The sequence below is a fragment of the Oenococcus kitaharae DSM 17330 genome, assembly GCF_000241055.1.
GTDB classification, from domain to species: domain Bacteria; phylum Bacillota; class Bacilli; order Lactobacillales; family Lactobacillaceae; genus Oenococcus; species Oenococcus kitaharae.
Map to the genome: position 1 here is coordinate 1,440,041 of NZ_CM001398.1, position 57,671 is coordinate 1,497,711.

General features: G+C 42.5%; 58 protein-coding genes and 5 tRNA genes (2 of these 63 running past the window's edge). 12 read left to right on the plus strand and 51 right to left on the minus strand.

Going from position 1 to position 57,671, the window contains the following annotated elements; genetic code table 11:
- From tsf to OKIT_RS07220, 3 genes are all read right to left on the minus strand, one after another.
- On the minus strand, positions 1-343 hold the beginning of the coding sequence (gene tsf / locus OKIT_RS07210; protein WP_007746542.1) for a translation elongation factor Ts. Its footprint begins 536 nt before the window's first position; 343 of the gene's 879 nt are visible here — the first part of the coding sequence; it begins with the start codon at positions 341-343; its stop codon lies beyond the left edge, outside the window.
- A gap of 43 nt (positions 344-386) precedes the next feature.
- The gene (gene rpsB, locus OKIT_RS07215; RefSeq protein ID WP_007746544.1) at positions 387-1,181 is read right to left on the minus strand and encodes a 30S ribosomal protein S2; all 795 of its coding nucleotides are present in this window, start codon (positions 1,179-1,181) and stop codon (positions 387-389) included.
- Positions 1,182-1,315: 134 nt separating this feature from the next.
- Entirely contained in the window at positions 1,316-2,308 is a 993-nt protein-coding gene (locus OKIT_RS07220) for a GIY-YIG nuclease family protein (protein ID WP_007746545.1), read from the minus strand.
- Positions 2,309-2,328: 20 nt separating this feature from the next.
- Between OKIT_RS07220 and OKIT_RS07225 the strand changes: the two genes are divergently transcribed.
- Positions 2,329-2,952, plus strand: coding sequence for a lysophospholipid acyltransferase family protein (locus tag OKIT_RS07225; protein ID WP_007746546.1), 624 nt, complete (start codon positions 2,329-2,331; stop codon positions 2,950-2,952).
- 29 nt (positions 2,953-2,981) lie between these two features.
- Here OKIT_RS07225 and OKIT_RS07230 read toward each other — a convergent pair whose 3' ends face one another.
- Both OKIT_RS07230 and OKIT_RS07235 read right to left on the minus strand, forming a co-directional pair.
- Positions 2,982-3,188: a YneF family protein gene (locus OKIT_RS07230; RefSeq protein ID WP_007746547.1), complete on the minus strand. Its 207-nt coding sequence runs from the start codon at positions 3,186-3,188 to the stop codon at positions 2,982-2,984.
- 3 nt (positions 3,189-3,191) lie between these two features.
- On the minus strand, positions 3,192-3,497 hold the full coding sequence (locus tag OKIT_RS07235; protein ID WP_007746548.1) for a DUF896 domain-containing protein: 306 nt from the start codon (positions 3,495-3,497) through the stop codon (positions 3,192-3,194).
- Positions 3,498-3,625: 128 nt separating this feature from the next.
- Here OKIT_RS07235 and lexA point away from each other — a divergent pair, with 128 nt between their 5' ends.
- The 3 genes from lexA (at position 3,626) to OKIT_RS09715 (ending at position 5,311) form a co-directional block, all read left to right on the plus strand.
- Positions 3,626-4,264, plus strand: a complete 639-nt coding sequence (gene lexA, locus OKIT_RS07240; protein ID WP_007746549.1) for a transcriptional repressor LexA — start codon at positions 3,626-3,628, stop codon at positions 4,262-4,264.
- 50 nt (positions 4,265-4,314) lie between these two features.
- Positions 4,315-4,403, plus strand: a tRNA-Ser gene (locus OKIT_RS07245).
- 434 nt (positions 4,404-4,837) lie between these two features.
- Positions 4,838-5,311 (plus strand): CPBP family intramembrane glutamic endopeptidase, encoded by a 474-nt coding sequence (locus OKIT_RS09715; RefSeq protein WP_162141364.1) that lies wholly within the window; start codon positions 4,838-4,840, stop codon positions 5,309-5,311.
- Here OKIT_RS09715 and holA read toward each other — a convergent pair.
- The 21 genes from holA to OKIT_RS07355 all read right to left on the minus strand — a co-directional run bounded on the left by holA (position 5,308) and on the right by OKIT_RS07355 (position 22,673).
- Complete coding sequence (holA, locus tag OKIT_RS07255) at positions 5,308-6,309, minus strand: DNA polymerase III subunit delta (RefSeq protein WP_007746551.1); 1,002 nt, start codon at positions 6,307-6,309, stop codon at positions 5,308-5,310. The two genes, OKIT_RS09715 and holA, sit on opposite strands and share 4 nt — an antisense overlap.
- Positions 6,296-8,593, minus strand: coding sequence for a DNA internalization-related competence protein ComEC/Rec2 (locus OKIT_RS07260; protein ID WP_081466749.1), 2,298 nt, complete (start codon positions 8,591-8,593; stop codon positions 6,296-6,298). Before OKIT_RS07260 ends, holA begins: the two co-directional genes overlap by 14 nt.
- The gene (locus tag OKIT_RS07265; RefSeq protein WP_036593788.1) at positions 8,577-9,263 is read right to left on the minus strand and encodes a ComEA family DNA-binding protein; all 687 of its coding nucleotides are present in this window, start codon (positions 9,261-9,263) and stop codon (positions 8,577-8,579) included. Before OKIT_RS07265 ends, OKIT_RS07260 begins: the two co-directional genes overlap by 17 nt.
- Positions 9,264-9,339: 76 nt before the next feature.
- Positions 9,340-9,846, minus strand: coding sequence for a hypothetical protein (locus tag OKIT_RS07270; RefSeq protein ID WP_007746554.1), 507 nt, complete (start codon positions 9,844-9,846; stop codon positions 9,340-9,342).
- A gap of 1 nt (position 9,847) precedes the next feature.
- Positions 9,848-10,936 (minus strand): M24 family metallopeptidase, encoded by a 1,089-nt coding sequence (locus tag OKIT_RS07275; protein ID WP_007746555.1) that lies wholly within the window; start codon positions 10,934-10,936, stop codon positions 9,848-9,850.
- 49 nt (positions 10,937-10,985) lie between these two features.
- On the minus strand, positions 10,986-11,303 hold the full coding sequence (gene rpmA, locus OKIT_RS07280; protein WP_007746557.1) for a 50S ribosomal protein L27: 318 nt from the start codon (positions 11,301-11,303) through the stop codon (positions 10,986-10,988).
- Between the two features lie 10 nt (positions 11,304-11,313).
- Positions 11,314-11,616: a 50S ribosomal protein L21 gene (gene rplU / locus OKIT_RS07285; RefSeq protein WP_007746558.1), complete on the minus strand. Its 303-nt coding sequence runs from the start codon at positions 11,614-11,616 to the stop codon at positions 11,314-11,316.
- 121 nt (positions 11,617-11,737) lie between these two features.
- On the minus strand, positions 11,738-12,250 hold the full coding sequence (locus OKIT_RS07290; protein ID WP_007746560.1) for a hypothetical protein: 513 nt from the start codon (positions 12,248-12,250) through the stop codon (positions 11,738-11,740).
- 7 nt (positions 12,251-12,257) lie between these two features.
- A tRNA-Arg gene (locus tag OKIT_RS07295) sits at positions 12,258-12,331 on the minus strand.
- A gap of 37 nt (positions 12,332-12,368) precedes the next feature.
- Entirely contained in the window at positions 12,369-13,295 is a 927-nt protein-coding gene (locus OKIT_RS07300) for a hypothetical protein (RefSeq protein ID WP_007746562.1), read from the minus strand.
- Positions 13,295-13,999 carry a hypothetical protein gene (locus OKIT_RS07305; RefSeq protein ID WP_007746564.1) on the minus strand — a complete coding sequence of 235 codons (705 nt, stop codon included), beginning with the start codon at positions 13,997-13,999 and terminating at the stop codon, positions 13,295-13,297. The genes OKIT_RS07300 and OKIT_RS07305 overlap by 1 nt, the downstream gene beginning before the upstream one ends.
- Positions 14,000-14,067: 68 nt before the next feature.
- On the minus strand, positions 14,068-15,411 hold the full coding sequence (glnA, locus tag OKIT_RS07310; RefSeq protein WP_007746565.1) for a type I glutamate--ammonia ligase: 1,344 nt from the start codon (positions 15,409-15,411) through the stop codon (positions 14,068-14,070).
- Positions 15,411-15,743 carry a MerR family transcriptional regulator gene (locus tag OKIT_RS07315; RefSeq protein WP_007746566.1) on the minus strand — a complete coding sequence of 111 codons (333 nt, stop codon included), beginning with the start codon at positions 15,741-15,743 and terminating at the stop codon, positions 15,411-15,413. Before OKIT_RS07315 ends, glnA begins: the two co-directional genes overlap by 1 nt.
- Before the next feature lie 71 nt (positions 15,744-15,814).
- Positions 15,815-16,585, minus strand: coding sequence for a tRNA (adenosine(37)-N6)-dimethylallyltransferase (locus OKIT_RS07320; protein WP_007746567.1), 771 nt, complete (start codon positions 16,583-16,585; stop codon positions 15,815-15,817).
- Complete coding sequence (locus OKIT_RS07325; RefSeq protein WP_007746569.1) at positions 16,575-17,327, minus strand: glycerophosphodiester phosphodiesterase family protein; 753 nt, start codon at positions 17,325-17,327, stop codon at positions 16,575-16,577. The genes OKIT_RS07320 and OKIT_RS07325 overlap by 11 nt, the downstream gene beginning before the upstream one ends.
- 36 nt (positions 17,328-17,363) lie before the next feature.
- On the minus strand, positions 17,364-18,623 hold the full coding sequence (locus OKIT_RS07330) for a glutamate-5-semialdehyde dehydrogenase (protein WP_028291710.1): 1,260 nt from the start codon (positions 18,621-18,623) through the stop codon (positions 17,364-17,366).
- Positions 18,616-19,416 carry a glutamate 5-kinase gene (gene proB / locus OKIT_RS07335; protein ID WP_007746572.1) on the minus strand — a complete coding sequence of 267 codons (801 nt, stop codon included), beginning with the start codon at positions 19,414-19,416 and terminating at the stop codon, positions 18,616-18,618. The genes OKIT_RS07330 and proB overlap by 8 nt, the downstream gene beginning before the upstream one ends.
- Complete coding sequence (proC, locus tag OKIT_RS07340; RefSeq protein ID WP_007746573.1) at positions 19,403-20,179, minus strand: pyrroline-5-carboxylate reductase; 777 nt, start codon at positions 20,177-20,179, stop codon at positions 19,403-19,405. Before proC ends, proB begins: the two co-directional genes overlap by 14 nt.
- Positions 20,180-20,188: 9 nt before the next feature.
- Positions 20,189-21,532 (minus strand): PFL family protein, encoded by a 1,344-nt coding sequence (locus tag OKIT_RS07345; RefSeq protein WP_028291709.1) that lies wholly within the window; start codon positions 21,530-21,532, stop codon positions 20,189-20,191.
- Between the two features lie 11 nt (positions 21,533-21,543).
- A complete protein-coding gene (locus tag OKIT_RS07350) occupies positions 21,544-21,816 on the minus strand; it encodes an ACT domain-containing protein (protein ID WP_007746576.1) in 273 nt (90 codons plus the stop codon).
- Positions 21,813-22,673 (minus strand): bifunctional 5,10-methylenetetrahydrofolate dehydrogenase/5,10-methenyltetrahydrofolate cyclohydrolase, encoded by an 861-nt coding sequence (locus tag OKIT_RS07355; RefSeq protein ID WP_007746577.1) that lies wholly within the window; start codon positions 22,671-22,673, stop codon positions 21,813-21,815. Before OKIT_RS07355 ends, OKIT_RS07350 begins: the two co-directional genes overlap by 4 nt.
- A 327-nt stretch (positions 22,674-23,000) precedes the next feature.
- Here OKIT_RS07355 and OKIT_RS07360 point away from each other — a divergent pair, with 327 nt between their 5' ends.
- The 5 genes from OKIT_RS07360 (at position 23,001) to OKIT_RS07380 (ending at position 31,889) form a co-directional block, all read left to right on the plus strand.
- Entirely contained in the window at positions 23,001-27,536 is a 4,536-nt protein-coding gene (locus OKIT_RS07360; protein ID WP_028291708.1) for a glycoside hydrolase family 70 protein, read from the plus strand.
- Positions 27,537-27,748: 212 nt separating this feature from the next.
- Positions 27,749-29,068, plus strand: coding sequence for an argininosuccinate lyase (gene argH, locus OKIT_RS07365; RefSeq protein ID WP_007746580.1), 1,320 nt, complete (start codon positions 27,749-27,751; stop codon positions 29,066-29,068).
- A 125-nt stretch (positions 29,069-29,193) separates the two neighbouring features.
- Entirely contained in the window at positions 29,194-30,414 is a 1,221-nt protein-coding gene (locus OKIT_RS07370; protein ID WP_007746582.1) for an argininosuccinate synthase, read from the plus strand.
- Complete coding sequence (locus OKIT_RS07375) at positions 30,415-31,092, plus strand: amino acid ABC transporter permease (protein ID WP_007746583.1); 678 nt, start codon at positions 30,415-30,417, stop codon at positions 31,090-31,092.
- Positions 31,089-31,889, plus strand: a complete 801-nt coding sequence (locus tag OKIT_RS07380; RefSeq protein WP_007746584.1) for a substrate-binding periplasmic protein — start codon at positions 31,089-31,091, stop codon at positions 31,887-31,889. Before OKIT_RS07375 ends, OKIT_RS07380 begins: the two co-directional genes overlap by 4 nt.
- Before the next feature lie 31 nt (positions 31,890-31,920).
- On the opposite strand, the gene OKIT_RS07385 is transcribed toward OKIT_RS07380, so the two are convergent.
- From OKIT_RS07385 to OKIT_RS07415, 7 genes are read right to left on the minus strand one after another with little or no spacing between them, the layout of a single operon-like run.
- Positions 31,921-33,228, minus strand: coding sequence for an FAD-binding oxidoreductase (locus OKIT_RS07385; RefSeq protein ID WP_007746585.1), 1,308 nt, complete (start codon positions 33,226-33,228; stop codon positions 31,921-31,923).
- Positions 33,221-34,066: an FAD:protein FMN transferase gene (locus OKIT_RS07390; protein ID WP_007746586.1), complete on the minus strand. Its 846-nt coding sequence runs from the start codon at positions 34,064-34,066 to the stop codon at positions 33,221-33,223. Before OKIT_RS07390 ends, OKIT_RS07385 begins: the two co-directional genes overlap by 8 nt.
- A 5-nt stretch (positions 34,067-34,071) precedes the next feature.
- Positions 34,072-34,557: an FMN-binding protein gene (locus OKIT_RS07395; protein ID WP_007746588.1), complete on the minus strand. Its 486-nt coding sequence runs from the start codon at positions 34,555-34,557 to the stop codon at positions 34,072-34,074.
- Between the two features lie 28 nt (positions 34,558-34,585).
- A complete protein-coding gene (locus OKIT_RS07400) occupies positions 34,586-35,998 on the minus strand; it encodes a sensor histidine kinase (RefSeq protein WP_007746589.1) in 1,413 nt (470 codons plus the stop codon).
- Position 35,999: 1 nt separating this feature from the next.
- Positions 36,000-36,686 carry a response regulator transcription factor gene (locus tag OKIT_RS07405; protein WP_007746590.1) on the minus strand — a complete coding sequence of 229 codons (687 nt, stop codon included), beginning with the start codon at positions 36,684-36,686 and terminating at the stop codon, positions 36,000-36,002.
- Between the two features lie 33 nt (positions 36,687-36,719).
- On the minus strand, positions 36,720-37,367 hold the full coding sequence (locus tag OKIT_RS07410) for a phosphatase PAP2 family protein (RefSeq protein ID WP_007746591.1): 648 nt from the start codon (positions 37,365-37,367) through the stop codon (positions 36,720-36,722).
- Complete coding sequence (locus OKIT_RS07415; protein ID WP_028291705.1) at positions 37,360-38,022, minus strand: VTT domain-containing protein; 663 nt, start codon at positions 38,020-38,022, stop codon at positions 37,360-37,362. Before OKIT_RS07415 ends, OKIT_RS07410 begins: the two co-directional genes overlap by 8 nt.
- A gap of 208 nt (positions 38,023-38,230) precedes the next feature.
- On the opposite strand from OKIT_RS07415, the gene OKIT_RS07420 reads away from it, so the two are divergent.
- Together OKIT_RS07420 and OKIT_RS07425 are read left to right on the plus strand one after the other, a co-directional pair.
- Positions 38,231-40,228 (plus strand): ArnT family glycosyltransferase, encoded by a 1,998-nt coding sequence (locus OKIT_RS07420; protein ID WP_007746595.1) that lies wholly within the window; start codon positions 38,231-38,233, stop codon positions 40,226-40,228.
- A gap of 223 nt (positions 40,229-40,451) precedes the next feature.
- A complete protein-coding gene (locus tag OKIT_RS07425) occupies positions 40,452-41,429 on the plus strand; it encodes a glycosyltransferase family 2 protein (RefSeq protein ID WP_007746600.1) in 978 nt (325 codons plus the stop codon).
- A gap of 236 nt (positions 41,430-41,665) precedes the next feature.
- On the opposite strand, the gene OKIT_RS07435 is transcribed toward OKIT_RS07425, so the two are convergent.
- The 5 genes from OKIT_RS07435 to OKIT_RS07455 are packed head-to-tail and all read right to left on the minus strand — an operon-like array spanning position 41,666 to position 44,676.
- Entirely contained in the window at positions 41,666-41,971 is a 306-nt protein-coding gene (locus OKIT_RS07435) for a hypothetical protein (protein ID WP_007746602.1), read from the minus strand.
- A 32-nt stretch (positions 41,972-42,003) separates the two neighbouring features.
- Positions 42,004-42,834, minus strand: a complete 831-nt coding sequence (locus tag OKIT_RS07440) for a PTS system mannose/fructose/sorbose family transporter subunit IID (protein ID WP_007746603.1) — start codon at positions 42,832-42,834, stop codon at positions 42,004-42,006.
- Positions 42,835-42,836: 2 nt separating this feature from the next.
- Complete coding sequence (locus OKIT_RS07445; RefSeq protein ID WP_028291704.1) at positions 42,837-43,691, minus strand: PTS mannose/fructose/sorbose/N-acetylgalactosamine transporter subunit IIC; 855 nt, start codon at positions 43,689-43,691, stop codon at positions 42,837-42,839.
- A 40-nt stretch (positions 43,692-43,731) separates the two neighbouring features.
- On the minus strand, positions 43,732-44,229 hold the full coding sequence (locus OKIT_RS07450) for a PTS sugar transporter subunit IIB (RefSeq protein WP_007746607.1): 498 nt from the start codon (positions 44,227-44,229) through the stop codon (positions 43,732-43,734).
- Between the two features lie 15 nt (positions 44,230-44,244).
- Positions 44,245-44,676 carry a PTS sugar transporter subunit IIA gene (locus tag OKIT_RS07455; protein ID WP_007746608.1) on the minus strand — a complete coding sequence of 144 codons (432 nt, stop codon included), beginning with the start codon at positions 44,674-44,676 and terminating at the stop codon, positions 44,245-44,247.
- 603 nt (positions 44,677-45,279) lie between these two features.
- On the opposite strand from OKIT_RS07455, the gene deoC reads away from it, so the two are divergent.
- Positions 45,280-45,975, plus strand: coding sequence for a deoxyribose-phosphate aldolase (deoC, locus tag OKIT_RS07460; RefSeq protein WP_007746610.1), 696 nt, complete (start codon positions 45,280-45,282; stop codon positions 45,973-45,975).
- A gap of 80 nt (positions 45,976-46,055) precedes the next feature.
- Here deoC and OKIT_RS07465 read toward each other — a convergent pair whose 3' ends face one another.
- From OKIT_RS07465 to OKIT_RS07525, 13 genes are all read right to left on the minus strand, one after another.
- Entirely contained in the window at positions 46,056-49,244 is a 3,189-nt protein-coding gene (locus tag OKIT_RS07465) for an MMPL family transporter (protein ID WP_007746611.1), read from the minus strand.
- 55 nt (positions 49,245-49,299) lie between these two features.
- Complete coding sequence (locus tag OKIT_RS07470) at positions 49,300-49,881, minus strand: TetR family transcriptional regulator (RefSeq protein WP_007746612.1); 582 nt, start codon at positions 49,879-49,881, stop codon at positions 49,300-49,302.
- A gap of 93 nt (positions 49,882-49,974) precedes the next feature.
- Positions 49,975-50,532 (minus strand): GNAT family N-acetyltransferase, encoded by a 558-nt coding sequence (locus tag OKIT_RS07475; RefSeq protein WP_007746613.1) that lies wholly within the window; start codon positions 50,530-50,532, stop codon positions 49,975-49,977.
- 11 nt (positions 50,533-50,543) lie between these two features.
- Positions 50,544-50,786 (minus strand): single-stranded DNA-binding protein, encoded by a 243-nt coding sequence (locus OKIT_RS07480; RefSeq protein ID WP_007746615.1) that lies wholly within the window; start codon positions 50,784-50,786, stop codon positions 50,544-50,546.
- Positions 50,787-50,981: 195 nt separating this feature from the next.
- Positions 50,982-51,065, minus strand: a tRNA-Leu gene (locus tag OKIT_RS07485).
- A gap of 50 nt (positions 51,066-51,115) precedes the next feature.
- Positions 51,116-51,189: transfer RNA gene (locus tag OKIT_RS07490), tRNA-His, on the minus strand.
- Between the two features lie 2 nt (positions 51,190-51,191).
- Positions 51,192-51,265, minus strand: a tRNA-Trp gene (locus tag OKIT_RS07495).
- Between the two features lie 86 nt (positions 51,266-51,351).
- Positions 51,352-52,323, minus strand: a complete 972-nt coding sequence (locus OKIT_RS07500) for an ROK family glucokinase (protein WP_007746616.1) — start codon at positions 52,321-52,323, stop codon at positions 51,352-51,354.
- Positions 52,324-52,384: 61 nt separating this feature from the next.
- Positions 52,385-53,128: a rhomboid family intramembrane serine protease gene (locus OKIT_RS07505; protein ID WP_028291702.1), complete on the minus strand. Its 744-nt coding sequence runs from the start codon at positions 53,126-53,128 to the stop codon at positions 52,385-52,387.
- A 20-nt stretch (positions 53,129-53,148) separates the two neighbouring features.
- Complete coding sequence (gene pheT, locus OKIT_RS07510; RefSeq protein WP_007746618.1) at positions 53,149-55,581, minus strand: phenylalanine--tRNA ligase subunit beta; 2,433 nt, start codon at positions 55,579-55,581, stop codon at positions 53,149-53,151.
- Positions 55,582-56,625: a phenylalanine--tRNA ligase subunit alpha gene (gene pheS, locus OKIT_RS07515; protein ID WP_007746619.1), complete on the minus strand. Its 1,044-nt coding sequence runs from the start codon at positions 56,623-56,625 to the stop codon at positions 55,582-55,584.
- Positions 56,626-56,858: 233 nt separating this feature from the next.
- Entirely contained in the window at positions 56,859-57,167 is a 309-nt protein-coding gene (locus OKIT_RS07520; protein ID WP_007746620.1) for a winged helix-turn-helix transcriptional regulator, read from the minus strand.
- Positions 57,168-57,188: 21 nt separating this feature from the next.
- A protein-coding gene (locus OKIT_RS07525) for a TrmH family RNA methyltransferase (protein WP_007746622.1) crosses the window boundary here: on the minus strand, positions 57,189-57,671 show its 3' portion. The gene runs 285 nt beyond the window's last position; only the last 483 of its 768 coding nucleotides appear in the window; its start codon lies beyond the right edge, outside the window — the gene reads right to left on this strand; it ends in the stop codon at positions 57,189-57,191.

Consider the following 57,671-nt stretch of genomic DNA (forward strand, 5'->3'; position numbering starts at 1 on the left):
GCAAAGCCAGTGCGGCTTTTAAATCTGCCGGCTTATTTTTGAGGATTGTAGATGCTACCGTATGCAGAAGTGCCAAAAACTGATCATTGCTGGCAACGAAATCAGTTTCCGAATTCAACTCAACAATCACTGAACGATTGCCTTCCTCAGCGACATAGGTCATACCTTCAGCAGCCACACGATCTGCCTTTTTCGCTGCCTTAGCCACGCCGCGTTCTTTCAAAAGGTCAATGGCTTTTGCCATATCGCCATCAGCTTGGACGAGCGCTTTTTTTGCATCCATGATACCTGCGCTGGTTTTTTCGCGCAGTTCTTTAACTTGTGCTGCAGTAATTTGTGCCATTTTCTTTACCTCACAAAAAATCGCCTAAAAAGGCGACTTATTTTTAGTTGTTTGATGAAACTTCTTTGTCTTCTGTATCAACAGGCTGACCTGCGTCTACCTGCTCGCCAGCCGCATCAGCGAAGCCTTCTTCAACAGAAGCCTCGCCTGCGTCTTGTCCCTGGCGGCCTTCAATAATGGCGTCTGCCATCTTCGAAGTAATTAATTTAACTGCACGAATTGCATCATCGTTTGCAGGGATCTTAACGTCAACCAAGTCTGGGTTTCCGTTAGTATCGATCATTGCTACGACCGGAATATTTAATGTACGTGCTTCTTTAACAGCGATTTCTTCTGTTTTTGGGTCAACCACAAACATAACATCAGGAATGTCTTCCATGTCCGCAATGCCACCAAGGAACTTTTCCAACTTTGCTTTTTGTTTGCCCAACTGAGAAGCCTCTTTCTTAGGAAGCTTGTCAAAGGAACCGTCTTCTTCAGCGGCTCTGAGTTCCTTTAAACGGTTGATACGAGTCTTGATCGTATTCCAGTTAGTCAGAGTGCCGCCAAGCCAACGATGATTAACATAGGCAACGCCGGCGCGTTTTGCTTCTTCTTCGATTGCTTCGGTAGCTTGTTTTTTAGTTCCGACAAACAAGAAGTTTGCGCCATCGGCTGCTTCGCCTTTGACCCAGTTATAGGCATCATCTGCCATACGTAAAGTTTTTTGTAAATCGATGATATGAATACCATTACGAGAGGTAAAGATATATTCATCCATCCTTGGATCCCAGCGCCTAGTCTGATGACCGAAGTGTGCGCCGGCCTCTAAAAGTTCTTTCATTGAAATTGCAGCCATTTTGGCCTCCTAATGTTTTTGTCCTTGCAGAAACTTCTACTGCTTTGCCGACTCCAAAGAGCAACGGGCAAAGCATCTATTTCTGCTGTGTATTGGCGAATGCCGTTTAATAGTTTACCTGAATTGCGGGGCAATTACAAGCCTATATACCGTTCCTTCTCCGCACGGGTCAAGCGTTTAAAACGGCTTTCAAAACTTAAAGCCTCATGTTTGCTCGAAAATTTTTCACGATAAACTAAAGTCAGCGGATGGTGTTTATCTACTTTTGTAAATTTAGCACCTCTCTTGGCCTGGTGGGCAGCAAAACGACGGTCGACATCATCACTCGTTCCTGCGTAAAGAAAATTATCTGCCGTCTGGATAACATAAAAATAATAATCTCTTTTTTGAAGCAGCTCTTTGATTTCAGGTGTGTAATTATCCTGCCGATTATAAATTACAAGCGGCTTATCGATCTGAACTTTTGCATTGCTGGCCTGTTTGATAGCCTTGACGAGAACCATTTTAGCTTGGCTCTCTGCCTTGCCGTAGACGAATCGTATTTTGCTAATGCCAAACCCATTTGCAATTGCCTCACTGAAAATATTCGCTATTTTTTCAGCACGATATACAAAATATAGTTTGCCCCTTGATTTCAGATATTTTTTTGACTGTGAGAAAAGCGTATGCAAATTGAAGTTACGGCCATGTCTTGCAAGCGACCGGGATGGGTCCGGGCTCTTGGAAGCGTAATCCTTCTCATCAAAATATGGTGGGTTAGACATAATCAGATCCAGCGAATTCAATGGAAAAATGTCAGCAAGCTGATTAACGTCTGCCTGGAAACTTTGAACCCGATCTTCAAGATTATTCAGTTGAATTGATCTTTTTTCCAATTCGAATAAATCTGAATCAATTTCAATCAACGAAATTTTGCCGCTGCTTTTACGTGCGTAAGCCAACCCGATGATGCCGCTGCCGGATCCAAAGTCAGCAGCTCTCTGCCTTTGAGATCGGCTGTCATCGATAAAATCGGCTAAAATCAAAGCATCAATCCCAAATTTGGGCAAGGAATTATTCTGAATAATTTGCAGTGAATCTGTCACATTTTCAATCTTTTCCTGCGTTTGTAAGGTGTTTTTTGACATTTCTCTATATAATAATAGTCATGTATGTGTTCCTTTTTCGAATCATTCAAGCAATTCGCTGGATAATTAACGGCAAATTAAACATTCAGGGCCGCACTAATATCCCTGAAAATGAACAATTCATTCTCGTTGCGCCGCATCGCACTTGGTGGGATCCCTTGTGGTTTGCCATTGCTCTACTGCCCAAGAAGTTCATTTTCATGGGAAAGAAAGAACTATTTAAAAACAAACTTTTCGCCTGGGCCCTTCGAAAAGTTGGCGTATTCTCTGTCGATAGACAAAATCCAGGCCCGTCGGCGATTAAAATTCCCGTTAAAGAATTGAAAAGCGGCAGCCGAAATTTCATGATTTTCCCTTCCGGTTCTAGGCACTCCTCCCAATTAGAAGGCGGTGCGGTAGTAATTGCCAAAATGTCTGGTAAAAGCCTTCTGCCAGTAGTCTATCAAGGACCATTAGCTTTCAAGGGTTTATTTAAAAGAGGGTCGTCTACGATCGCTTTTGGCCCGCTTATTGAGGTGGGACGAAAAGATTCGATGGCTGATACGATTAATAAGATGCAGGCTGCGTTTACCAAACTTGATCAGCAAATCGATAAAGATTGGCATTACGTTGACCAGCATCCAGAAAAAAAGAATCAAGACTAAAAAACAAACCTCAAATTGGGTTTGTTTTTTTAATAATTTTTTTTCATTTGTGCCATCATCTGATTGATCTGCTTTTGGCTCAAATTTCTGCCCATTGAAGCACCCAACTGACGAAGCATCTGCTCATTGATTGGTGGGTTCTTTTTAAGATAACTTTTCAGTGTAAAACGAGAAACTATCATTCCCGCCGCAAAACCAATAACCAATCCAATCAGCACAAACCATATCCAGTTCATCTACTATCTCAGTCCTTTCTTTTTTTGAATATCAATTACCTTTTTAGGAGTAACTTCCTTACCATTCTTATCGAAAATCTGCATCATTTCAACCTGAGACCGAAAAGCTTTACGAAAATTTGCCAAAAAAGCCGCTCGAAGTGTTTTCTGCTCTTCTTTCTCTGACTCGGTTAATCCCTGAGCCGTCTTTTGCTTTGCAGCTAGTTCGTTAATTCTTGCTCTCAAAGCCTCATTTGCGGCCTGTTCATCTTCGTCAACGATGAATTTCGGTTCATTATGTTCCTCTTCGGATCTTGAATTATCAGTCATCAGAAATCTCCATACTTGCATTATACAAAAAATAATGATTTTCTTAAATTTAACGAACATGTGTTTGTTTTACTTGAAATGTTTGGCTATAATTGCATATAGCAATATCTTAGCAGGAAGGGATTCAAATGACTGAAACAAAACAACTCGGTGTTCTCCGCTATATATACGAAAAACAGAACGAAAAAGGATACCCTCCTACGGTGCGTGAAATTGGCGAAGCAGTGGGGCTTTCATCTACTTCAACTGTCCATGGCCATATTGAGCGTCTGGAAAAACACGGATTACTACATAAAGATCCAACTAAACCGCGTGCTATCGAAATCACTGAAAAAGGTCTCAGAGCGCTAGGCGTGCCAGTAACTCCCGGTAAAGTGCCAGTCATCGGAATTGTCACTGCAGGTATACCTATCTTGGCCGTCGAACAAAATGCCACCGAGTTTCTTCCCCTTCCAGATGACCTTGAGCGTTTTGAAGGTGACCTTTTCGTCCTGCGTGTGTCCGGTACTTCGATGATCAATATCGGCATTTTGGATGGCGATATGGTTTTTGTTCGTAAACAAGATTATGCAGACAATGGCGATATTGTTGTGGCCATGACTAGTGACTTTGGCAATGGCGAAGGCGAAGCCACGGTCAAGCGTTTCTTCAAGGAAGCAGGCCATTATCGCTTGCAACCTGAAAATGACACCATGGCACCGATTATTGTCCATAATGTCGCTATTTTGGGCAAAGTTGTTGGTCTGTATCGTAATTCAATTTATTAAACTTTATTGCTGAAAAAGCCGCTTATTTGTTAGAATGGTTTTTGTAGCTCGGAGATATGGCAGAGCGGTAATGCAGCGGACTCGAAATCCGCCGAACCGATGTAGAGTCGGCGCCGGGGTTCGAATCCCCGTGTCTCCTTCCAATTTCTCTCAAACGGACAGATCAGATATCATTTTGGGTCAATATTTGTCTATTAATTAAAAAGGGAGCAATGCACTGCAGTGAAAAGCAAAAGAGACGTCCTCTTAAAATCTTTTTTAATCTTTTTCTCAACGATTATTTCATTGATCCTTGGTTCAATCCTGGGTTCAATTCTTATTTCTGTTTACCGTTCGTTATTTTATAACAGTACACTTGCAGCAAATCGAGATCCTGTTTTGTTAAGCTGGCTAGCTATTTTAGGTGAAACATTTGCCATACTTTTTATTTTCCTTTTTAATCACTTCTTTTTTAAAATCAGAGTTTCATTCTTTAATCACGGTTTCTTTCTTGGATTGAAAGTAGCCTCGCCAAGTATCTTGTTTATTGTGATAAATTTTCTTGTGTTTTCAAGCCAAAAACATCATCTAACGTTGTTTGAACTTTTTACTGCTGTCGCAGTTTCGCTCTCGGTCGGTATTTTTGAAGAGTATGCGGCACGTGGATTAATGTTGGGGAATCTGTTGTCAGGAGGCGGCCGCACATTTAGTTTCTTAGCAGCAAATTTGTTGTCAGCGATGTTTTTTGCAGGCCTGCATCTGATAAACCTCTTTTCAGCCAGCATAGCCGTGACAGCTATTCAAATGATTTACGTTTTTGCCCTCGGGCTGATTTTCGCCTCCGCCTACATATTCAGTAAAAACCTGTCGGTCACAATCCTGATCCATGCTCTCATCGATGGTTTGGCTTTCGCAGCTAATCCGCAAGCCATTTTCGGACTTGGCAATCCCAAAGTAACCGTGACTCAGTTCGCTTTTCAAGGTATCCTATTGATTATTTTTCTGTATTATACATTTCGCATATTCAAAAAAAATAATCTGGTCGAGGTATCTAAAAAATGGTCCTAAACATTATTTGAAAGAAACATTTCAAATAACATCGTCGGATCTAGTGTTGTCGACTTGAGTCGAAAATCAATTTTGGCTAAATCCAAGTAGGCATTCGACAATTGCGGCATCGTTTGGACGCTGACAGCTTGATTAGCTAATTTTGCCCTATACGGATGTATTTTAAGTTTTTGAGCAAGTTGCGTATCATTGATTGATAGAGCTTTAGCTTGAATCAAAAGACGGTACTGGGATTGAAGCAGTGCATTGATTCGAATAGGCGCTTCTCCTCGATCAATAAGATTAACGTACAGCTGCAAGGCTTTATCCAAATGGCGCCGGTTAATCTCAGTGACCAGATCGAAAGCAGATTCATTCAATTCGGCAGTAACTAGTTCATTGATTTCTTCATGCCCAATGGCTTTCCCTGAAACACCAAAAAGTATTAGTTTGTCCAAATTAGTCATGACCAGTCGCAGGTCAAAAGCCAAACGGCGCAGATAGTAGTTAATAACATCGTCAGCTATTAATACATGAGCTAGTGACAGATGCCGTTTGACAATTTTGAAAACTTCTCTCTCAGGCAATGGTTCAAAATCAACCTGTTCCCCACTCTTAAGAAGAGTTTTAACGATTTTTTTGCGTTTATCTATTTCAATACCAACTGTATTTACGATCAAGGTATTTTCCGATTCGGGATTCTGAAGATAATTCAAAAAAATCTTTTCATCCTGCTTTTCCAAACTGCCCTTAGATGTCAAAAAAACAGGTTGATCCATGATAACAAAACGCCGTCCACCACTGAAAGACATTGTGGCAACATCTTGTAGAACAGCTGGAACTGACTGATCTCTCATATCACTTCTAACAAAGTCCCAAGAACGAAAATTCGCTTCGATTGACTGCTCGATTTTTTTAAAACTCTGTTCTGCTAAAAAATCTTCCTGGCCAGAGAATAAAAGAACCGATGGTAAGGTATTCTGTCTTTGCAATTGTTTACTAAAATCACTCGGTGTCATCAAAATCTCTCGTAAAAGTCTCAAAAAAGCCCTTGTGTCCAGTATAACGAAAACGGATTGCACCATTGGTCTGGGTGTTAAAAACGTGAACATGAAGTTTATCCATCAAAGAAATGACCTCTGCTTTGGGATGACCATAGCGATTATGACGACCTGCTGAAATTAGTCCATAGGTTACTTGCCATTTTTTGAGAACCTCAGCGTCGCTAGAGGTATTTGAACCATGATGCCCTAATTTGAGCAAATCGACTTTCAGTCCTGGAAACCTGCGGCTAATCTGATTTTCCCCTTCTTTAGGCAAATCTCCAGCAGTGAAGAATCTTAGCGGACCCAAAGTCGTCCACAGTGCGATTGAATCCTCATTCTCAGCTTTACCCTGCCCAAAGGGATGCAATATTTTAAAAGGAAAACCTGGCAGATTTGATGAATTGGTTACTTCAATAACCTGAGTTCCTGCTTTTATGAAAGGCTGAAGCTGAATTTTAAAGGGGTCCGTCTGCTTCATACCAGCTGGAATCAGTATATGTTTGACGCTCATGAGATTAAGAATATCCTTGGCGTTGCCGATATGATCCATATCACCATGACTGAGTACTAAATAATCTAAGCGGCCAACTCCGATTGATTGCAAATAATTAACAATGATAGACTGCCCCTGATTACTGCCGCCTTTTGTAATCTGCCAAGGCTTCTTGGGCAAACCAACTCGGCCGCCCGTATCCATGAGAACAGTCTGCTGGTTACGAGGTGTGCGAAGAAATGCCGAATCACCTTGACCGATATCAAAAGTTGTTAATTCACCGTCTTTAGGAAAATGAATAACAAAAAAGCTAACAGCTAAAATGCTCGTAAAAAGTACAGCAGCAACTCGTTGGCGAATCTTCTTCCTATCAAAAAGCATGAATATCAAGCAAATTAACGGAATAACTAGAAAATCAGCCAGTTTTCCGAAATATATCTGGCCCGGCAAACGAGCAATCCATTCCACGCTCTCAGTAAAAATCTGAATCACAAAATTCAAGAAGCCTAAAACAGGTGGAAAAATAATTTGTACCGCAATAGCTAAAAAAACTAGGGGCAGAATGAAAATACCAAAAATTGGAATAGCAATAAAATTTGCCGGCATACTAAGAAAATGCCAAGAATATTTTGCAGCCAAAACAATTGGCAAACTGGCCAAGCTCATGAGGAGACTTGTTTTAAACGTTCCAAGGCGATATGTATACATCAATGCAAAACTAAGCAAGTATGACAGCTGACCGCCAATATTAAACAAAATCATCGGTGATATAAAAAGTCCGATCATTAAGGCGCCGGACCAAATAAGCTCCTTGCTCACGCGTGCTTTCACCAAACTTGCTCCTAAAGACAATTCGGTCGCGGCAACAGGACGAATTAAAGATTGAACCCCTCCAGCAAAAATAAAAAATATTGGCAGAAAAAGAGCAGTCACAATTGTATTGTGTTCTTTAATAAGATGGATTTTTCTCAAAATTTTTCTCAAAAAAATAGCAAAATAACTTACTTGAAAGCCAGAAATACTAAATAAATGAATTAGACCTAGATTCGTCACGCCTGGATAACGATCATAAAAATCACTATCTACATTGCCGATTAAAAGTGCCTTGGCATAATCAGATAAAGGGCTGGGCAGCTTATCCAACTGGTTGATTAATAATTTTCGCAAACGATGCGTCATGAAAACAATCCAGTCATATGGATTTTTCGGTCGTAAAACAGATATTTTTACAAAACGAACCTTGCTGATTTGATTGCTGACTGACTGAGTATGGTAGTAACTGCGAACATCAAACTGCTGAAAATTGGTTGGCCGCATCGGCTTGGAAATTCGCCCATTTACCAAACAACTCAAATTTTTTTGGTTTGTTTCCCAAAAAAGTTTTTCAGTTTCTGAACCAATAGTGGCATACATCAGAATTTTTTGTTTCCGCTGCTGGTCAAAAGCCTTCACTTTAAGCTGGTCGCCATCAACGGCAACATCATCGGCAAAAATGCGCAGACGCAACGTTGTTTGGTCATTATTAGGCAACGTTTTAGCTTCAAATGTGGATTGAAAATTAAAAAAACGCAACAAAAATAACAAGGAAATCAGTAAGGCTGCAATCATGGTCTGCACAGATTTTCCCAGTAAAATTCGGGTAATAACAGCTAACAGCAAGCCAACGGTCAGCAGACAGCAATTGAAAAAAACGGCACTTATGGCCGCAATTAGCAGGGACAAAATCAAGGCGTCCTGTAGAACTGACTTATTGAACCGTGACATAGTCTTTCAATTTTTCAACAGTCTTTTCGCCAAAACCGGAAACATTTTGCAGATCCTCAATTTTTTTGAAGCGGCCATGTTCATCACGATATTTGATAATATCATCAGCTTTTTTCTCACCGATTCCACTAATCGTTTGTAAACGACTGGCATCAGCCTGATTTAAATCAATCTTGCTTTCTCCTGTATTTCCATTCGATGTCTCCAAGGAAGCCGTATTAGCAAAAGCATTCTCTTCAACAGATGGTGCTGCAAACTGTGCCGGTATCTTTTCACCTTTCTTTGGTACATAGATGACCTGGCCAGGAGTGGCTGCTGCAGCAAGATTCAACTGATTCAAATCTGCGTCTGCGTTGACACCACCAGCTAGATTAAGCGCCGATTGTATAATTTCGCCGCTTTTCATCTTGACTACCTGCGAATGTTGGACCGCACCTTTAACATCAACAAAAAAAACTGTTTGATCCCGATTCTGTTGATTTTTTTCAGTTGCTTGTTTATTTTCCGCTGAACCAGTTTGCGAATTCTTCTCAGAATAAGCCTGCGCCGGGTTCGATGAAACCATCAAAGAATCATTTTCAGCTTTAGAACTCTGACTAAAATAAAATAAAAGACATATGCCGGAAACAAAAACTAGTCCGGCACATGCCCACAAAATTTTAGGATTCATCCCTTTTATTTTAGTGATATATGTTTTTAAAAAATCGCTCATACTTATTTGTACGAGTTGAGATGCATTTTTTTAATTAATTGGCAAAACGACCCTGCGTGTATGGCAGATTGTCCGGCACTTTAGTGGGTGCTTCCGGGTCGAACGATCGTAAATAATTAACGAAATCGTCAAAGCGCTCAGGATAAGCATTGACACCATAAATTAACTGTTCGCCCTTTAAGTTTCGTGAGTGAAAACGAATACCCCACTCGACATTCTTATCGGAATTATAATCAACTGGCGCACGATAATCAGCTTCCCAAGGCTCTATAAAACCTAGTACTACATCTGAATAGTGATCCCATACACGGCTTAAATCCGTGAATTTTTCGTCATATTTCCAGTTAAAAGCTGCATGTGTATCCTCAGCGATATGTGGATTATAGAAATCAAAATTTTCGTCCAAAATATCTGCAATCTCTTCTTGAGGTTGTCGGCGGACATAAAAAGCATGGCCGTTAATTCTTTTTGTGTAAACATAGTCAAAACCATAACTGATGTTGCCAATATAAAAAACTAAATAATCTAATCTAATGGTCATATTAATTCTCGATTGTGATTAGGTCTCGTGTAATACCGTCAGTGAGGTTTTCAAAACCGTCTTTTGTCACGAGAATATCATCTTCAATACGGACGCCGCCTAGTCCAGAAAGATAGATTCCTGGTTCGATTGTCAGCATCTGGCCGCTCACAGCTTCATCTGTCGACCTAGGAGAGACTGCCGGGCCTTCATGAATGTCCAGTCCTGCACCGTGACCGCCGCCGTGATTATATTCTTTATCAAACCCTTTCGATGAGATGTAAGCACGAGCAGCCGAGTCAACATCGCTGAGTGAAACATCCGGTTTGACTGCCTCAATAGCGCGTTTTTGCGCCTCTTTGACAATTTCATAAATGTTTCTTAATTTATCATCAACCGGCCCAACAGCCAATGTCCTCGTAATATCAGATGTGTAATGGTGATAGTAGTAACCAAAATCAATTGTCAGCAAATCGCCCTGTTTAATTCGACGTTCGCTAGCGGTGCCGTGAGGCTTGGCAGAATTTTCTCCGGAAGCTACGATTGTATCGAAACTAGTTTTTTCAAGCCCTTCTTTACGCGCAAAATAATCCAGTTGGTTTGCAATTTCTCTTTCAGTCTGTCCCGTCTTAATCCAGTTTAATAATTGGTTAAACGCAGCCACCGATCGCCGAGTCGCTTGGCGAAGATTTTCAATCTCATCGACATCCTTGATTTCGCGCAAAGCTTCTATCGGTGCAGGCGTTGGGACGAAATTGGAATCTAATTCGCTATCCAGAAAATCAAAAACGTTAAAGGGAAGATTCTCTTCGAAGCCTACCGTGTCTGCTTGCCACTCGTTCAGAGCTTTAGCAGTATCACCGTAATAATCTCTCGTAATTTTTAGGTCAACCCCGTCAGGCAAATTTCCGGTCAAGGCTTCTTCATAACGGCCATCAGTAACAAGCAGCGCGTGCGTCCGGTCCAAACTCAACATGCCTTCGCCTGAGCCTGCATCAAAGCCTGTCAGATATTCAATATTAGTGCCCTGATAAATTGTCATGGCATCTACCTTCAACACATCGAATAACTTTCTTAATTTCTCTATTCTTTTCTCAAAATCATATTTCATAGATACCTGCCTAAAAAAAATAGCGGTAAACCGCTACTCACAAAAAATTTTAATCAACTGCTTCTAATTTTGACTGATATTCTTCTCTAGAATAAACAGATGCTTGTCTCTGTGCCTTGCCCTTGCGTTCAAAACGAACAACACCATCTGCTAATGCATAAAGAGTATCATCGTCACCACGGCCAACATTGTTACCTGGGTAAATATGTGTGCCGCGTTGGCGGTAAATAATTGTGCCTGCTAAAACATCTTGTCCATCGGCACGCTTAGCGCCAAGACGACGTCCTGCAGAATCACGACCGTTGGAGGATGATCCGCCTCCCTTATGGTGGGCTAACTTAATTAGATTTTCTAACTTCTCAAACATGTCGTCCTCCTTAAACGCTCTCGATCAATACTTTAGAATATGGTTGACGGTGACCTTTTTTAACATGGCCATGCTTTTTAGCCTTGTACTTAAAGGTAACAACTTTTTTCTCTTTGCCCTGCTTAGCAACTGTGCCGGTAACCTTCGCACCAGCCACATATGGATCACCAAATTCGCCATTTGCGAGCAATACTTTATCAAAAACAACTTTATCGCCTTCGTTGGCTTCAAGCTTCTCGATGAAGATAGCGTCTCCCGCTTCCACACGATACTGCTTGCCGCCAGTCTCGATAACTGCGTACTTATTAGCCATTAACGGCCTCCTCTTATACTCACCGTGGCGGTGGACTAAGTCTCTTAATACCGCTTTAGAGTGGTTGAAGCTTTGCAACAACTCGTTTATTGTATCAAAAAAGACCCTTTCAGGTCAACGCTCAGCTCTTAATCCCTAACTTATAGAGCCTGGAATCAACACTCAAATCTTTTTGAATTTGAGCGGCAACTCGTCCAGCCTGTGAATCAGACTCGGTCGCAGATTTTGCGGACTGCTGAACGATCACGGAAAATTTAGCGTGGAGTACCGAAGCGATATCACCATCAATCAGATATCTCCCCTTTTGAGCCGCCTCAATGGTAGCAAGAACACCACCTTTGTCTCCTGCTGCGGCTTCTAATTTATCAAAATCCGCAGTTGATAAGTTTTGGCCATTTTCAGAGATCAGCTGGTCAACATCTTTTTTGATTTTGGTGACTGTCGAACCTTGAGTCGGCTGATATTTACCAAGATCAGTAAGCAGCGTATCAATGTTGTCTTTGGATCGCTGGACTTGTCTATATTGTTTCTCAGACATCTGAACGCCGCCAAAAGAAGCCCGCGGGTACAAAAAATACGCTGCCACCAGCAGAACCACAACAACAGATGCTAAAATCCAAAAACTTTTTTTCATAATTTCATGCGGAAGGTGGGACTCGAACCCACAACCTGCGGATTAGAACTCCGATGCTCTATCCAGTTGAGCCACTTCCGCGTACTTTTAGTATAGTCAAAAAACTAACTATTTCACACTAACCCAAGAAAAACTCGTCGCGATAGGCAATTTGCAAATCTTGAATATTATCCCAATACCAATTTAAAAGCCAAGCATATTTCAATAGCACTGACAGAAACGTCTCAGAGTCATTCTTATCAGATACCCGAAAACGCCACTGTGCATGGCCAATGCGATCAACAACTTGTGTAAAATATAATTTCAAGCTGCTGTTCAAGTTTAACAAAAAACCATCATCAAGCGCAACAATATCTACTTGATTTGCCTGTGCTAAAATAAACAACCTATCGCTAACGGCAACTGGCAGATCCGCTTTATTTATTTCTAGCTGAGCGTCATTTTCTGCTTGAATGATATTTAAATCAAGCACGAATTGGTCTTCTTGCAATACCTCAGCAAGGTCATTCAGCGCTTTGACAGTTAATTCAAGCTGTCTGCTGCTTAGATGTTTACCAATATCAGATGTAAAAAGAGCCAATAGCCCATTTGGTTCGATAAAAAACCGCTGATGACGGATATCAAAATATAGGATTCTGATCTGCAGATTTGCTTCTTGCAGATAAAAACCGCCGGCTGCAATCGCAGCGGGGACAAAGATAAATTCAAAGTTCGGCAGAACACGTGAACGCAATCCTAGAGATAATTTATTTTGGCTATCAAGCGTCGAAAAAAAATCATTGTTTTTAAAAGAAAGCAGCCTGATAAACAATTGCGACAGCCAAAAGCCATCGTCAAATCGAAATAAAGGTGCAAATTCAGTCAACGGGCCGGACTGAAGCTGTACAAACATCAACTCTCTGATCGCGAGAATATTATCAACTGGGTTCTTCGCACTTAAAAATTGTTTAAGAGCCCGACTCAAAGCAGCTACGCGCCTGCTATCAAGGTCAAGATGCTGTTGAAAAATTGCTAATTGTGCAAGTGATCTGTCCTGATTCGCCATTAATTTTCCTTATTTAAGAAGTTCAGATAGTCAACATACAGGTGTCCTGCCTGCTCTAAAAAGTGCGAAAAACTGCCAAAATGTTTCTCAATCTGCTCCTGCTCAAGTTCCAAAACCGCTTGTTCCTTTTGCAGGCGTAAAATTTCGGTCTGATTTTCTTGCATACTCTGTTCGGAAACAATTCCCGGTTTGCCTGCATATATTCGGTTGGCACGATGCAATTCCTTCAATTGATCATCTCTATTTTGGACAAAAGACGGGTCATCCATGAAATCGCGCAGTTCATTTATAACCGGGTCGTTAAAAATGAATTCAATCCGAATAACATCCAAAATACCAAAAGTGCGTGCTGAAGGCCACCTGCCAAATAAGATCTCATAAACACCAGTTTTAACCTCTCTAAAGAAGAAGAAAGGAAAATAAATCTGGAGATAAGCAAGCAGTTTAGGAACCAAAAATTCGGCCAATTCGGGTTGAATTGTTTCGGTCATGTTGCTTAAAAAATAATTTGGGTCAGCATGCCGCCAATGCCTGATTTTTTCGTTAAAGCGCGCAGAATCAAGTAGTTCATAAATCGACAAATAGTCACTTTCGGCAATCGCTTTTTTGATTGATGTCAAATAATCAATCTTATTATTAATCAGATTATTCAAAAGCGGGACTTTATTTTCCCCTACTAAATGAAGATTCAACTGTTTTGTCATACCCTAATTTTTGCAAAGAAAAACGCCTTTGAACAGACGTTTAATAAATATTATTTTCTTTTAAACAATCAGAACGTTTCCAGATACTGATCGAGTTCCCATTTTGAGACCGATGCACGGTATGACTGATACTCAAGCTTCTTAGCTTCAACGAATGTGTCGGCAATACGCTTGGAGATAGCAGCCGTAACAACTTCATCACGCTCCAAATTCTGTACAGCTGCAAGCAGTGTGTCCGGCAAATCTTTAATTCCGGCCTTCTGTCGTTCATCAGCATCCATACGGAAAATGTTTTTATCAACTGAATGCTCAGGAGTAATTTTCTTTTCAATACCGTCAAGGCCAGAAGCCAAAACGACTGCAAATGCCAAATATGGATTGGCCGTTGGATCTACCATTCGTAATTCCAAACGTGTAGCAGCACCACGAGATGCTGGGATACGAACCATCGGTGAACGGTTAGAAGCAGACCAAGCAATATAAACAGGCGCTTCAAATCCAGGCGTCAGACGTTTGAATGAGTTCACTGTCGGGTTGGTAATTGCGACAAAATTCTCAGCATGCGTCAGCAAGCCGCCTAAGAAATGATAAGCAGTCTCAGATAGGCCTAATTTATCCGTGGGATCATCAAAGACATTTTTGCCATCTTTTGAGAGGCTCATATTCGTATGCATACCATTACCATTAATACCTGCAATCGGCTTTGGCATGAAAGTAGCATAATAGCCATATTTACGTGCGACTGTCTTGACAATGAGTTTGAAAAGCTGGATATGGTCAGCAGCTGTAACAGCATCCGCATATCTGAAATCAACTTCATGCTGTCCTGGGGCTACTTCGTGATGGGCAGCTTCAACTTCAAATCCCATCTTTTCCAAAGTCAGAACAATTTCACGACGAACATGTTCTCCAAGATCAAGAGGCGCCAAATCGAAATAGCCGCCGTTATCATTGAGTTCCATGGTTGGCTTGCCGTCTTCACCGACTTTGAACAAGAAGAACTCTGGCTCAGTACCAACATTGAAATCAGAAAAGCCGTCTGCCTTCATCTCACGAAGCACACGAATCAAATTATTACGCGGATCGCCCTCAAACACTTCACGACTACTTGTGTAAACATTTGCGACAATCATCGCAACCTTACCATCGTGTTCGCCAGTCATTGTGTCCGGCAAAATCTTAAAGGTATCCAAATCAGGATACAAGTACATATCAGACTCTTCAATTCGAACAAAGCCATCGATAGAAGATCCATCAAACAATAAATTATTGTCAAGAACCGTGTCAAGTTCGCTGACGGGAATTTCAACATTTTTAATCATGCCGAAGACATCCGTAAACATGACTCTTAAGAAATCGACACCTTCTTCTTTAACTGCTTCTTTTATTGCTGCTTTCGTTAATTTTGCCATTAATGCTTTTCCAACCTTCCGATTTTCAAAAATTCGTTTTCCAAAGAATGAACAAAATCTTTCTTCTCATCACGCCGGCTATTCACGCGATTCGTCTCATAAAGACTATGAATATCCTTCAGGCTATCCCCAGACTCCATCATTGTACGAATCTCGATTAAACGCTCGACGTCATTTAAAGAAAAACGCCTTTGTCCACCTTTACCTCTTTTCGTAGTAAGCAAATCCTGACTTTCGTAATAGCGAATTTGTCTATCAGAAAGATTCGTCAGTGCGCGAACCGTACTGATGGGTAAAATCGCTAAATCTTTTTTTAATCGCTCATCAATCATTTCTTACTAAGAATATCTAACTAAAATTATAGCCGCCTTTCGGGAAAAATGTTAGGAAAACTGACATTGGTCTATGACTGGTTGAATTTTTTAACAATATCAATGATTTTTTGACTGTTTTTGGCAGTTTGTATCGCATCAAACCACTGAATATCCGGAAACTGGTTCTTAAAAAAAGTTAATTGGCGTTTAGCGTAATGGCGTGTATTTTGTTTAATCAATTCTTTTGTCCGGTCCAGGGACTGATTTCCGAAAAAATAATCCTTGAACTCGCGATAACCAATCGCTTTTTTCGACTGAAAATCCCCCGGTAACATCAGCAGTTTCTCAGCTTCTTGAGGAAGTCCTTGCTGGAACATCAGGTCGACACGCCGATTAATCCGGTCATATAAAATTTCTCTCGGCATTGTCAGACCGATCAAAAGCCCCTGATAAAGACGGTTTTCAATACCTGCTTTCGATGGAACAATTGGATGACTTTGATCAGCTAAGCGACGATCACCGATCACTGTCTGCACAAAAAAACCGGAACCGCCAACCAAAATGGGAAGCTGCCCCTTGCTAGAAAGTCCTGCGATTTTTTGTCGCGCGTCAATCATAAATTCGTGCGCGTTATAACTTTCATCTGCATTCTTAATATTGATGAAGGAATGTTTAACTTCGGACAGTTCCTCAGCCGTTGGTTTGGCACTGCCGATATCCAGCCCACGAAAAATCTGAACCGCATCTGTTGAAATGACCTCTGTTTTTAGGGCTTTAGCGATTTTGATACCAAGGGCTGTCTTCCCGCTAGCGGTAGGCCCTAAAACAACGACAATCTTTTGTTTGCTGTCAAGATTCATATATTCCCTGGATTTTATCCCGTAATAAAGTTGCACGGGCAACCTGGTTCGTAATCACTGCTGAAAGAGGCTGTCTAAAGGCCCTTTCAAGATAACGCTGATCGTCCACCACCCAGGGAATGAACTTTTGTCCCCGATTAAAGTATTTCAGAAGCAAACGATTCAGTGCAAAACGGAGATCCAAATTGATATGTTGGATTCTGTCTGCATGACAAGCAAAAAAATCTTTTGGATTCGGAATAAAAGAGAGGCGGTCTATATGTAAACGGGCATCTAAGTGATAAAGTTTCTGCAAAGTCTTGGGGTTAAAGGATTGAAATATGGTCGACCACGCACCCTGATGTTCTCGGCTTATTGCTAAAGCGTGTTCCTCAATGCCTGGATAATCAACATGGTCCGTCTTTAATTCAATTAGGAGCAGACCCTTGTAATTGATAGTGGCCAGCCAGTCGAGAAAATCTGAAAAACGCATGATTTGTAATCCCCTAAAACGTTCAGAAAACCAACTGCCAAAGTCCAAAGCTTGTAATTGCGCCAAAGTCATATCTTTGACATAACCCTGCCCATTAGAAGTTCGATCAACCTTCTCGTCATGAATGATGACCAATTCACCATCGGCAGTCATATGCAAATCAATTTCCAAGCCATCAATCGGGTATTTTAAAGCCGCCTTAAAACTTGGCAGCGTATTTTCCGGCGCAACCAGTTTATAACCACGATGCGCAAAGACTAAAGTATTCACCAAATCAGAATACCATGGATTTCTTTTCTTGGAAAACTACTTCCGTACCTCGCCGTGGCCGAAAACTTCATACTTGTAGCTTGTGAGAGCTTTAAGACCCATCGGGCCTCTGGCATGAAGCTTTTGTGTGCTGATACCAATTTCTGATCCGAAACCAAATTCAAAACCATCTGTAAAACGTGTGGATGCATTTAGCATCACTACAGCGGCATCGATATCATTCATAAAAGCAGCGGCATGTGCGGGGTCTTGAGTCAGAATTGCTTCAGTGTGATGAGTCGTATGTTTGCTAATCCAGGAAATGGCCTCGTCCAGGCTGCCCACTATGTGAACAGCCATAATCAAATCGTTATACTCTGTATCCCAATCCTCAACACTTGCTGGAATAAGAGTCGGGTCCAGCTGCAATGCCTGTGCATCAGCACGAATTTCAACACCGGCCGTTTTCAATTCACTAACAATTTTGGGAAGAAACTCTTTAGCGATATCTTTATGGATCAAGAGCTTTTCGGCAGCATTGCACACTGCTGGGCTTTGTGTCTTGGCATTGAGAATAATTCTAATAGCCTGCTGCTGGTCTGCCGATTCATCAACAAAAATATGATCGTTGCCAGCACCGGTCTCGATTACAGGCACACTCGCATTCTCGACCACATGATTAATAAATTGACGTGATCCTCGAGGAATCAAAACATCTACAAAGCTTCTGGCATGCAAGAGCTCATCGACCGATGCATGGCTGTTATCTGAAATCAACTGAACCATGTCCGGATTATAACCAAGCTGTGAGATGGTCTCTCTTAAGATGTGTGCCAAAAAGCTATTTGTCTGGATTGCTTCTTTACCGCCACGCAAAATGACTGCATTAGCCGACTTGACAGCTAGTGCCGCAGCATCGATTGTGACATTCGGCCGAGCTTCGTAAATCATCGCCACCACTCCGAGCGGCACGATTTTTTTCAAAATTTTAAACCCAGCCGCGGCCTGCCATTCTTGGTCTCTGCCAGCGAGCGGATCGCCTATTTTAATAAGTGCGTGCAATGAGTCTACGATATAAGCGATTTTTTTTGAATCCAGTGCCAGTCTGTTTTGCATAGCCAGTGTTAAATCATGATGATGCTCGTCTAATTCTTGTTGATTAACTCGCAGAATTTCTGTCTTGTTTGCCAAAATTGCATCCGCAAAAGCACCTAAAATCGCATTTCTCTCAGCAAAACTCAGGCGAGCTAAACTAAGAGCCGCTGTTTTGGCTCGCTGCCCAATATCAATCATTTGTGTATGCAATATGTCATTCATGGCTGAACAAAGTACCGATTTCCTTGCCAGAAAGTGCTGTCAAAATGTCCGCAGGCTGAGACCCGGATAGCAGCAGCATTTCTTTATCATGCTTTAATAATAACTCAGCTGCATTTAATTTAGTCCGCATGCCGCCTTTCCCTAAATCACTCTTGCCTGAGGAAAGAGCCAAAATGTGATCATCAACAGATTTAACTTGATAAATTTTTTTAGCATCAGAAAATAGATGCGGATTTTTATCATAAAGGCCATCCACATCCGACAAAATAATCAAGGCATCGGCATCAATGGCGTTGGCAACCATCGCGGCCAGACGATCATTGTCGCCAAATGAATGCTTATGATCCATCTCATCAACAGCAATCACGTCATTTTCATTAATAATCGGAATAGCGTTCAATTGCAGTAGTTCACCCAAGGCGTTCAACATGTTATCCAGCATCTTTGGATTATCAAAAACATCGTAGGTGAGGAGAATTTGACCAGTCAGCTGGTGATAAAAAGCGAAGGTCTGGTTGTAAATGGCCATCAAATTTGCCTGTCCAATTGCAGCCAAAGCTTGTTGTTCCGGGATGGCAGCCGGTCTTTTTTTAAGTCCCAATTGATTCAAAGCGACACCGATAGCACCAGAGGTAACAAAGATCACCTCTTTACCAGAATTCCTCAATGCACAAAGTGTCTGCACAAGCTGACCAATGACAGGCAGATTGATCTTGCCGTTTTTTAAAACTATCGTCGATGTGCCAACTTTGACGACAATCCTTTTCCAATCTTTGCTCCTATTTTTGACCATAACCAGCCGTTTTTTTAATCGCTTTTTCAATCACGCCCACAAAATTGTCAGCTTCAAAAGAAGCAACACCTAAAGCAGTGCTGCCGCCGGGTGATGCTACAGCTTTAATGACCTGGTCAGGCTGCTGACTGCCCTTTTGAATGGCGGCCATCGATCCCAAAACCATATCTGCTGCAATTTTGAGGCTATCTTTCTCTGAAAGCCCAAGCTTGATTCCGGACAGCTGCAGTCCTTTTAAGAACAGAGCAGCAAAAGCGGGACCGGAGCCGGCAATCGCGGAAAAAGCTGGGAACAATTCTTCGGACAGTTCTGTTAGCGACCCGATCTTGGCAAAAAATGTGTCCACCAACTGTCTATCGTGATCACTTGCAGAAGGTGCCGCCACAACAGCTGTGGTTGATCTATTAAATTCAGCATTGATATTAGGCATGGCGCGCACAATTCTGGCATCAGGCAATAGGCTTTGCAGCTGAGAAACAGTGGTTGAACCCAATAAAGAGACAACCAGACTATTGGCAAATTTTTCTGGGCCAATCGCGTGTATGATCGTACTGAGCTGCTGCGGCAAGAAGGCAAAAATGAGCAAATCTGATTTTTCAATCAGTTCATTTGCAGAAACGGAAACAACACCAATCTCAGTAGATAATTGTTGTGCGGAATGCGGTGAACTAACCAAAATTTTTTCCGGGGAGACGCCGCTTTTAATTAGCCCCTTAATCATTGTCGCAGCTAAATGTCCGGCACCCAAAAAACCGTAAATCATATAACCTCCTTAGTTTTTAAATGAATGGATCGGAGCAGGGATGTGCCCTCCTCGACTAATAAATTTCTCTGAAGATCGATTGATGACAGGCATAATCGGCGCACGGCCTAGCAACCCGCCAAAATCAATTTCGTCACCAACACCTTTGCCTGGAACTGGAATCACACGTACGGCTGTGGTCTTATTGTTTTGCACACCAATGGCTGCCTCGTCAGCAATCATAGCGGAAATAGTCGCGGCAGGTGTGTCGCCCGGAATGGCTATCATATCAAGGCCAACAGAACAAACAGCCGTCATCGCCTCTAACTTGCTGATTGTTAGTGTACCGGCAACTGCTGCATCAATCATGCCGGCATCTTCCGAAACAGGAATAAAGGCACCGCTTAAGCCGCCAACCCGCTGGCTGGCCATGACGCCGCCTTTTTTGACAGCATCATTTAACAGCATTAAGGCAGCAGTCGTGCCCTGCGTGCCGACTTGTTCGAGTCCAATTTCCTCCAAAACTTCGGCAACCGAATCGCCGCGCGCTGGTGTTGGTGCAAGACTTAAATCAACAATACCAAATGGGACACCAAGTTTTTGAGCAGTCAAAGTACCAATCAGCTGCCCAATCCGCGTGATTTTAAAAGCCGTTGTCTTAATTTTTTCAGCTACGACGTCAATCGGCTGATCGCGAACCGTTTCCAAAGCACGTTTAACAACACCAGGTCCAGAGACACCGACATTAATCACAGCATCATCTTCTGAAACACCGTGGAAGGCACCAGCCATAAAAGGATTGTCTTCGACAGCATTAGCAAAAACAACCAGTTTGGCATTTGCAAGCGGGTCCTTTTCGGCAATTTCTTTGATCGTCTCGCCCATCTTACGAATGGCATTCAAATTGATGCCTGCTTTGGTTGAAGCAACATTAATACTAGACATCAACAAATTAGTTTCCGAAAGGACCTCCGGTAAACTTTCAATCAGCATTTGTTCACTGGGTGTTGTGCCCTTTTGAATCAGGGCCGAATAACCGCCGATAAAGTCAACGCCCACATCAGCTGCCGCACGATCCAAACTATGTGCGATAGCAAGCAAGCCTTCATAATCAGAGTTCCCGGCCAGCAGTGAGATTGGCGTCACAGAAATTCGTTTGTTAACAATAGGAACACCGAAATCCCGCTCCAATTGCTGGGCGGTTGCAACCAAACGGCCGGCTTTGTCGATGATTTTCTTGTAAACTTTTTCAGCAGTCTGTTGACCATTTGCGCCGATACAATCTAATAAAGAAAGGCCCATTGTGACAGTCCGGATATCAAAATGTTCTTCAGAAATCATCTGGATTGTTTCATTAATTTTTTTTATGTCCATAAGTTCCCCGGTCAAATTTGTGAGATTGAATTGAAGATTTCTTCTCTTTGAATGTGTACAGACACCCCAAGTGCATCACCAGTCTGTTTCAGACTATTTTGCAAATCATCAAATTGTGCATCAATTTCAGTGACATCAATGAGCATACTCATCGTGAAGATGGTATCCATCAAAGTCTGGGAAACATCGAGAATATTGGCTTGTTTTTCAGCTAATGTTTTTGAAACGCCTGCAATAATACCGGGGCGGTCCTTACCAATAACCGTCACCACTGCTCTTTTCATATTACTTCTCCTTTTTGCTGTAATGCTGCAAGTAAAAATGTGTGCTGAATCAAAGTTGCAATCGTCATCGGCCCAACGCCGCCAGGCACCGGTGTAATTTGGGCAACCTGAGCTGCGGTTTTTTCAAAATCTACATCCCCGACAGCTTTCTTGTCAACCTTATTTGCCCCCACATCGATTACTACCGCTGAAGATTTCAAATTAGACAGATCAAACCAATTAGCTTTGCCCACCGCAACGACGATCAAGTCAGCAGATTCAGCCAGTCTCTGTAAAGTCTCACGACTAGTCTTTGAATGAGCCAAGCTAACCGTCATATCGTGATTAGTCAATGCAATGCTCATAGGGCGTCCGAACAAAACGGATCTGCCGATGACAAGCGCATTTTTACCTGCAAAATCAAAATCGTAGTTCTCAAGCAGTTTGATCACACCGGCAGGTGTAGCAGGAATCACATAATTCTGACTGGCATCCTCAAATAGCAAACCTTGATTTAAAGCGGACAAACCATCCACATCTTTTTCAATCGCGATCGCATTGAAAATATCGGATTCATTAATTGAGGCAGGCAACGGCGATTGTACCAAGATACCAGAAATTGTCGGATCGCCGTTTAATCGCTTCACCAGTGCTAATAGACTGGCAGTCGTCCAAGAATCATCAATTTTGAATTCCTCAGAAGCGATACCAACCTGCTTAGCTCGTCTGATTTTCATGGCCACATACATGCTGCTCCCAGCATCGCTTTGGTCGTAAATCGTCGCTAATTTGACAGGAAAATCTGCCTGCTCGACTGATGTTTTTACCTTATTAAGGATTTTTTTTGAAACACTTTTGCCATCCAGTAATTGAACCATGCGTAAATTATCGCATATCAAACTAGCTTCAAAAGAAGAAATGTCATTTTTTCAATTAAAGCTTGGTTCAGGTCAAACTCGTTCGGCCGAAATTAGCACAGATAGATTCAATATTAATTGACTGATAAATCATTGTAGAAAATTAAGTTATTTTTTTAACAAAAAATTAAGACTGTCTTTACTTTTCGATAAAGCTGTCCAATACTGTGAGTTTATTGTTTTACCTCTCTTTATGGTTCAAAAAACGGGAACATGCTGGTTCAAACCCAGATGAAGGGATTCGGCTGAAGGTTATTCGGCCCATAAATGGAAAAGAGGAATTTTTTAGTGGAAAGAAAGGCAAGAATAGATCGAAAAAAACTATATAAATCAGGAAAAAACTGGATTATAGCCAGCACCACCGTCTTTATGATGGCGACCGGCTCAAATCTTATCACGGCACAGGCAGACGACTTGAATCAGGAAGGCACAGCTGCACAATCAGTCTCCCCTTCGACTGCAGCTGCTAACCAGAGCGAATCGTCAGCACAAAGCACTGAACAAAGCGCAACACAGGCAGCAACAGACGGAGAGGCTTCGACTGTAAGCACTGCTGTCACAACCATCACGCCCCACTACGTCCAACAAGCGGGGAAATGGCTTTACATGGGCAGTGACGGCGAGTTTGTTAAGGGACCGCAGACAATTGATGGCAATTTGCAATTCTTCGATGAACAAGGCATTCAAATTAAAGGCAGCTTTGAAACAGTGGACGGCTCAAGCTATTATTTCGATAGCCAAAGCGGTAACGCTGTAACAGGTTTTAAAATTATTAATAATGACTTGCATTACTTCGAAGAAGACGGCAAGGAAACAGTTAATAACTACGCCACAGATAAACAAGGCAACATTTTCTATTTTGATGAAAATGGCCAGATGGCAACCGGTGTTAAAACAATCCAAGGACAAAGCTATTACTTTGATCAGGATGGCCACATGAGAAAAGGCTATTCCGGCGTGTTTGATAATCAGGTCCTATACTTTGACAAAACAACCGGTGCCTTAGCAAATACAAATGTGTCCAGTATTAAAGAAGGACTTACGGCACAAAATGATGATTTCACAGCTCATAATGCCGTTTATTCGACCAAAAGCGAGAGTTTTACAAATATTGATGGCTATTTAACCGCTGAGGCCTGGTATCGTCCGGCTGATATTCTTGAAAACGGCACTGACTGGCGTGCTTCGCGTGCTGACGAGTTTCGTCCGATCCTGACAACTTGGTGGCCCGACAAGCAAACTGAGGTCAACTATCTGAATTACATGAAAACTCAGGGATTCATTACTAACGATCAAGACTTCAAGCTCTCTGATGACCAGCTTTTATTGAATCATGCAGCCCAATCTGTACAGGGTGAGATTGAAAAGAAGATTAGTCAACAAGGGTCAACAGACTGGTTGAAAACATTGCTGCAGACTTTTATCAACCAGCAGCCCTCTTGGAATGGGGAAAGTGAAGATCCAGGCAGCGACCATTTGCAAGGCGGTGCCTTGACTTTTGTTAACAGCCCCTTGACACCCGACTCAAATTCCAACTTCCGGCTGTTAAACCGAACACCTACCAACCAAACCGGGACCCCGCAATACGATACAGATGCTTCTCTTGGCGGTTTTGAACTATTATTGGCCAACGATGTCGATAATTCCAATCCAGTTGTCCAAGCCGAACAGCTCAACTGGCTCTACTATCTCTTGAACTTCGGGTCAATTACAGCTGATGATCCCAATGCTAACTTTGATGGTATTCGTATTGATGCTGTTGATAATGTCGATGCCGATTTATTGCAGATTGCTGCCGCTTATTTCAAGGATGCTTTTAAAAGCGGCTCAAACGACCAAACAACCAATCAGCACCTGTCTATTTTGGAAGACTGGAGCCACAACGATCCCGAATATATGAAAGCCCAGGGCTACCCGCAGCTAACCATGGACGATTATATGCATACACAGCTGATCTGGTCGTTGACTAAGCCGGACAATATTCGCGGCACAATGCAGCGTTTCATGGATTATTACTTAGTCAATCGCGCAAACGACTCGACTAACAATGAAGCTGTTGCCAACTATTCTTTTGTCCGTGCACATGACTCAGAAGTCCAGACCGTGATTGCGCAGATCATTTCAGACCTATACCCCAATTCCGGAAGCGGTCTGATTCCAACGACTGATCAGCTTCAAGCAGCTTTTGAAGTCTATAATGCCGACATGAAATCGGATGTCAAAAAATATACGCAATATAACATCCCCAGCGCTTATGCCATGCTTTTAACCAACAAAGATACCGTTCCGCGTGTCTATTACGGTGATATGTACACAGACGATGGCGATTACATGGCAAACAAGTCGCCTTACTTTGATGCTATCAGCACACTTCTGAAAGCCAGAGTTAAATATGCAGCCGGCGGACAGAGTATGGCCGTTGATAAAAACGATATTTTGACTAGTGTTCGTTTTGGCCAAAATGCAATGCTAGCCAGTGATTCAGGAGATAATCAAACGCGTCAAGAAGGTATTGGCGTGATCGTCAGCAATAATTCTCATTTGAAACTGGCTGAAAATGATCAAGTTGTTCTGCACATGGGTGCGGCACACAAAAATCAGGCTTTCCGTGCCCTACTATTAACAATTGAATCTGGATTAGAGAATTTTGATACAGATCTTCAAGCACCGGTGAAATATACGGACGCAAATGGTGATTTGATTTTTACTGCAGCAGAATTGGCTGGTTATTTGAATCCGGAAGTTTCCGGCTATCTATCAGCCTGGGTCCCTGTCGGTGCTGCTGATAATCAAGATGCCAGAACGGCAGCCGATTCGGCAACTAGTACCGATGGCAATGTTTTCCATTCAAATGCCGCATTGGACAGCAACGTTATTTTTGAGGGATTTTCTAATTTCCAATCAATTCCGACAGCTGAACAGCATGACGATTTTACAAACGTGAAAATCGCCGAGAACGCCGGATTGTTTAAAGATTGGGGAATCACCAGTTTCCAATTAGCACCGCAATATCGTTCCAGCACTGACAGCACATTTTTGGATTCGATTATTCAAAATGGCTACGCATTCACTGATCGGTACGACTTAGGATTTGATACGCCGACAAAATATGGCGATGTCGATGACCTAAGAGCGGCTATCAAAGCACTGCATGCCAACAACATTCAAGTCATGGCCGACTGGGTGCCCGACCAAATTTATAATCTGCAAAACCCAGAAATTATTACAGTTAACCGAACTGACTCTTATGGTCAGCCAATCGCTGGATCCGACTTGCAAAACGACCTTTACCTGGCTTACACAAATGGCGGCGGACAGTATCAAACAAAATTCGGCGGCGCTTTCCTGGAAAAACTGCAGCAGCTTTATCCCGATTTGTTTACGAAAACACAAATTTCAACCGGCCAAACGATTGATCCTAGCCAAAAAATTACTGAATGGTCGGCCAAATACTTCAACGGTTCCAACATCCAGGGCCGTGGGGCTTATTATGTGCTGCGCGATTCAGGTACAGACCAATACTTTAAAGTTATTTCAAACGATGAAAACGAAGCATTTCTGCCTAAACAGCTGACTAATCAGCCCGGCGAAACTGGCTTTTCTCAAGATGATCAGGGAATTATCTTTTTCTCGACCAGCGGTTATCAAGCCAAAAACGCTTTTGTCCAAGGCGATGACGGCAACTACTATTATTTTGATAACACTGGTCATATGGTGACTGGCCCTCAGACAATTAACGGCCGGCACTACCTTTTCTTCCCTAACGGCGTTGAAGCACAAAATGTTTTTGTCCAAAATGACCGTGGAGAGACCTACTACTACGATCAAAGAGGCCGGCAGGTTGCTAATCAGTATGTGACTGATACGAACGGCAATAGTTTCCGTTTTGACGAGAACGGCATCATGCTGGCAAACCAATTGGCTCAAGTAGACGGTCACTGGCAATTCTTCAAATCTAGCGGCGTACAGGCTAAAGATGCCTTTATTCTAGGCAGTGATGGCAAGCTGCGGTACTTTGAAAGCGGCAACGGCAATATGGCTGTCAACGAATTCAAGGGCAGCGAAAACGGCCGGTACTATTATTTCGGTGCTGATGGGCAGGCTGTCAGCGGTTTGCAAACAATTAACGGCCGCCAGCTGTACTTTGACGATCACGGCCAGCAGATGAAAGACGCCTTTTATACGAACCAATCTGGTCAGCGTTTTTACTTCAATGCCCTCACCGGCGATTTAGTTAAAGGCAATTTCATTTATACGAGTGCCTCCAGCAGTTTCACGCCTGACAACGACTCGTCCGACAGCTATCAGGGTGATAGCCATCTTTGGTACTATGCCGATAGCCAGGGGCAGATTGTGACCGGTTTTCAAACAATCAATGGTCATTTGCAATATTTTGACGATATCAGCGGACAGATGATCACAAATCGTTTCATGCGCCGGGCTGATGGTAATTGGATCTATCTCGATGAGAATGGTGAAGCAGTGCGCGGCATGCGGGTTATCAACGGTCTCACCAATTATTTTCGAGACGACTTCACTCAAGTTAAAGACGGATTTGCCCAGGATCCTAATAGCGGCGAAAGACACTACTTTAACGGGACTAATGGCGCAATGGTCACAAATGACTACTTCTCCCCAGACCAAATTCACTGGTATTATGCCGATGATAGCGGCCAGCCGGTCACTGGTTTTCAAACCATCAAAGGCCAAGTCCAGTATTTTGACCAAGATGGTATCCAACTGAAAGGCGGTTCACAGACTGACCCCGTTACAAAACAGACTTATTATTTTGACGATAAGTTTGGAAACGGTCAAATCCTCTAATATTTCGAGAAAATGAAAAAAGTTTTAAAAAAATGTTGTTTTCTTCTGAAAAGCATGTATACTAAAACTCAAGTTACATCATGAAGGCGAAATCATTCACAACTTCATTTATCTCTTCTAAACTTATCCGACGATAAAACAACTTTTCTTGTGCATTTGTTCAGCACGAAATTAGTTGTTTTTTTGTACTCAAAATTTAGGAGAATAGATAAATGAAATTATGGGGTGGACGTTTTGTAAAGTCCGAAGATCCGGACATGACCGCGTTTGATAACTCTTTGCCACAAGGCAAACTGATGTATCAAGAAGATATTTTAGGATCGATTGCACATGCGACAATGCTTGGCAAACAAGCCATTATCAGCCAGTCAGATTCCGATGCCATCGTCGCAGGCTTAAAAGAAATTCTCAGCGAAATTAAAGCCGGCAGTTTGAAAATACCCGATACAGGTTTTGAAGACATTCATAGCTTTGTCGAAAGTGTCCTGACAGAAAAAATTGGCGATGCTGGTAAGAAACTGCATACAGCACGGTCGAGAAACGACCAAGTCGCCGTTGATACAAAAATGTATATCAAAAACCGCCTGCAGGGCGTTATCGCGGAAATCGACCTTTTAATCCAAGCTTTCATCGATAAAGGCAATGCTAATCCGCAAATTATGCCGGGCTACACACATCTGCAAAAAGCGCAGACTGTGACATTCAAATATTACCTTGGCGCCTATGCACAAATGCTGAAACGGGATAAAAAACGGCTATTAAACGCCATTGATGTTATGGATGAAAACCCGCTCGGGTCCGGTGCTATAGCAGGAACGACACATGAAATCGACCGCCAACTAACTACTGACCTGCTTGGCTTTAAAAAACCAGTCGATAACTTTATCGATGGTGTCTCTGATCGGGATTATATCATCGAAGTTCTAGCTGATTTTTCAATCATGGCCATGCATCTTTCTCGTTTGTCTGAAGAATTAATTATCTTCGCCAGTCAGGAATTCAATTATGTGATCTTTGATGATTCGCTTTCAACAGGCTCTTCGATGATGCCCCAGAAGAAAAACGCTGATTCAGCAGAATTAGTTCGCGGCAGTTCAGCCTTAATCATCGGCCAGTTAAACCAAATGCTGATCCTCATGAAAGGATTACCGCTGGCATACAACAAAGATATGCAGCTGGACAAAGATACCTTTCTACCAGCCTTTGACCGGATTGAACACATGCTGCTGCTGATGAAAAAAATAGTCCTGACGCTGAAACTCAATTCCAAGAAATTAACAGCCGCCGTGAAAAATGGTTTTCTTAATGCCACCGACATGGCTGACTACCTGGTTAAAAAAGGGTTGCCCTTCAGGGATGCTCATGGCGTTGTCGGACAAGCAGTCCTAATGGCTGAGCAAGCTCATAAAAAATTGGAAGATTTAACACTCGAAGAATTACAACAGTGCAGCCCGATCATTCAGGACGATATCTATGAATACTTGGATGTCAGTCAGTCAATGACTAAAGGCATCAAAAAGGAGATGTTATGATTTCTCCCCTCATAGCGGCTTGGATTAGCCGACGACGACGATGCCCAACTGAAAATTCAAGCGAAACTGATTAAAAATGCATTGTCAAAAAATACTAAAAATACTTCATTAATAAGGAGACTATTATGTCAAAGAAAATTGTTTTAGCTTATTCCGGCGGATTGGATACCTCAGTGGCTATCCCTTGGCTCGGAGATAAAGGATATGACGTCATCGCCGTTTCATTAGATGTTGGCCAGCACGGAAAACAGATGGATGCCATTCAGAAAAAAGCTCTGAAGATCGGCGCAGTCCAGTCAATCGTGATTGATGCTAAAGATGAATTCGCTGATGATTTTGTCAGCAAGGTTATCAAATCAAACGCACTTTATGAAGGCGAATACCCTCTTCTCTCAGCTCTTTCCCGGCCTTTAATTATCAAAAAACTCGTCGAGATTGCTCATGAAAATAACGCTGTCGCGATTGCTCATGGATCTACAGGAAAAGGCAACGACCAGGTACGGTTTGAAGCTGCAATCCATGCTCTGGATCCAGAAATGCACATCGAAGCACCGATTCGTGATTTCCAGTGGTCCAGAGAAGAAGAAATCCAGTATGCCCACACGCATGATGTACCGGTACCAATCAATTTCGACTCCCCTTACTCGATTGATGAAAACCTTTGGGGCCGTTCCAATGAGGCCGGTATTCTGGAAAATCCTTGGAACCAAGCACCAGCTGACGCCTATGCTTTGACTGTTGCCGTCGAGGATGCACCAGATAAAGCCGACTTTGTCGATATTGAATTCAAGAATGGCCTGCCCGTCGCATTAAATGGACAGCAGATGAAACTATCTGATTTGATCAGCAAGCTATCAGTGTTGGCCGGATCGCACGGTATCGGCCGGATTGATCACGTTGAAAACCGGCTGGTCGGCATCAAGTCCCGTGAAATTTATGAAGCACCCGCAGCTGCAGTTATCATGACAGCTCACAAGGACTTGGAAGATATTACCTTGGAACACGATGTTGCCCACTTCAAGCCGATCATTGAACAAAAGATCGCCAACCTGATTTATAACGCCATGTGGGTCTCACCATTATTCGATGCACTCAATACTTTCATTGATGAAACGCAGAAGGTTGTTAATGGTGTTGTCAAGATGAAGCTCTTCAAAGGATCTGCCATCGCTGTTGCTAGAAAGTCGGAACACAACTCTCTCTATTCTGAAAAGCTGGCCACTTATACATCAGCCAATTCCTTTGACGAACAGGCTGCAGTCGGCTTTATGAAACTTTATACCCTCCCAGCAACTGTTTACGAACAAGTTAACCACATTCACTCAAAAGAAAAAGAAGAAATCTAAATGATACCGGTTAGTCTGGCGACTTTAGATTTCGCAGAAATGTGGCCATATCGCAAGATTTTTATCAACGGGTTGTTCAATACTTTGCAATTAACGATTTTAGCCTTATTGATCGGATTAGCATTAGGCTTGCTTTTGGCCCTGGTTAAAGTAATTAAAGTTCCTTGGCTGAGCTTATTTGCACGCTTCTATACCTCTGTTTTTCGAGGAACCCCGCTTTTAGTGCAAATATTTCTCATCTACTTTGGCGCCAAACAAATTGTCGGCTTTAATGTCAATGCTTTCTCCTCGGCTTTGGTCGCCTTGTCTTTAAATTCAGCTGCCTATATCTCAGAAATTCTGAGAGGCGGTATTCAGGCTGTGAACATCGGCCAAACTGAAGCGGCCCGTTCTCTGGGATTTAACTATCGGCAATCCTTCTTCTATGTAGTTCTCCCGCAAGGATTAAAATCTGTCCTGCCGGCCATGGTCAACGAAGCAATTAGTCTCTTAAAAGATACTTCTTTAGTATCAACAGTCGGCATGATGGACCTCATGCGTGCTGGCATGACGGCTCAAGGAGGTACTTACTTAGCCTTTGAACCCTTTATCATCGTTGCAATTATCTACTACATTCTCGTCATGATTTTGACTAACTTTTCTAACAAACTCGAAAGGAATTTAAATAAATCAAAATGATTAAACGTTTTTCTCTCTTAATTTTTACGGCCATGTTGGCCTTAACCACCTTATTTACACTTTCGAGCCAAGCCAAGAAACCCTTCAGTGGGCAAACGATCAAAGTTGCGACAAGTCCAAATTTCCCACCTTTTGAAAATAAAGTCGTCGATTCGGCAGGCAATTCGAAAATCGTTGGTTTTGATATTGATTTGTTGAAAAAACTGTCAAAAGACTTGGGATTTAAATTCAGTCTGCAGGAAACTGACTTCAGCGGTCTGATGGGATATTTGCAGTCTAACCGTGCAGATCTGGTTATTTCCGGCATGACAGCAACGCCTGAGCGGGCAAAGAATGTCGATTTCTCAACGCATTATTTCAATGCTAAAACCGCTATTCTTCATCCAAAAAATATTAAAATCAAATCGGTCAAAGATTTAAAAAATCTGAAAGTAGCAGCTGTTTTTAATACACAATATGTGGATCAGGTCAAAAAAATGGGTGCAAAAGTCACAGCACTAGACACAGGTACACTTGTTGCACAAGATTTATGGAATGGCAGCGTCCAAGGTGCTATCATGGATCAAACTAAAGCACAAGATTTGATCAAAAGCCACAAAGGCTACAGTTACTACGTATTTACCAATAAAGAATTAAAACTGAGTCAGCCAAACACGTTCTCAATTGCATTTCCAAAGAACAAGGAGGCAAAACTTCAAAAAGCAATCAACAAGAAAATAAAATTATATAAAAAGAATGGGACGCTTAAAAAACTCGCCACAAGATGGATGGGCAAAAAAGTCGCCGCATATCAATGACAAACAAAAACCAAGCCTACGCTTGGTTTTTTTAAAAGTTGAATTTTTCATAATAAATACGCCGGGCGCGAATACCGTATTGGCGAAGCAGGCCGCGATAACCGATCATCATCCGATTTGAACCCGACATGAGAAAGGTTGCTTGGTCATGAACCCTGTTTGGCACAATCTGAGATAATTTTTGCAAATTCAAGCGATGTATTGATTCAAAATAGTGAAAACGCGGATTATTTTCGGCTATTTTTTGCATCAACTGCCGATAAACTAATTCTTTTTCATCGGAGACAGTCCAGATAAAATAGATTTCCTTGCCAGCGGCATATTGCATGGCCAGATTAATCAAAGGAAAAGCACCTGTGCCGCCAGCCAGCATGACCACTGACTGACCGTCAGCCGTTAATTCCCGCATCCGGTCATCCAAAGTGCCGTAAGGACCATCAATTCTGGCAGTCTCACCAACTCGTAACTGGGCAATACGGCTCGAAAAATCACCATCCGCACGAATTGCCAACGTTACCTCACGAGCAGCTGCATCGAAATTAACGAAAGAAAACGGATGGAGTTCCTTCATGTCGGCTATTTCCGGAAAAGCAATGAAGAGATAGTCCCCTGGGTGGTAGTTGTTCAAAATCCTTTGATTGCCTGAGTTGAATTTCAGTGTGATTTGCGTGACGCGAGATGCTAAGTGTTTAACTTGAGACACGTTTGCCCGGCTATAGCCACGGAATTTGCGAATAAAGAATATCGTGTAGGCTGAAAAAACAAAAAGCGAATACAAGATAAAAAGCCAGGCAAAGGATTGGATCTGCATGATGTAGCCAATCAGCAAAACATGAATAAAGACAAAGAATGTCGCCACAATATTCAAGCGGTGCAGCCAGATCGTGACCTCATGATGAAAAAGATTCTTTTCGAAGAAACGCACGATCGTCCGTAAAAACTGGACACGTGCCGTTAGCCAATCACTCAAAAACAAAAGCGAATAAGCGGCCACAGCAATCATAATCCACAAGCCTAAATCTCCAGTTAACTTAATCAACCCATCAGAGGGCGACATTTCAGTATGCAGATAAGCTAATACAATCAAGCTTAGGCCCAGAAATGCGTGGACAAAATACATGGATGGCAGCCCGATTAAACGATCCAGCCATTTGGGTTTAGTGCTGACAAAAATAACAAATAGCATCCAGACATAGGCAATTGTGCCCAATTGGATACCAAGGATAGCTGAGGCGGAGCTTGGCAAGCCTAAAGCCAGCGCCTGCAATAACGGCAGAGGCAATAGGAAGATAGCTGCTGACCAGAACAGTCCTAATAAATAGCGATGACTTTTAAGCATAAATTAACTCCTTTTGATCGACAATCCGATTGTTCTGCCAACGTTCTGCAATTTTGCCATAGCTGATTCTCATGCCGGAACCATCAATCGCTTTCAGCCAACTATGATCCGAAATACTCGTGGTCGCGATTGCGGTTGCCCAAATGTCGGCTTCCGTCAAAGAATCACTAATCACACTGCTGCTGATAATATCAGTAGTTCGTGTGCCTATTGCACGGTTTTGGGCAATGTTAACCAGGTGATGGCCGCGCTCAACTGTTCCAGAACTGGCGATTGCACCAGAGGTCATAGCCAGTTTGGCAGCAACTTTTCTAGTATCAAAGGGATCCGCAATTCCAAGCTGCCAGACCCAATTACTGCCAGGACGTGTAACAAACTGCATATCGCCGCCGCCAATTAGATTTGCTGCAATAAAATCATCTTCGGCCAATAGCGGAAACAGAAAGCGTTTAGCAGCCTGTTCGATGGCCCAGCCTTTTACTAGTCCGGTTGGATCATATTGCTGTCTGCCAGCATAATCGGCCGAAAATAAATGTTGCGTCTTTTCCTCGGCCCAGCTGCTGACGGCATAAACCATTTGAAAATCCTGACTTGTTTTCTCAAACATCAGCCTGTCCTGATTAAAAGCTGTCAGCTCAGAGTCTACACGAAATGGTGAAAATACTTGATCAATATGCTTCATATAGTCGTGGACGACCTTCGCCTGCTCTAACACAAGCCTGTTCGCTCTGGCGAATGGTTGTGTGATAATCACCTGTATCGTAAAAGGAATTGTCATTTCTTGGAACACAACAGTCAGCATGGTCCGATTTTGAATTTGTTTTGAGTATAGAGGCATTGCTATTATCCTTTGGACTGGTTCAAAGCATTCTGCAAAGACTTCGTGAATCCCTGCCAAGTCTCAGTCGCGCCGCTGACGGCCTGAATTTTAGAGGAATTAGCCTGAACCGATTCGCTCTCGTAGGTTGGCAACGCAATTTGGCTGACCCGCTGGTCGTGTGGATTGGTATTTGGATATTCCAGCGTGCTGACACTGGCGATTTTGCCGTTTTTAATTAAGACGCGGACTCGAACTCTTCCCCAGCGAATACGAACCGCACTGCCTGTATAGCTCCCGTCTCGGTATGCACCTGAAGATGATGGTGCTGCCGAACCGCTGCTGGCACTGCTGATAGATGATGACGCAGCCGGGGCTGCCTGGCTGTTAGTGTTTGCCTGTGTTGTCACTGTACGAGGATCGGCCTTTTTAAAAAAGAGCAGATAACCGTCAATGGCAATTGCAAAGGCCAAAACAATACTAATAATAAATGCAGTTAGTTTTTTTAACATGTTTCATATCCTTCACTATTTTTTTAAACTATCCCTGCAAAATCAGTTCAAAAATTGTCCCTTGCGGGTGATTATCCGAAATACGAATCTGAATATTCTGCCGATCAGCCAGTTTTTTAACAATGGCCAATCCTAAGCCGGAACCAGGTACCTGGCTGCTGTGCGAGGCATCGACTCGATAAAACCGCTCAAATATTTTCTCCCGTTCCTGAGGCGAAATTCCCTGCCCCTGGTCGGCAACAGAAATGTGTGTCTGACCGTCTTTCTGCCAGGCAGAAATGGTGATCGTGGATTTCTTTGGACTATATTTGCTAGCGTTTTCCATCAAAGCAAGCAGAATTTCCCGCAATTGCTCCAAATCAGCCTTAGCATAAATGTCTGTTGGAAAATCCGTCTTGATCGTTTGCCCGAATGCAACGTTATCGCTAATATCAGCCAATAATGCCCCAATATCAACGAGTGTGATCTCTAATGGATTTCCTTGTGCATGCGACAAATTCAATAGATTTTCGACTAAATGCTGCATCCGCTGCGTTTCTGATGAGATATATTTCAGAGAATCAGCAATAATTTCCGGGTGTTGTTTCCCACGGCGTGCAATCAATTTCAAGTGCCCATTGATAGCAGCAATTGGTGTTTTCAATTCATGTGAGGCATCAGAGACAAATTGTTTTTCCAATTTTTCTTTCTCCGACAAAGCGTCTAGCAATTGATTAAAGGAGCTTGCTAATTCATGGACTTCAATAGGTGTGGCTGGTTCCGGCAAACGGTAATTTGGCTCCTTGCCGTCCTCTGTCAGGTCCTGGCTATTGTGCTTGATAGCTGTGCTGACTTCACTCAACGAGCGCGTCAAGGACTGAGACAGCTGCCAAACACGCCAAATACCAAATATCAGCAATAAGGCAATCACGATCAGAACCGTACTCAAAGTAATCCTGATAATATCTACGACTTTATATAAATTAATCCAGACCGTAAAATGGTTGCCATATTGAGTCGCACTTTGCGTAAAGTAGAAATGGTATGAGTCGAAATCATACCAAGATTTCATATCCAACAAATAGTGTTTGGAAAAAAACAAAGCATGATGCTTCTTGTTAGCAACTCGGGCAGCATGTTCGGAATAGAAAGTCTTGTTCGTGTGTGATTGAGCCTTGATAAAAATGGTTTCATTATCAAAGACGTTGTTTCGCATCCAGATCTGCCAATCCCGGGCCGAATCGATGTTAGTCTTTTGCAAACTTTGCAAGTATTGGCCGGCTTCTTGAGACTGGTTCTGTACCAATTGGTAGCCCAGTACAGCTGGCAGCGAGATACCCATCCCCAGCGTAATCATGACCAGTAAAAACATATAAGAAGAGGTCATGATGGCCGCACTACTGTTTTTTAATGGCCTGATTTTTTCAAGAAAGCTCCTGAAAGATTGTCTGATTTTCGTCACTTTAATCTGCTCTCAAAACATAGCCCACACCGCGTACGGTTTGGATTAATTTAGGTTGAAAATTTTTGTCGATTTTTTGACGCAAGTATCTGATGTAAACATCCGCAGTATTATATTGGCCGCCGAAATCTTCACCCCAGACATTGTCCAGCAAGTTGTCCCGGCTGACAGCCTTGCCCGCGTTTTCAATCAAATAAGTTAATAGTTGAAATTCTCTTTGAGTCAGGCTGATCGGTAATCCGCCACGAAACACACGATGGGCATCCAAATCTAAAATAAGATCAGCTACCTGAAAACGGTGTTTGGCCGGCTGCTGCTCGCGTCTGAGCACCACTCGCAATCTTGCTAACAACTCTTCGATTTCAAAGGGCTTGGTAATATAATCATCAGCACCCGAATCCAAGGCAGCCACCTTATCGCCAACATCATTCTTAGCTGTCATAAGGATAATCGGTACTTGACTTTTTGACTTCCTGATACGCCGTAATAACTCCAGACCGTTTCGGCGCGGCAGCATCCAATCTAATAATATGACGCTAACACGATCGGCATTCTGCTCAAAAATATCAAAGCCGCTTTCGCCGTCAGTGGCAGTCAGTACATCATAGTCCTCAAACTGCAATTCAGTTTTTAAATATGCAACAATTGCTTCTTCATCTTCAATGATTAAAATAACTGGTTTTGTCACAATCAACTCCTTTTATGATTTTAAATCTATTTTTCAAGCAGAAATACGTTCCGATCTGCTTAAGGGTTTTAATCCTTGTTTTGTAAAGGCTGCCATACCCAGCGCAAGCAGCACGCTGGCAAGAACATCGCTAGGAAAATGAACTTGTAGATATATTCGGCTTAAAGCAATGATCAATAACCAAATAACTAATCCTATCCTAGCCATTTCCCGCATACGCTGTTTTTTCAGGTTTGCGACCATAAAGTGCCAAACAAGAAAGACGAACAAAGCTGTGCTGAAAACGTGACCGGAAGGAAAGGAAAATCCTGTATCTTTGATCAGCATCGTTTCAGGGCGCGGCCTCCTAACTAGTTCTTTTAATAAGAAACAAACCGCGTTGCCCGATAACAGCAGCATGGTCGCCCACACAGCCTCAATGTATCGCTGCCGGCGCCAGAGTACGAAAACAATAATCAAAAAAGACAGAATAATTGCAACGGGCGGGCTGCCAAAGAAACTAATCGTGTTGACAATCGCAATCAGCGACGGATTGTGATTGAAACTGATCAAGCGTATTCCTTGCAGATCCAATAACCTTAATAGACGGCTCTGGGCCAGCACAGTCAGCATCAAAATCGCAAATCCACCAAATCCGATTAATAGTTGGCTTTTGTCAAGTCTTGTTAAACGATCAATCATGTCGACTGCCGCTTCTCGCTGCTGCCAAACTTGCTCTAATCCTTACAAGGATAACTGGCAAAAGAGAAATAATAATAATAGCAATCATCACAAACTGGAAATTGTTCTTCACGACTGGAATATTACCCCAGAAAAAGCCGCTCAGAGTCATGATTAAGATCCATGAAATGGCACCGATGATATTATATTTGGAAAAACTGCGATACGCCATTCTGCTCATACCAGCTGTAAACGGCACGATTGTTCTCACGATCGGAACAAACCTGCCAAGAAAAATAGCTGCCTTGCCATACTTGGCATAAAAACGTTCCGAGGCTTTTAAACTCTTTTCTTTGATGAGCCTCTTTAGTCTTGGTGATTTCGTAATCCGCTGGCCAAAATGCCGACCTAATTCAAAATTGACAAAATCACCGAGAATGGCTGCAATGATAAAACCGAAGATGATCCCTGGCAAATTCAATCCGCCATCCAAAGCTGCCAAACTGCCGGATAAAAATAAAATCGAATCACCTGGCAAAAACGGCACGAAGACAAGTCCAGTTTCAACAAAAATAATTAAAAATAGCAAACTGTAAATTAATAAACTATATGGCCCCATCAGATCTGGAAGCAGTTTATTAACATTTAAAAGATTTAAAAAAAATGCTGTTGCCAATCGCAGTTACCTAACCTTTCAATCAATCAACTGATCGATACCTTAAGTCTAATTTGCTTAGCAAAGATCTTCAGTCGCTTTTGGCTGAAGATTTCATGAGATTTTATCAGATTTACAATTTTCTCTGACCCACCCTAGTCTGATAAATCCTCAGCGAGTTATAGCTGAAAAATCAGATAGGAAAAGCTAAAATGTTCGTGAGTTAGTCATGAAACGTGAAAAAATTAAAAAAATTGATTATGTCCTATTAGCCATTTTATGTGTGGCAGCTTTTCTCTATTTATTTAATTTAAATCGAATCGGTAACGCTAATCCTTTTTATACAGCAGCAGTTGGTTCAATGTCGCGAAATTGGAAAGCCTTTTTCTTCTCTTCCTTTGACCCGACTAATTTTATCAGTGTCGATAAACCCCCGGTAGCACTATGGATGATGGTATTGTCAGCCAAAATTTTTTCCTTATCGGGCTGGTCCACAGCTTTGCCCAGCGTTCTATGCAGCCTCGGCAGCATATTTTTATTGTTCAAGATCGTCCAAACAACTTTTGGCAATCGTGCCGGCCACATCGCAGCACTATTGATGACTTTGACACCAATTGTGGTTGCCGATGCGCGAAGCAACAATATGGATGCTGTTATGCTTTTCTTCCTTTTGTTGGCAGCGCGGCTACTTGAGAAATTTATTTTGCAGCATCATCTGATTAATCTCATAGCCGCATTTGCTTCAGTCGGCTTAGCGTTCAACGTCAAAATGCTTGAAGCTTTTATGATCCTGCCGGCAATGTTTTTGTACTTTTGGCTGGCAACGAGCGACCAGCATTTAAAGAAGAGGATGGCTGAATTATTGGCGGCTCTGCTTACCCTGCTAACTTTTTCCTTTGCCTATCCTGTCGTCGTGGACCATATTCCAGAGAACCAACGCCCCTATGTTGGTTCTTCACAAAATGATTCCATGGCAAATCTCGTATTCGGATACAATGGCAGCCAAAGGTTATTAGGCCAGACGAGTGGTATCTCGGCTAGTCACAAAGGTATGAAAAATAGTTTTTTTGCTGCCAGTGATTATCCAACACCTATAAAACAACAATCGCCAATGAGAATCTTACAAAGGCTCGGGCATCCGGGAAACATTGGCCAACCCGGGCCGTTTAGATTATTTAGCCTTGCCTTGGGTACACAGATCAGCTGGTATCTGCCTTTAGCCCTTTTCGGCCTATTGGCTGCTATCATCCACGGTATTCGGCGCTTTAAAGCTCATCAACGGAAACTGACTCAAAAAGGTACTCAGATTGTCTTCTGGGGTAGTTATTTGATTTCGATCGCAGCATTTTTCAGCGTAGCTGGATTTTTTCACCCCTACTATACCAACATTCTCGCTCCGGCGATTGCTGCCTTAGCAGCAATCTTTATAACATCTGTTAAAAAAGATCAATTGCTCTTCGGCATCCGGAACAAAGGAGCTGCGCGTGCTGGTGCGGCTGGCGTTTTTCTCGGCACCATACTGCTGCAAAGCTATTTTTCATGGTACTACGCCGAACTCTTTGTGACAATTTTCTTCGTCCTCGTGCTCATAATGAGTCTGTATTGGATTAAATTCCCTGTTAGATATAAGAAAACGTTTCAAATTGCCTTAATTGCTGCCTGCCTCATTCCCGGTTTATGGTCGACAGTGCCCCTATTTGGTGCTTCAGCATCCTTCCCAGCCGCAAGTCCTCGCCTACTGCTGCATCATCCGGTTGGCCAGCTCATCAGCACCTATCTTGACCCAAAAAGATATGTCGCTGCTTCATCATTACGGTCGCAAAGAAGAAATGAGGCACACAAAGATCTTTTGTCATTTTTGAAAAGCAGGTATTCACAAAATAGGCGGTCTCAATATTTGTTTGCCACGATTAATGCTCCTACGGCAGCACCATTCATGATTCAGAGCCACAAGGCTGTCATGGCAATTGGCGGTTACAACGGCACAGACCCAGCCATTTCACTGGATCGATTTAAAAGACTCGTTTTCGAACACAAAATCAAATATTTTTATTTTGGCAGTAGTGGTTTGCGTTCTTTGAATCCAAGGAGCCAAAACGCAAAAATTGCCGATTGGGTCATTGATCGAGGCCGAGTAATTAAATCTGTTTCGGATGATCACCGAGACCCGCAGCATAAAAATCAACTTTATCAAATCAATCAGACGCGTGATCAAAAGGCACTTTAACTTTAACCAGTCTAAACCAGCAGCAACGAGTCTAATGAACACCTTTTTCAGAAAACGAATCGTCCGATTCAGGCAGTATGCTCTTTATCGGTGTTTAAATCCAGCTGGCATGAATGAGATTTTATCAGAATATTCACAGTTCTTCTCCCTAACCGTCAAGCTATAATTTTCTAATGTAACTGGCCTAGCCAAGAATTAACCGACAGGTCCCTTCAGAAAAAATATGACACAAAATCTTCCATTACAATCCCTACAAAAACTCATGATCCTGATACCGGCTTATAACGAACAAGAGGTCCTGCCTGAAAGCCTGCCGATCCTGCAAAAGATTATCCAGGAGCTGATTGACAGTCAGCAGATTGCCCCTGATTCGGGTTTTATGATTGTCAGCGACGGCTCAAGCGATCAGACCTGGCCCTTGATTGAACAAGCACACGAAGCAGACCCGAGGGTGATGGGCTTGAAGTTCAGCCGGAATTTCGGTCATCAAAATGCATTGATCGCCGGCTTGACGGTCATTTCCCAACAGAAACTGGCTGATTTTGTGATCTCTATTGATGCCGACCTGCAAGATGACCCGCAGGCTATTAAGCAGATGGTTGAGCAGTATCGAGCCGGCTCTGAGATTGTTTTCGGTGTCCGCAACAACCGGGACTCAGACAGCTGGTTCAAACGTGTCACAGCTGAGACTTTTTACAGCCTCCTGGGCAAGATGGGCGTTCATTTGATCCCGGAACACGCTGATTTTAGGCTTTTGGGTCCGAAAGCCATCACAGCCTTTCTGCAGTACCAGGAAGAAAATATGTTCATTCGCGGCATTATTCCCCTGTTGGGCTTTGAAAGCAGCCGTGTCTACTATGCCAGGCGTAAACGCCTGGCCGGCAAATCCAAGTACCCGCTGTTAAAAATGCTGAGCTTTGCTTGGGACGGCATTACAAGTTTTTCGATTGCGCCTTTAAGGCTTGTCCTGAGCTTGGGTGTGATCTTCGCTCTCTTTGGCCTGGTCATGCTGGTCTATACATTGATTGTCAAACTGAGGGGTGCTACAGAAGCAGGCTGGTCCTCTTTGATGATTTCCATTTGGATCGTCGGCGGTTTTCAAATGATGGCCGTCGGCCTGACCGGCGAATATATCGGCAAGATTTTTTCTGAGGTCAAGCATCGTCCTCGGTTTACGATTGAAAAGAAGTTGTTGAAATAACTTGAATCGATCGGTAATTAAAAAACAGATTATGGTATTTATTCAGCTTGGCCCTAATTTGAATTCTTTTGATTCAAACGCGATGGACTACCATGCCCAAAACACAAAAAAACGGGTTCGATTCACTTGGATACTGAATCAAATCCGTTTATGTTTTAATTTATCAATTAAATATTTATATAATTTGCTGAAAACCAAGAATTAAGTCTGTTTAGATTTAATCTCTTTGCAAGAAGTTAATTAGAATGATTCTGCTGCAGGGAATCGATTTTTTTAGAAAAATCGTCAACCACTGCTTTTATATTCTGTTGACCGCGCCAACCGGTATAACCGAACAATAACATACCAAATGCACCAAGAACGAACAAGACAATGCCTAAAATGTTTAGCCACAAGATCTTCGCGTGAAAGAAATAAATTAAAATAATGCCAATTCCGCTGAGAGTTGTACATAGTTGAAACCAGTAACCAAGATTTCTCAGCATATGTTTCTGATAGTTAATTTCTTCTTGATACCCTTGACGCATCTCTTTGATTGTCATGCAAATCACCCTTTCTAAATTTAACTGGTAAGTTAGTAGGACAGCCCAGGATTGAAGACACCGAGCAGGACACCAATAAATGAGACAACAACTAGAATCACCATGGTCCAAATCGCAGAAACACGTTTCTTAGACATTAACCACCAGCAGAACAGTGTTACCACAACAGTCAATAATCCAGGATAAATACTATCCAGTTTGCTTTGCAGATTAAGGAAGACCTTGCCATCCACACCACGTAGTGTAAATGACGTTGTCACATTAACCCAGGTAGCAAGCACACCGCCGACAACTCCAATGGCGCGACGAACAGCTGCGCCCTGTTTGCCAACCAAAAATCCAACGGCCTGATCACCGAATTTATAACCACGGAAATAAAGGAAACGCTGTCCGAAGTAGGCAATCAAGACCCAAGCAATGATATAAAAGATCGCGCCAACCGGTGAGCCGCCTGTCGACATTCCAAGTGAAATCCCTAAGAGAATAGGAATTAAAGTACCATCAATCAGTGAATCACCAATACCGGCAATCGGGCCCATAAGGCCGGCTCGCATATCGTTAATCGTTTCACCATCAATATCTTTGCCATTAGCACGCGCTTCCTCCATGCTGGCAGTCGTTCCGATAATTACTGATCCCAGCATTGGATTGGTATTGAAGAAAGCCGTGTAGGCATGAATCGCTTTCACCTGATCGTCATGATTGGGATAGAGCTTTCTGATAATCGGCAGCATCGAAGACATATAGCCAAAGGTCTGCATATGTTCCTGTGAAAAGCAGGTCAGCGCCCCCCAAAACCAAAGATGGAAAGAATGGCTTAAAGTCTTACGATCGAGCTGCTTTGTATTCTGAGTTGCATCCATAATCAGATATCCTCCTCATCATCATTACTACCGGAACCACCGGATCCGAGAGCCGCACCTGGTGTTCCTCCTCTGGACATTTCTACTTCATACATAATGACAGCGAACAGAAGTGAAACAACCGTAACAGAAACCAGATTTAAATGCAGCGATGCCGCCAAAGTAAAACCAACGAAAAATGGAATGAAATCAACAAGCTTACTTACAATTTGGCGCAGCAGGATCGCAATTCCAACACATGGCAGCATGCCGCCAACCGTAAATAGTGTCTTCATTGCAAGACCGTTCATTGGCAGCGCATTACGCAAAGCCGTTACAGCGGTTGCACCATAATAAGTGAGCAGCATTGCCGGTAAGAATGAGAACAATGCGTGAGAAATCCATGGCCAGCCAAAATTAACTGAATATAGTTTCCCCAATCTGCCCTTTTGAACATCTTTCCAGCCGAATGACTGCCAAACAAGATTCATTGTTGCAACTGAGTAATAAAGAACCGTTCCAACAGTCCCGACTAGGGTGCCGACTGATTTCGCAAGATTAGCAGCAGAAGTTCCCAAGGGATTCATGCCTCTTGCTGAAATAGCAACCATCGCCAATGGGATACCAATATAAGAAATTGCACGTACATCAGCGGAAACTGTTCCACCAGGTGTTACTAACGCGATATATACCAGCTGCATCGCGACACCACAGGCAATCCCCAAAGGAATGTTGCCCAAAACAATGCCGCACACCAGACCACCAACTAGCGGCCGGCCAATTGTGTAATTACCAACAGCCTGCCCAGCCATACATGAGTTAGAGCATAAACATGCGAAGAGACCCAAGATAGCCGCTTGTATCCAACTTATAGTCATCTTTCATAATTCCTTTCATTTTAAAAATATCAATCAATATTTAATAGCCAAATCTAGATTTAAAGCGTGACCATTCACCAATATGCTGATCAGGTAAAAGGGCAAACTCAACTTTGTAACCAGCTTTCTCAATCGCTTCAAAAGCATCTCCTTCTTCTTGCGTAAATGACTGGTTATCTCCAAGCTTGATTGAACCTTGCCGATCATTACCAGGGCCAACATTGACTGTTTTGACATCGCTAGGCTTAAATTTCCAATCAACAAGAATCGTCTTCATGTCTAGTGGATTCTTAGTAATCAAAAAATATCTTGTCTTTGAACTCAATACCTTATCTTTGACCTGATTGAAGTGATCCATCGTCCAAACGAATGTCTTTTTATCTTCGGCCGCAGCGCTATAGGCTTCCCTAAGAATGGGATTGTTAGCAGCTTTATCATTAACTGCAATAATTCCGTCGCTAGGAACTTCTTTTCCCCAACGTGTTGTAATCAGCCCATGGATGATACGGTCATCAATACGTACAAAAGTTATCGTCATTATTCTGCTCTCCTTTTAAATATCATCTTCGGATGGCTCGTCTTGTTTCATGACGAAAGCCCTCATCGAACCGTTTGCTTCAGCAAGAACCTTCTTTTTCAACGAATCATTATCCATCGTATCTTTCAGCAGGAGCGCATTAAGCGCCATTGGAAAATTCATACCGCCGAGTACCAAACTATCAGTTAGCTTGTGATGAGAATTCAAAATATTGCAGACAGTTGTTAAAGGACTTCCGCCGATAATATCAGCTAAAACAATAAATTGGCTATCTTTTGGAAGCGCTTCCATTTTTCTTTGAAAACGTTGGCCGAAAGTATCAGCCGACTCGTCTGCCTTCAAACCAACAGCAATAACAGATGACATTGATTCACCAGCAAACATAGCTAAGGAGCTTTCAAGCCCCTTTGAAAAATCACCGTGGCTAACAAGAAGTAAATACTTCATCTATCCCCCTCCTCTCTGCAAAGTTAAAAATATGTGCAAGGAACAGAAGCTCGTAAGATAAACCGTTTTCTACATATTGACAATATTTGTAGCTGAATATTCTCACTAAGGAAGAATATGTCAATGCAAATTTGCTCCACTTAGAGCTAATTCATCTTACAAGTATTAATCATAAACATATGGTTTTTTATTCAAGCGTATGTCAATACGATTTATCTATATTAATAAATTTCTTTTGGAATTTTTAATATTTTTAAATTCATATGTTGCAAAATGAATTGATAATATGTGTCTAAAGCACTTAAATTAAGCCAACATTTCTTGAAAAAAAACTCGAACTTGAATATTATATAAAAAGGAAGCGTTTTCTATTTTTTCATGAATTATTGTGAAATCGCTTCCATAGTATTTTAAATATATGCCTCATGTGTATAAATGGATACCTTATTTCGATTAAATATGATTGAGTTTCTCGCCAGCGAGTCCCTTGTGTCGAAACTCCCCTCCCCGACTTTAATCAAGATTATCTATCAGAATCATATTAAGTTTTCAAATAAATCAAAAATTCGTCACAATGAAATTTAGCGGCAGATAAGGAAAAACATGTCATTAACTACACTTACCACTGACCAATTAGCCCAGATGATTGATCATACCTTTTTAAAAGCCTATGCACAGGAGCAGGATTTAAAGTGCCTTTGTGATGAAGCTAAAGCAAACCATTTTAAAATGGTTGCAATTAATTCGATGCCCGTAGCCTTTTGCCACGAACAACTCAAAGAGACAGATATTCATGTTGGTGCAGCCATTAGTTTTCCACTTGGCCAAACAACTATTGAAGCAAAAACATTCGAAAGCAGAGATGCAATAAAAAATGGTGCCGATGAAATAGACTATGTTTTAAATATTGGCAAACTGAAGGATAGAAAACTTGCTTACATCGAAAAAGAAATGGCGACAATGGTTAATCTTTGCCATAGCAATCATGTTCTTGTAAAAGTGATTCTTGAGACTTGCTACTTAGATAATACGGATATTGTCAATGCTTGTCAGATTGCCAAAAGGATTAAGCCTGATTTCGTTAAAACATCAACCGGCTTTGGAAGCGCTGGTGCCACAGTAGAAAATGTCCGCCTGATGAAAGAGACAGTCGGTGATGACGTCAAAGTCAAGGCGGCTGGCGGGATTCAAACACTCCGAGATGTATTATCAATGATTGCTGCAGGTGCCCAGAGAATCGGCACAAGCCACGGCGTCGAAATTATTAATCAGATGAAGCAATCTCAGCAAGATAACTAGGGGTTTCAGTCTAAAACAAAGGGACTTGTTCCTATAAAAAATGAGTAGGCAGTACCCACTCATTTTTTGAAGCATTTATTTTACTTTGATTCGCGTTCAAATCTTTTCATTGAAGCGAATTTACGCCTCAGCATCCAATCGCTGATAGTAATAACAGCCGGAATAAACATTGGAATTGTCACAAATGCCAGGATCAACAGTCCTGTGATGACCACAATCGGTACCTGAATCAAGGTCAGAATACCTGATGGAATCATAGCGGCAAAAGTACCACCTAAGATCACAACAGCCGACATGACAACTTTACCAAGACGGTTTGAAGCAGAAACCAAACGCTCGACTGTAGTACCTCTCTCCTCGTTGAAAGCCATCATAACAAAAATCGCATAATCGACACCCAAAGCAATCAGCATGATAAAACTAAAGAAAGGCACGTTCCAAGACAACATGTTTCTTCCCAAAAGAATCTGACTGATTTTTTCACCAATACCTAGGGACACGAAGTAAGTACCCGCTAGAGAAGCCACAATCGTGACAGCGTAAAGCGTGGAATGTGTAATTAAAATCATGACTAGCGTGATACCAATCAGCATAATAATGGCAGTCCGCAGAAAATCAGAAGTCGAAATCTGCTGCAGATCAAAATTCTGCATACTCGTGCCCGTGATACCGATTTTTGCATGATCCAGTCCAGATTGATTGAGCGAGCGCGTTGCTACTTGTTTAATATGATTGGCAACCCCGATAGCCGGATGAGAAAACGGATTTAGCTTCAAGATGACTGTTAATTGCGTGGTCTTGCGATTCGGACTCATATACTGGTCCAAAGAACGCTTAAAGGTCTTTGAATGCAGAACTGAATCCGGCACATTCAGCCATTCGCTAGAAGAATTGCCAACCAGCCCCTTAACGTAACTTTGGCCTTGATTTAGGCCCTGGCCTACTTGATTAAGGCCATTAGAGGCACGGTCCAAACCATTTTTCAATTCGCGGCTCCGTGAAGCCAAGCCGTCCAAAGCCGTCTTCATTTGCTGCTGACCAGATTGTATTTGTGCCAATCCATTAGTCAAGTCACTTGTCCGCGCAGCAATTTCGCCTGCGCCGCTGGCGCCTTGCTGCATACCTGAAGATAATTGACCGGCACCAGTCCGCATTTGTGCAATACCAGACTGCATGGCGCCAAGACCGTTATCGACACGAGTCAAATTACTTTTAAGATCATTCAATTGCCGTTTTAAACTATCAAGCTGAGCTAAATTATTAGACTGCGAATCTAATATGGTTTCCATAGATGAATTAAGCTGGGCTGTAATCTGAGACAAAATCGCCTGCAGGACAGTTGGCAGAGTCTTTGATAAGACTGGAACATCAGCAGGACTTATTTGTCCGCTGGCCACACCCTGCTGAATCGTCTGTGTCACAATATCGCCAATTTTATCCGGAGTCAAGCTAGCTGCAAGACTGCTTTGCATACTTTGAATTTGGCCTCTAATCTGGGCCGATGTTGGAATGGAATTAGGATCCAATTGGTTCAGCCGTCCCAGAATCTGATCAACACCACCCTTTAACTGATCGGTGCTATCTGACAAAGTAGCTAAAGCACCATTCAACTGATCAGCGCCTGCTGCACCGCTAGCTAAACGAGATTGCAGTGTGTTTAAAGCTGTTTGAAGCTGATTGGCACCACTACTTAATTGACCTGTACCGTCAATCAGACGCTGGACGCCGTTCGTATTTGTCTGCTGGCGGCCAAGCTGGTCACTGGCATTTTTCAGGCCATTATTGATTGTTGAAACACCAGATCCCGCTTGGCTAATGCCTGAATTCAAAGTTTTCAGCTGGTTATTCACATAGAGCTGATTAATCCGGTCGCCTAAAGGACGCGTGACGCCCATGACCGTGCTAACGTCTTTGTCGTCTTTTAACCTATTTTGAAGCATATCCAAGGCATACAGCTGCTGGTTATTATCCAACTGTTTATCGCCAGAAATAATCAAGGTCATCGGCGATGAAAAGCCGGCTGGAAAATGTTTTTGAATCAAATTAATGCCGCGTTTTGATTCATATTGATTCGGAACTTCCCATAAGTCATTAAAATTCAAACGGTTGGAAAACATCATTGCCAAAGGCAGGGCGATAACAATCGTTGCCAAGGCTGTGACCACGCTATGTTTCACAGCTGCTGAAGTCAATCCATGCCAAATCTTAGAACCGCCTTCGCCATCAAAATTCTTAGACGGCCAATATAATCCGTGGCCAAACAAGCTCATCAAAGCTGGTGTCAGCGTAATTAGCACCAGCAAAAGAATCAGAACAGAAATCGCAACAGCACTCGTGGCCTGATAGAGACTGAATTTAGCTAAAGCCAGTGTTGAAAATCCGATTAAGACAGAGGAGCCGGAGAACAGAATCGTTTTACCGGCAGAAAACAATGTTTTCACTGCGATTTCATTCGCGTTCTGTCCAGGATTCAGCCCAAGTTCTCTTTTGAATCTCGTATAAAAGAGAATATTATAGTCGGTCCCAATACCAAAGAGAACCACCACCATAAAGACTTGTGTGAAGTTTGAAAATGGAAAATTGTAACTTTGTACAAGATTCGTGACCAAGGAAAATGAGGTTAGAAAAGAAATGCCTACAGTCAGCAGACTGATCACGGGAATGATTGGCGTCTTGAAAACAAGCACAAGGATGATCAAGATGAAGACAATTGCAATAACCTCAGTTTTCTTAACGCCATCCTGCGTTGCCGAAGCAAAGTCGTGGTTAACAAGACTACTGCCCGTCATATTCAAACGCAAATGGTCGGCTTTTAACGCCCGCTGAATTTTCGCGCTTCGCTGGCTAATTTGATTTTGATTAGACTTCACAGAGATTTGTACCAACATCGTGGTCTGATCTTTAGAGGTCAGCTGTTGGCGAACAGATTTACCATCCAGGAGCGACGTAATCGCTGTGATGTGATATTTGGCGCGATTCTGGGACACTTTCCTGACTGCGCTGCGAATTTCTGAAATCTGCCTTTTGGTTAATTTTTTATTTGCACCGCTGTTATAAACTGCAATGATATCGCTGCTGACAGCTTCTCCCGGATTTAATTTCTTTTGTAAACGACGGCCTTCAGAAACATTGGCCGATCTTGGTACCGTAATCTGCCCCTTGTTTTGAACAAGTTGAGACACATTCGGCAAAGCAAAAACAGCCACAACCGCTGCCAGCAACCAAAAGATAATAATAAAAATACGTGTTTTCTTTAAAAATCTTGCCATGTTATGCTCCAATAAATGAATGAATGAATGATCGTTCCTTTTTTAACCAAAAAAATTATTTGCTTGAAACGGCCCGCCATGTCGCTTCTTCTAATGCGTAAACAAAATCTTTCGAAGCCGTGTACTTATGATTAATCAACAACTTTGAGATTGGAATCAAAGGCCCATATACCAATGACACGATTGATTTGGGATCCAGATCTACGACGTCGCCTCTTTGCTGCCCTTTATCAATAATCGTCGTAATAAAATTCCACAACTTATCAAAGCTTGCGTGACTCCGCTCGTCTAGATATTTGCCTTCATCATGCAGATTAATGAAGACAAATGCCTGTGTATTGTCGACTACATAACCCCAAAGACTTTGGAACAGATGGTGAAACTGGATTCTTGTGTCCATGCCATTTGGAAAATCAGATTCCAAGCGCTGGTCAAATTCAGTCATAATCCTAAAAAAGAGTGCGTTAACCAAAGCTTCCTTGGATGTAAAATAACGGTAAATCGTGCCCGCTCCAACATCGGCAAGCGTCGAAATATCCGGCATTGTGGTCCCATAAAAACTTCTTTGAGAAAACAGCTGCAAGGCCGCTTTTAAGATGGCCTCTTTTTTATTTACTTTTTTGATTGTCTCGGTCATATTTTCCTAAAAATGAAAGAATATTCATTCCTACTCAAAAGATACTAACACAATTGAGTAAAAAAAGTCCAATTATGGACTTTTTTCATCAATTTATGCTTTTTTGTATTCCGCTGCCAGCATTGAATAAACTTCTAAATCCCGATACTTGCCAGCCACGAAGTATTCTTCCCTTAAAGTGCCTTCGTGCTGAAATCCTAAACGTTTCGCAACCGCTTGACTTTTGAGATTCTCGCTCTCGGCCATGATAATAATTTTGTTAAAGGCCAGCTCCCCAAAAGCGATTTCAATTAGCTGACGGAGTGATTGAGTGACAATGCCGCTGCCCTGGTAGCTGCTCGACAGCCAATAACCCACTTCGGCCCGATGATGGTGGTTGCTGATATTATGCAGATCAATCATACCAATGGCTTTGCCATCGACTTCAATCGTAAGCTCTAACAATGAATTCTTTGCATTCTGCTGACGGGCATAATCAATAAAACGCAGTTCATCCTGCACGTTATTTGTCTCTTTTGTCCAAGACATCCAGCGGGATAAACTTTCCCTGTCCTGATTAATCTGCTCGATCAGATCTTTTGCTTGACTTTGATCAGGAAAAAGTAGCCTTACCTGATGTTGATTGATACTAAACTCTGAAAAAATAAACAAACCAAACTCCTTTAATATTTGAGATATTGACGGCGATTGTTTTCGTCCTTATCCGTTAATTCTTTGACATGCGGATACATACCCTGCCGAACCTGACGCAGGAAAAAATTACCCGCCATGACGCGATCACCAATATATAGGTCTCGCCAAGCCTCTTGACCATACAAATCAGGTAAAGAAAAAGTCGTCCCTGTTTTTAATTGCTCCAACTGTGAGTTAACTTTTTGAAAAATCTGATCTAATTGTCCATTCATTGCGTAATCCTTGAATAAATCATACGCCATCATGACGATCAATTACTTCACTAACAAGCTGCTTCACATTTTTTTGTTCAAATTGCCAATCAGGAAAACCATACCTTAATGCAAATCTCCACATGACAAACGGCCCTATTCAGCAAACTCAGGTATAAAAAAAGCACCTCACAAACTATTATGAAATGCTTTATTTGCCGTCGGTGGGAGTCGAACCCACACGGTGTTGCCACCACTGGATTTTGAGTCCAGCGCGTCTGCCAATTCCGCCACAACGGCATTTGAATCACGAATATAAATTATAGCAAGAATCCTATGAAACTTGCAAGGGCGGTATGTGGGACTCGAACCCACGCGTGCCGGTACCACAAACCGGTGTGTTCACCAACTTCACCAATACCGCCATGGCAGGGATAGAGGGAATCGAACCCCCGCTAACGGTTTTGGAGACCGCTGTACTACCTCTATACTATATCCCTATATAATCAGTCCACTAGGCTCTGACAGGAGCGAAGCCAACTGAATCATTTTACCAAATAATGATACGAATTTGAAGCACGAAAGCTTATTTTTCAATAAATTCTCTAGCTAAGCTCGCAGCACCGATAACACCAGCATCATTTCCCAAAGCTGCCAAGCGAAGCTTCGTTGAAGAACGAACTGATGAAAAAGCGTACTTCGTCCAATTAGCTTTGACCTTGTCAAGCAGAAAATCACCCGCAGCCGAAACGCCACCACCGATAACAACGTAAGCTGGGTTCAAAATATTAGACAAAGCTGCTGTTGCATAACCTAGATAATAGGCCATTTTGTTAACAACTTCGTTAGCCAAAAAGTCGCCGCCCTTGGCCAAATCAAAGACAATTTTAGAAGTTACTTCATCCCCATTGTCCAGCATTGCTTTCAGCTTTGAATCACCCTCGTATTCATCAGCAAAATCACGTGCCAAATGAACAACACCAGTAGCTGAGCAATATTGTTCCAAACAACCGTGATTGCCGCAGGTGCACAAATAACCGCCCGGCTGGACAACCATATGACCAAACTCACCGCCGGCACCAAAGACGCCGCGAACCATTTGACCGTTGGCAATAATACCGCCGCCAACACCGGTACCAAGGGTAATGAAGGAGACGTTAGGGTTGTTTTCCCCAGCGCCCTTCCACTGCTCGCCAATGGCCGCCGAATTAGCGTCATTATCCATTGTGAAATTCAAACCAGTGCTTTTCTGAATTTGGTCGCGGACATGCTGAACATTTTTCCAGTTCAGATTGTAAGCCGCTTCGACAGTCCCTTTCTCACGGTTAACTGTGCCGGGTGTGCCCATGCCAATACCGATAATACGATCGCGATCCAGCTTCAGCAGATCCAGCCGGGCATTAATGGAATCGATAATATCAGGGACAATATGCGAACCATTGTCTAAGATATTAGTCGGAACCGACCATTTTTCCTGTATCTCTCCTGTATCCGTTAAAATAGCAAATTTAATGGTCGTACCGCCAAGGTCGACACCAATTAATTTATCTTTAGCCATAATTACCTCATTAATAGATTAATTTTTTTTTCCAATAAACACAAGCGCTTTCAAATGATTCTCATAAAATTTTCATTCTAAAAGCAAAATAGACAAAAGGCAGAAGCAGCACAATTATGGCCAATATTCGAGCCGGCTGCTTGATACGGCCATAAACCGAAGTTGGAAAATCAAATATGATGGCTAACAAGCTGCCGGAAATCAATCCGCCGATATGAGCCCAAATATCCACGCTAGGATCGTTAAGATTACCAATTAGGTTGAATACAGCCAAGGCAGCAAAAATGATGAGCTGACGTCTAAAAACAAAATTATTGCGATTATACCAGCCGCTCACAATCATCACGCCAAAAAGGCCGAATAATGCGCCTGATGCCCCAACAGAGACAACGTTGGGATTAGGGTCAAAAATAAACGTTAACAGGTTTCCCCAAACTCCCGTGATCAAATAAATCAAAAGAAATTTCCCTTTGCCAAAAAGCTTTTCAACAAAAGGCCCTACAATCACCAGTGTCAGCATATTTGAAAAGATATGCATCAACGAAGCATGAAGGAAGATAGGCGTAAAAGCGCGATACCACTCGCCGGACATAAAAAGGCTGTCAACACCGCCGCCTAAGAGCACCAAAGATTGGATTGAAGGGCCGTTAATGAATCGGGAAACTAAATAAAAAACACTGACCGGCTGTCCTGAGGACAAAATCAAAAAACCATCAAACAGAATCTGCAGCAGGTAAACGGCAACCGTTAATACAAAAAGCGTCATCGTGACCGGCGGGAGTATACGCCAAATGGATTTCCTCATATCTACAAGCTTAGCAAAAATTATCTTGTCGTGACCTGCAATTGATCAAAAAGTGCTGTACTAATTCTCGTCATTGCGGCATTAACAATTTCATCTGTCAAAGTTGCATCTGGATTAACAAACTGCAGGCGATATGAAAGTGATTTTTTATGCTGGCCCAATTCAGTACCTTCATAGACATCCACCAAGTTAACCTGGCGCAGATAAGCGCCAGCATTCTTGGCAATAATCGAAACAATATCAGCAGCCTGCAGGTTTTGATCCACTAGCAGCGAAAGATCGCGTTCAATCGCAGGAAACTTGTCTAGTGGACGATAATCAGTGCCATGCTGGCATCGGTCATGAATCAAATTATTATCCAGCTGGAAAACAAAGGTCCGTCCCAGCTTGTATTGACTAGCTAATTGCGGATTAATTTGTCCGACAAAGCCTAAGTACTGATCATCTAGATAGATATCTGCCGTCTGCCCAGGATGCATCTCAGTGTGGCTTTGGGATTTTTGAAAATGGATCTTTCCTTTCAAGTTCAGCTTGTCCAGTAATGTTGACAGTAAACCCTTAATATCATAAAAATCATAGCCTTGATTACTGTGATGCCAGTCAGCTGCCGGTTGTCCGGAAATTACCGCAGCAATTTGCTGCTTTTCGATTGGCAGTTGATCAGGATCGTTATCTGGACGCCCGTAAAAAACATCGCCTGTTTCAAAAAGCCGGATATCAGATATCTTTCTTGCCGCATTATAGGCGGCTGCTTGAATCAACGTAGCCAAGACAGATTGGCGCATCACGGCGTGTTCCTGACTCATCGGATAGGCTAATTTGACCAGTGGATGGGCTTGAGACGTAAATTGTGAGGCAAATTCCCTTGTGGTGAGCGAATATGAAATTGCTTGTGTCAAACCTAGGGCTAATAAAATCCCTCGAATCGATCGGTCCAATTTTTGATCCGCGGTCAGGCCGGATTTCTGATTGACAGCCTGTGGCAGATGAGCTGGTATTTTATCGTAACCATAAATACGGACAAATTCCTCGATTAAATCAGCTTTAATCGTAATGTCTGGTCGGCGTTGCGGGACCGTGACAAGGAAATTTTCACCTTCTTGTTCGAATGCAAAAGAGAGCCGCCGCCAAATATCTGCCGCATCGTCAAGACTGGCCTGCGTACCTAAATAACCATTAATATCGCTTAATGAGATGGCAATCCGCTTTTCTTTAGCAATATCAGCCTGTGCTTCAATCACTCCCTGAGCAATTTCGCCACCAGCCAGGTCCTTAATCAAGGCAGCTGCATAATCCAATGCTTTATGTGAGTTGCTGACATCAATACCGCGTTCAAAACGCTGACTTGCTTGTGAATGGAGATTAAAACGGCGAGCTGTTTTACGGATCAAAACAGGATCAAAAACAGCCGATTCCAAAACCACATTGTGCGTATTTTCAGTCACTTCAGACTGCGATCCGCCCATCACTCCTGCTAGCATCTGCGGATCCTGACCATCATAGACAACAATATCCTCGCCAGCTTTCAGTTGGCGTTTTTCACCATCTAAAGTTGTGATCGTCTCGTCCGACGACAAAGCCACTCTGATCTCATGATGGTGTAATTGATCAAGATCAAAAACATGCATGGGCTGTCCCAAAAGCAGCATGACATAATTTGTCACATCCACTAAATTATTTATCGGACGAATCCCGGAATTCCAAAGCCGCCGCTGCAGCCATAATGGACTTTCCTTAACGGTTACATGATTAACGATCCTTAGATAATAAGGATTTGCCAAAGTTGGATCGACGCTGACACTAATTTGTGAAGCAGCGGTTTGATCAGATTCCTGCAGATCAAAGTCAATTTTTTTGAAGTCTTTTTCAAACAAAGCAGAAAATTCGTACAAATTGCCTCTAATCGACAGCATATCACCACGATTAGCAGTCAGCTCTGTGTCAATCATCAAATCGTCAATGCCCAGAGCCTTCACAGCGTCATCGCCAGGCTGAACCTCTGAATCAGCTGGAAAAACATAAATACCAGCTTCATGTTTTTTTGGCGCAATGGCATCATCAAAACCAATTTCCTGCAGTGACACCAGCATTCCCTGACTAATTTGGCCATCCAGCTCAGTTGCTTCGATCAGCTTATTTTCTGGCAAATGTGCACCTGGCAATGCCAAAACAACCAACTGGCCTTGGGCCACATTTGGTGCGCCGGTGACAACTTGATAATCTTTCTTACCCGCATTGACAATCGTGATCTTCAAATGGGTCGAATTTTCAATTGACCGTACTTCCAGCACTTGCCCGACAACGAGCCCTGTAGATTGCGGAATCTGATAACCTTTGTCCTCAACCTCCGTCGAAGTCAACGCCAGTTTGTCAGAAATTTTTTGAGCATCCGCCTCATTATTTACCGGAAAATCCGGCATAAATTCTTTGATCCAATTAACTGAAATTTTCATTTATTTGCCCACCTGACTGAATTGCTTTAGGAAACGAAGATCATCTAGATAAAAATTGCGAATATCGTCGATACCGTATTTAATCATGGCAAAGCGATCCGGACCCAAACCAAAGGCAAAACCCGTATACTCTTCTGGATCAATATGAGCCATCTTTAAGACATTAGGGTGTACCATTCCAGCACCCAAAACCTCAATCCAGCGAATGTCCTCTGCTGGGGTCTGGTCATCAACGATATTCCAACTAATATCAACTTCTAAACTAGGTTCCGTAAAAGGAAAATAGCTCTGACGAAAACGCATTGCATGGCCTTTTCCAAACAGTTCATCAGTTAATGCCTGCAAGGTGCCCTTCAAATCTGCGAGTGTGATCCCCTTGCCCACTACAAGGCCTTCAACTTGATGGAACTGGTGGGAGTGGGTCGCATCATCGTTATCACGCCGATAAACTTTTCCAGGACTGACCATTTTCAGAGGGCCTGTAGCAAAATCATGTCTGTCCATCGCACGTGCCTGCATGGCTGAAGTCTGAGTCCGGAGCAGGATATTTGGCGTCAAATAAAAAGTATCCTGCATATCACGGGCCGGATGATCTTTAGGCAGATTCATACGAGCAAAGTTAAATTCGTCGGTCTCGACTTCTGTCCCATACATCACCTGAAAACCCTGGCTGATAAAGTGATCTTCGATCTGATCCTGAATCTGCTGAAGAACATGTTTCGTGCCGATTGTGACTGTTTTTCCAGGCAAAGTGACATCAATTTGCTCGGCAGCTAATTGACGATCAAGCAGTGCTTTTGCTAAACGTGCTCTTTTGTCTTCGATCTGCTCTTCCAAATTGTGTCGAATTTCATTAGCTAATTGGCCGACTAAGGGCCGCTGATCCGGAGCCAAATCTTTAAGGCCCTTCAAAATTTTTGTGAGATCGCCTTTTTTACCTAACAAATGAACGCGGATGTCTTCAACCGCATCATCAGTTTTCGAGAGACTGAGCTGTTGAACAACCCTTTCTTGCAAACTTTTTAATTTCTCTTTGATATCCATTTTCGCCCTAACTAATAAAAAAATCCCTTATGCCGTTAAGCATAAGGGACGAATTATCGTGTTACCACCCATTTTTTTAGGAAATAAATTTCCTAACTCTAGTTGTCAATAACGGAACAACCCGTTGGTGATTAACCAAAATACTCGAAAGTGAAATTCAGCCTTCACCACCACCGGCTCTCACTGTTCCGGTTCGCTTTGCGTGTCAGGACTTACTAGTCTTTCTCAAATTTTTAAATATTATTTGCTGCCCAGCTTGAAATTTCTGACATGAGCGGCCGCATCGAAAAACCCTTCTCGGTCAAACGGTAGCCAAATTTGCCATTATCCGGACAACAACCACGTTCAATGATACCAGCGTCTTCTAATTCTTTCAAACGAACTGTCAAAACACGGTCACTGCAAGCATGCACTGTCCTAGATAGTTCCGTAAAATGCAAAGATCCGTCTGGGCTGTCAAGCAGTGTCTGAATAATCAAACCATTCCACTTTCTTCCAAGGATTTCAAATGCTGATTCTGTTAATTCTAGTCTTCCGGCCATACTTACATATTATAAGCAAATTCAATTTAATGCAAACATTAAGATGCCGCCGGCAACAGCAACGTTCAAAGATTCTGCCTTGCCGAGAAAATTAATATGCAAATTGGCAGACGTTTTTGCCAATAATTCGGGATCCAATCCTTGCCCCTCATTTCCTAGAATGAGCGCAAAGGATTTTTCTGGGACGACTGTCTTATAGTCAACAGACGTATCAGAGAGCGTTGTTCCATAAACATCGTAATTATTTTCTTCCAAATCATCAATCCATGTCGCCAGATCGACATCCTTAATGACTTTCAAATGAAACTGGCTGCCTTGCATAGCTCTAACAACTTTTGGCCCAAAAGGATCGGCTGAACCCACAGATAGAGCCACGCCAGTAAACCCAGCCGCATCAGCTGTTCTAACCAGCGTTCCCACGTTGCCTGGATCTTGAATGCGATCCAGCAAAAGCCACTGGCCGGCATGCACATACTTAGAATCAAAAGAATTGTTAGGCAGACT

Coding starts and splice junctions, on each gene's coding strand:
- OKIT_RS07260 (WP_081466749.1), bottom strand. CDS start 8,593: ATGTCACGGTTCAATAAGTCAGTTCTACAGGACGCCTTGATTTTGTCC.
- OKIT_RS07440 (WP_007746603.1), bottom strand. CDS start 42,834: ATGGATGCAACTCAGAATACAAAGCAGCTCGATCGTAAGACTTTAAGC.
- OKIT_RS07270 (WP_007746554.1), bottom strand. CDS start 9,846: ATGACCATTAGATTAGATTATTTAGTTTTTTATATTGGCAACATCAGT.
- OKIT_RS07315 (WP_007746566.1), bottom strand. CDS start 15,743: ATGATTGATGAGCGATTAAAAAAAGATTTAGCGATTTTACCCATCAGT.
- OKIT_RS07305 (WP_007746564.1), bottom strand. CDS start 13,999: ATGACAAAACAGTTGAATCTTCATTTAGTAGGGGAAAATAAAGTCCCG.
- OKIT_RS07445 (WP_028291704.1), bottom strand. CDS start 43,691: ATGACTATAAGTTGGATACAAGCGGCTATCTTGGGTCTCTTCGCATGT.
- holA (WP_007746551.1), bottom strand. CDS start 6,309: ATGACACCGAGTGATTTTAGTAAACAATTGCAAAGACAGAATACCTTA.
- OKIT_RS07265 (WP_036593788.1), bottom strand. CDS start 9,263: ATGAATCCTAAAATTTTGTGGGCATGTGCCGGACTAGTTTTTGTTTCC.
- OKIT_RS07435 (WP_007746602.1), bottom strand. CDS start 41,971: ATGACAATCAAAGAGATGCGTCAAGGGTATCAAGAAGAAATTAACTAT.
- proC (WP_007746573.1), bottom strand. CDS start 20,179: ATGATTTACGGTTTTTTGGGTGCCGGACATTTAGCTGCGACAATGATT.
- OKIT_RS07370 (WP_007746582.1), top strand. CDS start 29,194: ATGTCAAAGAAAATTGTTTTAGCTTATTCCGGCGGATTGGATACCTCA.
- OKIT_RS07380 (WP_007746584.1), top strand. CDS start 31,089: ATGATTAAACGTTTTTCTCTCTTAATTTTTACGGCCATGTTGGCCTTA.
- rpmA (WP_007746557.1), bottom strand. CDS start 11,303: ATGTTTGAGAAGTTAGAAAATCTAATTAAGTTAGCCCACCATAAGGGA.
- OKIT_RS07320 (WP_007746567.1), bottom strand. CDS start 16,585: ATGAATCTTGACAGCAAACAAAAGATTGTCGTTGTTTTAGGGCCTACC.
- OKIT_RS07520 (WP_007746620.1), bottom strand. CDS start 57,167: ATGGCCGGAAGACTAGAATTAACAGAATCAGCATTTGAAATCCTTGGA.
- OKIT_RS07275 (WP_007746555.1), bottom strand. CDS start 10,936: ATGAAATATGATTTTGAGAAAAGAATAGAGAAATTAAGAAAGTTATTC.
- OKIT_RS07375 (WP_007746583.1), top strand. CDS start 30,415: ATGATACCGGTTAGTCTGGCGACTTTAGATTTCGCAGAAATGTGGCCA.
- OKIT_RS07330 (WP_028291710.1), bottom strand. CDS start 18,623: ATGAATGACATATTGCATACACAAATGATTGATATTGGGCAGCGAGCC.
- OKIT_RS07465 (WP_007746611.1), bottom strand. CDS start 49,244: ATGGCAAGATTTTTAAAGAAAACACGTATTTTTATTATTATCTTTTGG.
- OKIT_RS07385 (WP_007746585.1), bottom strand. CDS start 33,228: ATGCTTAAAAGTCATCGCTATTTATTAGGACTGTTCTGGTCAGCAGCT.
- OKIT_RS07450 (WP_007746607.1), bottom strand. CDS start 44,229: ATGACGATAACTTTTGTACGTATTGATGACCGTATCATCCATGGGCTG.
- OKIT_RS07480 (WP_007746615.1), bottom strand. CDS start 50,786: ATGAATGGACAATTAGATCAGATTTTTCAAAAAGTTAACTCACAGTTG.
- OKIT_RS07410 (WP_007746591.1), bottom strand. CDS start 37,367: ATGATTGATCGTTTAACAAGACTTGACAAAAGCCAACTATTAATCGGA.
- OKIT_RS07230 (WP_007746547.1), bottom strand. CDS start 3,188: ATGAACTGGATATGGTTTGTGCTGATTGGATTGGTTATTGGTTTTGCG.
- OKIT_RS07235 (WP_007746548.1), bottom strand. CDS start 3,497: ATGACTGATAATTCAAGATCCGAAGAGGAACATAATGAACCGAAATTC.
- OKIT_RS07355 (WP_007746577.1), bottom strand. CDS start 22,673: ATGGTTCAATTACTGGATGGCAAAAGTGTTTCAAAAAAAATCCTTAAT.
- OKIT_RS07290 (WP_007746560.1), bottom strand. CDS start 12,250: ATGAAAAAAAGTTTTTGGATTTTAGCATCTGTTGTTGTGGTTCTGCTG.
- OKIT_RS07350 (WP_007746576.1), bottom strand. CDS start 21,816: ATGAAAAGAGCAGTGGTGACGGTTATTGGTAAGGACCGCCCCGGTATT.
- OKIT_RS07220 (WP_007746545.1), bottom strand. CDS start 2,308: ATGTCAAAAAACACCTTACAAACGCAGGAAAAGATTGAAAATGTGACA.
- OKIT_RS07500 (WP_007746616.1), bottom strand. CDS start 52,323: ATGGCTAAAGATAAATTAATTGGTGTCGACCTTGGCGGTACGACCATT.
- OKIT_RS07345 (WP_028291709.1), bottom strand. CDS start 21,532: ATGGACATAAAAAAAATTAATGAAACAATCCAGATGATTTCTGAAGAA.
- deoC (WP_007746610.1), top strand. CDS start 45,280: ATGTCATTAACTACACTTACCACTGACCAATTAGCCCAGATGATTGAT.
- pheS (WP_007746619.1), bottom strand. CDS start 56,625: ATGGATATCAAAGAGAAATTAAAAAGTTTGCAAGAAAGGGTTGTTCAA.
- OKIT_RS07395 (WP_007746588.1), bottom strand. CDS start 34,557: ATGTTAAAAAAACTAACTGCATTTATTATTAGTATTGTTTTGGCCTTT.
- glnA (WP_007746565.1), bottom strand. CDS start 15,411: ATGGCAAAATTAACGAAAGCAGCAATAAAAGAAGCAGTTAAAGAAGAA.
- OKIT_RS07300 (WP_007746562.1), bottom strand. CDS start 13,295: ATGGCGAATCAGGACAGATCACTTGCACAATTAGCAATTTTTCAACAG.
- pheT (WP_007746618.1), bottom strand. CDS start 55,581: ATGAAAATTTCAGTTAATTGGATCAAAGAATTTATGCCGGATTTTCCG.
- OKIT_RS07390 (WP_007746586.1), bottom strand. CDS start 34,066: ATGCCTCTATACTCAAAACAAATTCAAAATCGGACCATGCTGACTGTT.
- OKIT_RS07505 (WP_028291702.1), bottom strand. CDS start 53,128: ATGAGGAAATCCATTTGGCGTATACTCCCGCCGGTCACGATGACGCTT.
- argH (WP_007746580.1), top strand. CDS start 27,749: ATGAAATTATGGGGTGGACGTTTTGTAAAGTCCGAAGATCCGGACATG.
- rpsB (WP_007746544.1), bottom strand. CDS start 1,181: ATGGCTGCAATTTCAATGAAAGAACTTTTAGAGGCCGGCGCACACTTC.
- lexA (WP_007746549.1), top strand. CDS start 3,626: ATGACTGAAACAAAACAACTCGGTGTTCTCCGCTATATATACGAAAAA.
- OKIT_RS07420 (WP_007746595.1), top strand. CDS start 38,231: ATGAAACGTGAAAAAATTAAAAAAATTGATTATGTCCTATTAGCCATT.
- OKIT_RS07425 (WP_007746600.1), top strand. CDS start 40,452: ATGACACAAAATCTTCCATTACAATCCCTACAAAAACTCATGATCCTG.
- OKIT_RS07470 (WP_007746612.1), bottom strand. CDS start 49,881: ATGACCGAGACAATCAAAAAAGTAAATAAAAAAGAGGCCATCTTAAAA.
- OKIT_RS07225 (WP_007746546.1), top strand. CDS start 2,329: ATGTATGTGTTCCTTTTTCGAATCATTCAAGCAATTCGCTGGATAATT.
- OKIT_RS07455 (WP_007746608.1), bottom strand. CDS start 44,676: ATGAAGTATTTACTTCTTGTTAGCCACGGTGATTTTTCAAAGGGGCTT.
- rplU (WP_007746558.1), bottom strand. CDS start 11,616: ATGGCTAATAAGTACGCAGTTATCGAGACTGGCGGCAAGCAGTATCGT.
- proB (WP_007746572.1), bottom strand. CDS start 19,416: ATGGTCAAAAATAGGAGCAAAGATTGGAAAAGGATTGTCGTCAAAGTT.